Source organism: Pilimelia anulata (genome assembly GCF_014647895.1).
Lineage (GTDB): Bacteria > Actinomycetota > Actinomycetes > Mycobacteriales > Micromonosporaceae > Pilimelia > Pilimelia anulata.
This window is the reverse complement of record NZ_BMQB01000009.1, coordinates 57,672-114,707: the sequence shown is the minus strand read 5'-3', so window position 1 is coordinate 114,707 and position 57,036 is coordinate 57,672. Positions and strand designations below refer to the sequence as shown.

48 protein-coding genes and 2 pseudogenes (2 of these 50 running past the window's edge) are annotated in these 57,036 nt (G+C 75.8%); 35 read left to right on the top strand and 15 right to left on the bottom strand.

Annotated features, from left to right (window positions below; all coding sequences use genetic code 11):
• From IEY94_RS18740 to IEY94_RS18715, 6 genes are all read left to right on the top strand, one after another.
• A protein-coding gene (locus tag IEY94_RS18740; RefSeq protein WP_189171531.1) for a LamG domain-containing protein crosses the window boundary here: on the top strand, nt 1-401 show its 3' end. The gene continues 2,452 nt to the left of window position 1, outside the view; the window shows 401 of its 2,853 coding nt (coding positions 2,453-2,853); its start codon lies beyond the left edge, outside the window; the stop codon is at nt 399-401.
• Between the two features lie 116 nt (nt 402-517).
• The gene (locus IEY94_RS18735) at nt 518-1,612 is read left to right on the top strand and encodes an aminotransferase class V-fold PLP-dependent enzyme (protein WP_189171530.1); all 1,095 of its coding nucleotides are present in this window, start codon (nt 518-520) and stop codon (nt 1,610-1,612) included.
• A 56-nt stretch (nt 1,613-1,668) separates the two neighbouring features.
• On the top strand, nt 1,669-2,010 hold the full coding sequence (locus IEY94_RS18730) for an ArsR/SmtB family transcription factor (protein ID WP_189171529.1): 342 nt from the start codon (nt 1,669-1,671) through the stop codon (nt 2,008-2,010).
• A 3-nt stretch (nt 2,011-2,013) separates the two neighbouring features.
• A complete protein-coding gene (locus IEY94_RS18725) occupies nt 2,014-2,499 on the top strand; it encodes an SRPBCC family protein (RefSeq protein WP_189171528.1) in 486 nt (161 codons plus the stop codon).
• Nucleotides 2,500-2,670: 171 nt separating this feature from the next.
• Nucleotides 2,671-3,375, top strand: a complete 705-nt coding sequence (locus tag IEY94_RS18720) for a hypothetical protein (RefSeq protein WP_189171527.1) — start codon at nt 2,671-2,673, stop codon at nt 3,373-3,375.
• A 157-nt stretch (nt 3,376-3,532) separates the two neighbouring features.
• Nucleotides 3,533-4,516: a LysR family transcriptional regulator gene (locus tag IEY94_RS18715; protein ID WP_189171526.1), complete on the top strand. Its 984-nt coding sequence runs from the start codon at nt 3,533-3,535 to the stop codon at nt 4,514-4,516.
• A gap of 47 nt (nt 4,517-4,563) precedes the next feature.
• Here IEY94_RS18715 and IEY94_RS18710 read toward each other — a convergent pair whose 3' ends face one another.
• Nucleotides 4,564-5,487, bottom strand: a complete 924-nt coding sequence (locus IEY94_RS18710; protein WP_189171525.1) for a LysR family transcriptional regulator — start codon at nt 5,485-5,487, stop codon at nt 4,564-4,566.
• A 607-nt stretch (nt 5,488-6,094) separates the two neighbouring features.
• On the opposite strand from IEY94_RS18710, the pseudogene IEY94_RS18705 reads away from it, so the two are divergent.
• Together IEY94_RS18705 and IEY94_RS23690 are read left to right on the top strand one after the other, a co-directional pair.
• Nucleotides 6,095-6,435, top strand: a pseudogene (locus tag IEY94_RS18705) (ATPase); the annotation flags it as partial.
• Nucleotides 6,436-6,723: 288 nt separating this feature from the next.
• Entirely contained in the window at nt 6,724-7,758 is a 1,035-nt protein-coding gene (locus tag IEY94_RS23690; RefSeq protein WP_229784249.1) for a CBS domain-containing protein, read from the top strand.
• Between the two features lie 66 nt (nt 7,759-7,824).
• On the opposite strand, the gene IEY94_RS18690 is transcribed toward IEY94_RS23690, so the two are convergent.
• Nucleotides 7,825-8,355, bottom strand: a complete 531-nt coding sequence (locus tag IEY94_RS18690; protein ID WP_189171523.1) for a hypothetical protein — start codon at nt 8,353-8,355, stop codon at nt 7,825-7,827.
• A 356-nt stretch (nt 8,356-8,711) separates the two neighbouring features.
• Nucleotides 8,712-9,356 (bottom strand): DUF4352 domain-containing protein, encoded by a 645-nt coding sequence (locus IEY94_RS18685; protein ID WP_189171522.1) that lies wholly within the window; start codon nt 9,354-9,356, stop codon nt 8,712-8,714.
• Nucleotides 9,357-9,999: 643 nt separating this feature from the next.
• Between IEY94_RS18685 and IEY94_RS18680 the strand changes: the two genes are divergently transcribed.
• Together IEY94_RS18680 and IEY94_RS18675 are read left to right on the top strand one after the other, a co-directional pair.
• Nucleotides 10,000-10,668, top strand: a complete 669-nt coding sequence (locus IEY94_RS18680; RefSeq protein WP_189171521.1) for a hypothetical protein — start codon at nt 10,000-10,002, stop codon at nt 10,666-10,668.
• A 373-nt stretch (nt 10,669-11,041) separates the two neighbouring features.
• Nucleotides 11,042-11,551 carry a hypothetical protein gene (locus IEY94_RS18675; protein ID WP_189171520.1) on the top strand — a complete coding sequence of 170 codons (510 nt, stop codon included), beginning with the start codon at nt 11,042-11,044 and terminating at the stop codon, nt 11,549-11,551.
• A 48-nt stretch (nt 11,552-11,599) separates the two neighbouring features.
• Here IEY94_RS18675 and IEY94_RS18670 read toward each other — a convergent pair whose 3' ends face one another.
• Nucleotides 11,600-14,701: a M14 family metallopeptidase gene (locus IEY94_RS18670; protein WP_229784248.1), complete on the bottom strand. Its 3,102-nt coding sequence runs from the start codon at nt 14,699-14,701 to the stop codon at nt 11,600-11,602.
• Between the two features lie 480 nt (nt 14,702-15,181).
• Here IEY94_RS18670 and IEY94_RS18665 point away from each other — a divergent pair, with 480 nt between their 5' ends.
• Nucleotides 15,182-16,408, top strand: coding sequence for a S8 family peptidase (locus tag IEY94_RS18665; RefSeq protein ID WP_189171519.1), 1,227 nt, complete (start codon nt 15,182-15,184; stop codon nt 16,406-16,408).
• A gap of 281 nt (nt 16,409-16,689) precedes the next feature.
• Nucleotides 16,690-18,939: a penicillin acylase family protein gene (locus tag IEY94_RS18660; protein ID WP_189171518.1), complete on the top strand. Its 2,250-nt coding sequence runs from the start codon at nt 16,690-16,692 to the stop codon at nt 18,937-18,939.
• Between the two features lie 74 nt (nt 18,940-19,013).
• Here the strand turns inward: IEY94_RS18660 and IEY94_RS18655 are convergent, their stop codons facing one another.
• Nucleotides 19,014-19,961, bottom strand: a complete 948-nt coding sequence (locus IEY94_RS18655) for an NAD-dependent epimerase/dehydratase family protein (RefSeq protein WP_189171517.1) — start codon at nt 19,959-19,961, stop codon at nt 19,014-19,016.
• 344 nt (nt 19,962-20,305) lie between these two features.
• Between IEY94_RS18655 and IEY94_RS18650 the strand changes: the two genes are divergently transcribed.
• Nucleotides 20,306-21,361, top strand: coding sequence for a calcium:cation antiporter (locus IEY94_RS18650; protein WP_229784261.1), 1,056 nt, complete (start codon nt 20,306-20,308; stop codon nt 21,359-21,361).
• A gap of 12 nt (nt 21,362-21,373) precedes the next feature.
• Here IEY94_RS18650 and IEY94_RS18645 read toward each other — a convergent pair whose 3' ends face one another.
• The 5 genes from IEY94_RS18645 to IEY94_RS18625 form a co-directional block, all read right to left on the bottom strand.
• Nucleotides 21,374-21,799 (bottom strand): VOC family protein, encoded by a 426-nt coding sequence (locus IEY94_RS18645; protein WP_189171515.1) that lies wholly within the window; start codon nt 21,797-21,799, stop codon nt 21,374-21,376.
• Nucleotides 21,800-21,846: 47 nt separating this feature from the next.
• Nucleotides 21,847-22,944 (bottom strand): phosphotransferase family protein, encoded by a 1,098-nt coding sequence (locus tag IEY94_RS18640; protein ID WP_189171514.1) that lies wholly within the window; start codon nt 22,942-22,944, stop codon nt 21,847-21,849.
• A gap of 225 nt (nt 22,945-23,169) precedes the next feature.
• Complete coding sequence (locus IEY94_RS18635) at nt 23,170-24,021, bottom strand: DUF72 domain-containing protein (RefSeq protein ID WP_189171513.1); 852 nt, start codon at nt 24,019-24,021, stop codon at nt 23,170-23,172.
• 194 nt (nt 24,022-24,215) lie between these two features.
• Nucleotides 24,216-24,737: a hypothetical protein gene (locus IEY94_RS18630; protein ID WP_189171512.1), complete on the bottom strand. Its 522-nt coding sequence runs from the start codon at nt 24,735-24,737 to the stop codon at nt 24,216-24,218.
• A gap of 310 nt (nt 24,738-25,047) precedes the next feature.
• On the bottom strand, nt 25,048-25,194 hold the full coding sequence (locus tag IEY94_RS18625) for a hypothetical protein (RefSeq protein ID WP_189171511.1): 147 nt from the start codon (nt 25,192-25,194) through the stop codon (nt 25,048-25,050).
• Nucleotides 25,195-25,521: 327 nt separating this feature from the next.
• On the opposite strand from IEY94_RS18625, the gene IEY94_RS18620 reads away from it, so the two are divergent.
• The 6 genes from IEY94_RS18620 (at nt 25,522) to IEY94_RS18595 (ending at nt 31,488) form a co-directional block, all read left to right on the top strand.
• Entirely contained in the window at nt 25,522-25,881 is a 360-nt protein-coding gene (locus tag IEY94_RS18620) for a hypothetical protein (RefSeq protein ID WP_189171510.1), read from the top strand.
• Between the two features lie 139 nt (nt 25,882-26,020).
• Nucleotides 26,021-27,253: an LLM class flavin-dependent oxidoreductase gene (locus tag IEY94_RS18615; protein ID WP_189171509.1), complete on the top strand. Its 1,233-nt coding sequence runs from the start codon at nt 26,021-26,023 to the stop codon at nt 27,251-27,253.
• Between the two features lie 66 nt (nt 27,254-27,319).
• On the top strand, nt 27,320-28,330 hold the full coding sequence (locus IEY94_RS18610) for a hypothetical protein (RefSeq protein ID WP_189171508.1): 1,011 nt from the start codon (nt 27,320-27,322) through the stop codon (nt 28,328-28,330).
• A 79-nt stretch (nt 28,331-28,409) separates the two neighbouring features.
• Complete coding sequence (locus IEY94_RS18605) at nt 28,410-29,183, top strand: 2,3-dihydro-2,3-dihydroxybenzoate dehydrogenase (RefSeq protein WP_189171507.1); 774 nt, start codon at nt 28,410-28,412, stop codon at nt 29,181-29,183.
• A gap of 19 nt (nt 29,184-29,202) precedes the next feature.
• Nucleotides 29,203-30,837 (top strand): (2,3-dihydroxybenzoyl)adenylate synthase, encoded by a 1,635-nt coding sequence (locus IEY94_RS18600; RefSeq protein ID WP_189171506.1) that lies wholly within the window; start codon nt 29,203-29,205, stop codon nt 30,835-30,837.
• 6 nt (nt 30,838-30,843) lie between these two features.
• Nucleotides 30,844-31,488: an isochorismatase family protein gene (locus IEY94_RS18595; RefSeq protein ID WP_189171505.1), complete on the top strand. Its 645-nt coding sequence runs from the start codon at nt 30,844-30,846 to the stop codon at nt 31,486-31,488.
• A 27-nt stretch (nt 31,489-31,515) separates the two neighbouring features.
• Here IEY94_RS18595 and IEY94_RS18590 read toward each other — a convergent pair whose 3' ends face one another.
• Entirely contained in the window at nt 31,516-32,802 is a 1,287-nt protein-coding gene (locus IEY94_RS18590; protein ID WP_189171504.1) for an alpha/beta hydrolase-fold protein, read from the bottom strand.
• 70 nt (nt 32,803-32,872) lie between these two features.
• Between IEY94_RS18590 and IEY94_RS18585 the strand changes: the two are divergent.
• Together IEY94_RS18585 and IEY94_RS18580 are read left to right on the top strand one after the other, a co-directional pair.
• Nucleotides 32,873-36,676: pseudogene (locus IEY94_RS18585) on the top strand (amino acid adenylation domain-containing protein); the annotation flags it as partial.
• Between the two features lie 263 nt (nt 36,677-36,939).
• Nucleotides 36,940-37,962: a YncE family protein gene (locus tag IEY94_RS18580; RefSeq protein WP_189171502.1), complete on the top strand. Its 1,023-nt coding sequence runs from the start codon at nt 36,940-36,942 to the stop codon at nt 37,960-37,962.
• 58 nt (nt 37,963-38,020) lie between these two features.
• Here IEY94_RS18580 and IEY94_RS18575 read toward each other — a convergent pair whose 3' ends face one another.
• The 3 genes from IEY94_RS18575 to entS all read right to left on the bottom strand — a co-directional run bounded on the left by IEY94_RS18575 (nt 38,021) and on the right by entS (nt 41,935).
• Nucleotides 38,021-39,085, bottom strand: coding sequence for a 3-deoxy-7-phosphoheptulonate synthase (locus IEY94_RS18575; RefSeq protein ID WP_229784247.1), 1,065 nt, complete (start codon nt 39,083-39,085; stop codon nt 38,021-38,023).
• On the bottom strand, nt 39,082-40,278 hold the full coding sequence (locus IEY94_RS18570) for an isochorismate synthase (RefSeq protein ID WP_189171501.1): 1,197 nt from the start codon (nt 40,276-40,278) through the stop codon (nt 39,082-39,084). Before IEY94_RS18570 ends, IEY94_RS18575 begins: the two co-directional genes overlap by 4 nt.
• A 337-nt stretch (nt 40,279-40,615) precedes the next feature.
• Entirely contained in the window at nt 40,616-41,935 is a 1,320-nt protein-coding gene (entS, locus tag IEY94_RS18565; protein WP_229784246.1) for an enterobactin transporter EntS, read from the bottom strand.
• A gap of 338 nt (nt 41,936-42,273) precedes the next feature.
• Here entS and IEY94_RS18560 point away from each other — a divergent pair, with 338 nt between their 5' ends.
• Genes IEY94_RS18560 through IEY94_RS18535 form a run of 6 tightly spaced genes read left to right on the top strand, consistent with a single transcriptional unit; the run spans nt 42,274 to nt 46,570 of the window.
• Nucleotides 42,274-43,233: an ABC transporter substrate-binding protein gene (locus IEY94_RS18560; RefSeq protein WP_229784259.1), complete on the top strand. Its 960-nt coding sequence runs from the start codon at nt 42,274-42,276 to the stop codon at nt 43,231-43,233.
• Between the two features lie 7 nt (nt 43,234-43,240).
• The gene (locus IEY94_RS18555) at nt 43,241-43,408 is read left to right on the top strand and encodes a hypothetical protein (protein ID WP_189171498.1); all 168 of its coding nucleotides are present in this window, start codon (nt 43,241-43,243) and stop codon (nt 43,406-43,408) included.
• Nucleotides 43,405-44,403, top strand: a complete 999-nt coding sequence (locus IEY94_RS18550) for a FecCD family ABC transporter permease (protein ID WP_189171497.1) — start codon at nt 43,405-43,407, stop codon at nt 44,401-44,403. Before IEY94_RS18555 ends, IEY94_RS18550 begins: the two co-directional genes overlap by 4 nt.
• Nucleotides 44,400-45,488, top strand: a complete 1,089-nt coding sequence (locus IEY94_RS18545; RefSeq protein ID WP_189171496.1) for a FecCD family ABC transporter permease — start codon at nt 44,400-44,402, stop codon at nt 45,486-45,488. Before IEY94_RS18550 ends, IEY94_RS18545 begins: the two co-directional genes overlap by 4 nt.
• A 24-nt stretch (nt 45,489-45,512) precedes the next feature.
• Nucleotides 45,513-46,337, top strand: coding sequence for an ABC transporter ATP-binding protein (locus IEY94_RS18540; RefSeq protein ID WP_189171495.1), 825 nt, complete (start codon nt 45,513-45,515; stop codon nt 46,335-46,337).
• Nucleotides 46,334-46,570, top strand: a complete 237-nt coding sequence (locus IEY94_RS18535) for a phosphopantetheine-binding protein (RefSeq protein ID WP_189171494.1) — start codon at nt 46,334-46,336, stop codon at nt 46,568-46,570. The genes IEY94_RS18540 and IEY94_RS18535 overlap by 4 nt, the downstream gene beginning before the upstream one ends.
• A gap of 18 nt (nt 46,571-46,588) precedes the next feature.
• Here the strand turns inward: IEY94_RS18535 and IEY94_RS18530 are convergent, their stop codons facing one another.
• Nucleotides 46,589-48,007: a short-chain fatty acyl-CoA regulator family protein gene (locus IEY94_RS18530; RefSeq protein WP_189171607.1), complete on the bottom strand. Its 1,419-nt coding sequence runs from the start codon at nt 48,005-48,007 to the stop codon at nt 46,589-46,591.
• A 165-nt stretch (nt 48,008-48,172) separates the two neighbouring features.
• Between IEY94_RS18530 and IEY94_RS18525 the strand changes: the two genes are divergently transcribed.
• The 8 genes in view from IEY94_RS18525 to IEY94_RS18490 are tightly spaced (at most 52 nt apart) and all read left to right on the top strand, a layout consistent with a single transcriptional unit that may run on beyond the window.
• Nucleotides 48,173-49,705: an MmgE/PrpD family protein gene (locus IEY94_RS18525; protein ID WP_189171493.1), complete on the top strand. Its 1,533-nt coding sequence runs from the start codon at nt 48,173-48,175 to the stop codon at nt 49,703-49,705.
• A gap of 52 nt (nt 49,706-49,757) precedes the next feature.
• A complete protein-coding gene (gene prpB, locus IEY94_RS18520; RefSeq protein ID WP_189171492.1) occupies nt 49,758-50,696 on the top strand; it encodes a methylisocitrate lyase in 939 nt (312 codons plus the stop codon).
• On the top strand, nt 50,693-51,814 hold the full coding sequence (locus IEY94_RS18515) for a bifunctional 2-methylcitrate synthase/citrate synthase (protein WP_189171491.1): 1,122 nt from the start codon (nt 50,693-50,695) through the stop codon (nt 51,812-51,814). Before prpB ends, IEY94_RS18515 begins: the two co-directional genes overlap by 4 nt.
• A 26-nt stretch (nt 51,815-51,840) precedes the next feature.
• Nucleotides 51,841-53,340, top strand: coding sequence for a CoA-acylating methylmalonate-semialdehyde dehydrogenase (locus tag IEY94_RS18510; protein WP_189171490.1), 1,500 nt, complete (start codon nt 51,841-51,843; stop codon nt 53,338-53,340).
• Between the two features lie 7 nt (nt 53,341-53,347).
• Nucleotides 53,348-54,493 carry an acyl-CoA dehydrogenase family protein gene (locus tag IEY94_RS18505; protein WP_189171489.1) on the top strand — a complete coding sequence of 382 codons (1,146 nt, stop codon included), beginning with the start codon at nt 53,348-53,350 and terminating at the stop codon, nt 54,491-54,493.
• On the top strand, nt 54,490-55,539 hold the full coding sequence (locus IEY94_RS18500) for an enoyl-CoA hydratase/isomerase family protein (RefSeq protein WP_189171488.1): 1,050 nt from the start codon (nt 54,490-54,492) through the stop codon (nt 55,537-55,539). Before IEY94_RS18505 ends, IEY94_RS18500 begins: the two co-directional genes overlap by 4 nt.
• Nucleotides 55,536-56,432, top strand: coding sequence for a 3-hydroxyisobutyrate dehydrogenase (gene mmsB, locus IEY94_RS18495; RefSeq protein ID WP_189171487.1), 897 nt, complete (start codon nt 55,536-55,538; stop codon nt 56,430-56,432). Before IEY94_RS18500 ends, mmsB begins: the two co-directional genes overlap by 4 nt.
• A protein-coding gene (locus IEY94_RS18490; protein ID WP_189171486.1) for an enoyl-CoA hydratase crosses the window boundary here: on the top strand, nt 56,429-57,036 show its 5' portion. The gene runs 172 nt beyond the window's last position; only the first 608 of its 780 coding nucleotides appear in the window; its start codon is at nt 56,429-56,431; its stop codon lies beyond the right edge, outside the window. The genes mmsB and IEY94_RS18490 overlap by 4 nt, the downstream gene beginning before the upstream one ends.

Below are 57,036 nucleotides of genomic sequence, written 5' to 3'. Positions count from 1 at the left end.
CCGGCTTCAGCGCGGGTACGGCGCTGGTGGACACGACCGCCGACCGGGTGGTGTTCGTCGACAGCGGCGGCCGGATAACGTTCGCGGTGTACAGCGGCGGCGTGGCGAAAACGGTCCGCTCACCGGCGTCCTACAAGGACGGTGCGTGGCACCACGTCGCCGTGAGCCTGGGCGCCGCCGGCATGAAACTGTACGTGGACGGCACCCTGGTCGCCTCGGACGCGGCGACGACGACCGGCGAGAACGTGTCCGGCTACTGGCGCTGGGGCTCGGCGAACCTGGCCCGCTACGCCAACCCGCCGACCGACTACCGCTTCACCGGCACCCTGGACGAGATCGCGGTCTTCAACACCCAGCTCGCCGACGGCCGGATCGGCGCCGAGCAGGTCGCCCGGAGCTGACGCCCCGGTCCGGCCTCCCGGTCCGGCGTCCCGGGCGGCGTTCGGGGTGGGCGTCCGGGGCCAGGGAGTGCGAAGTGGCGCTTTCGGCCGCCGCCGGCCCCGGTGATGCTGGGGCGATGACGGACCACGGGAATCAGTCCCGCGCCGCCGGTCCGGCCGCGCGCCTCGCCGCGCTCCGGGCCCGGTTCGCGCCGGGGACCACGTACCTGAACACCGCCTCGATGGGCCTGCTGCCGGACAGCGCGCTCGCCGCCATGCGGGCGGCGGTCGACCGGGTGCAGGCCGGCCACTTCCGGACGGCCGACGCGGAGCCGGGCGTCGACCGCGCCCGGTCCCGGTACGCGGAGCTGGTCGGCGTGCCGGCGGACCGGGTCGCGATCGGCAGCCACGTCAGCGTCTTCGCCGGGCTGGTGGCCGCGGCCGTGCCCGCGGGCGGCGAGGTGCTGCTCGCGGCCGGCGACTTCACCAGCCTGGTCTTCCCGTTCCTGGCCCAGCAGGCCCGCGGCGTGCGGGTGCGCGAGGTGCCGCTGGCCCGCCTGGCCGACGCGGTCCGGCCGGGCACCGACCTCGTGGCGGTGTCGGCGGTCCAGTCGGCGGACGGCGCCGTGGCCGACCTGGACGGGCTGGCCGCGGCCGCCGCGGCGGCCGGCGCCCGGGTGCTGCTGGACACCACCCAGGCGGTCGGCTGGCTGCCGCTGGCCGCCGGCCGGTTCGACTACACGGTCTGCGCCGGCTACAAGTGGCTGCTCGCCCCGCGCGGCACCTGCTTCCTCACCGTCCCGCCGCCGGGCGCCGCCGACCCGCTGCCGCACACGGCCAACTGGTACGCCGGCGCGGACCCGGCCGACAGCCTCTACGGCGCGCCGCTGCGCCTGGCCGCCGACGCGCGCCGGTACGACGTGTCGCCGATCTGGTTCTCCTGGGCGGCGCAGGAGGTGAGCCTGGACCTGCTGCACGACGTCGGGATCGACGCCCTGCACGCGCACGCCGTCGGCCTGGCGAACCGGTTCCGCGCCGCGCTCGGGGCGGAGCCGGGGGACTCGCCGATCGTCAGCCTGGACCAGGGGCCCGGCGCGGCGAGCCGGCTGCGCGCGGCGGGCATCACCGGCAGCGTCCGGGCCGGCCGGCTGCGGCTGTCCTTCCACGTGCACAACGACGCCGCGGACGCCGACCGGGCGGCCGCGGCGCTCGCCGGCCACGCCCGGGTTTGAGTCGCTGCCGGCCGGGGGCTTGACAACGTACAACCGATCGGTTGTATATTAGTCCCGTGACCGAGGAGAGTGCCGACCGGGCGGATGCCCTGTTCCACGCGCTCGCCGACCGCACCAGGCGCGACATCCTGCGCCGGGTGCTGGCCGGGGAGCACTCGGTGTCCGCGCTGGCGGCGGAGTACGACATGAGCTTCGCCGCGGTACAGAAGCACGTCGCCGTGCTCGAACGGGCCGGCCTGCTGACCAAGCGACGCAGTGGTCGCGAGCAGTTGGCCAGCGGCGACGTGGCAGCGGTGCGGTCGGTGGCGGCCATGCTCGGCGAACTGGAGCAGAGCTGGCGCGGCCGTATCGCCCGCATCGACGCACTCATAGCAGCAGAATTCGACCTGGAGGACTGAACCGTGCCGGTAACCGACGTCAAGCAGGATCTCGACAACCTGACCCTGACCATCACCGCCGACTTCGCCGCGCCCGTGGCGCGGGTCTGGCAGGTGTACGCCGACCCGCGCCAGCTCGAGAAGGTGTGGGGCCCGCCGACCTACCCCGCCACGGTGGTCGACCACGACCTCACGCCCGGCGGCCGGGTGAACTACTACATGACCGGCCCGGAGGGCGACAAGCACGCCGGGTACTGGCTGGTCGACAGCGTCGACGAGCCGGCGGGCTTCACGTTCGAGGACGGCTTCGCCGACCTGGACTTCACGCCGAACCCGAAGCTGCCGGTGTCCCGGAACGTCTACGCCTTCGCCGCGCACGACGGCGGCACCCGGGCGACGTACGTGGGCACGTACGAGTCGGCCGAAGCACTCCAGCAGGTGCTGGACATGGGCATCGTGGAGGGCGCCAGCCAGGCGATCAACCAGATCGACGAGCTGCTCGCCCGCTGATCGGCACCGGGGCCGGGGCTGCTCGCCCCGGTCCCGGCCGCTCGGGCCGCTGCGCGGCCGGGCACACGTCCGGGAGAACCGGACGCCGGGCCCGGCCGGGAATAGCATGGTCGCGGCCGGGTCGGGAATGGCCCGGTCGCGCTCCCGCGTACGGCAGAACGGATTCCCGCCATGGTGACGCTCGCCCGCAGACTGCTCACGCCCGCCGGGCTGTTCCTCGCGGCCATGTGCTTCGCGCTGCCGTTCGTCACCGCCTCCTGCGAGGGCCCCGGCGGGTCGGTCAGCGCGACCGTCTCCGGCGTCAACATGGCCGGGATCGGGGAGCCGGCCGTGGAGCGGTCGGGAATCTTCGCGGGCGGCAGCACCGGGCAGCAGGACGGCGAGCCGGAACCGCAGGGCTCCGCCGGGCGGTCGACGCTGGCGGAGGCGATGCCCGGCGCCCTGGCCCGGCTCGCGCTCGCGGCCATTCTCGCGGCCATCGTGCTGAGCGTCCTCCCGGCGGCCGTGGACTCGCTGCGGCCGGGCTGGCGGGCCGGGCTGGCCGCCCTGACCGCCGGTGCGGTCGTCGTGGCGGCCGCGGCCGCCACCGCGGCGGTGCTGTCGTTCGAGTCGACGCTGGTGGATTCCATGGTCCGGAACCAGGGCGCGAACGTCGGGTTCCGGCTGACCCGGGACGTGGCCGAGTCCATGCTGCACGTGCGGTTCGGGTTCTGGCTGGTGCTGGCGGTACTCGCCGCCGCGCTGGTCAGCGTGGTGGTGAACGTCTTCCTCGACTTCTTCGGGCAGCGGATCGCGCACGGGGTGGCCGGAGCCGTCGTCCGCAGCCGGTACGGCAACGGGCCGGCCCCCGGGCCACCGGGCATGCCGCCGCCGTGACCGCCGCCGCACCCGCCCGGCCGCGGCGGCGTGACCCGCGAAACCCGACGTCTCGGTCGGTTCCGGGGAGCCGGCAGCCCGCCTGACCTGCCGAACGATCGTATCGCTGGCGTTTTGGCTGGTCAGCCCCGTTCCGGCGGACCGGTATGGTGCCGGGATGGAATTGGGCGTCCGGCAGTTGCGGGTCGTGCGGGCGATCGCCGAGAAGGGCTCGCCCGCCGCCGCGGCGCGCGCGCTCGGGCTGACCCGGGCGGCGGTCGTCGAGGTGCTGGGGCGCGCCGAGCGCGCCGCCGGCGGCCGGCTGTTCGACCCGGCGGACGAGCCGGCGGCCCCGACCGAGCTGGGGCGGCTCGTCCTCACCCACGCCCGCCGGGTGCTCGCCGCGTTCGGCCGGCTGGAGGCGATGGCCCCCGACCAGGCCCCCTCGTCGGGGCTGCTGCGGGTCAACAGCAATCCGAGCCTGGTCGTGTCCGCGCTGCCGCTGGCGGTGTACCGGGCGCTGAACCGGTCGGTCGAGCTGCGCATCGGCAGCCACGACGCGGTCTGGCTGGACCAGCTCGTCGCGCGCCGGCTCGACGTCGCGCTGCTGCTGGAGTTCCCCGGCCTGGCGTACCGGCTGCCGGCCGGCGTGGCCCGGGCGGTGGTCGCCGTGGAGCCGATCTTCGTCGCCGTCGCCGCCGACCACCGGCTCGCCGACCGGACCGAGGTGCCGCTGACCGAGCTGGCCGGCGAGACGTGCGGCAGCGTCGCCTCGCCGACGTCGGAGTGGGAGCGGTACGTGGCCGGGGTGTGCCGGGGGGCCGGCTTCGAGGTCCGCATCCGGGAGGTGGGGGCGGCCGAGGCGTGGTCGCTGGTCCGCGACGGCAGCATCGCCATGCTGACCCAGGCCGCCGCCAGGGAGCAGCCCGGCATCGCCGTGCTGCCGCTGGCCGGCGCGCCGCTGCGGGCGGCGACGAGCCTGTTCTGGGCCGAGGACGGGCCGCTGGCCGACACCGACATCGACCTGCTGTGGGCGGAGCTGGTCGACGGCGTGCGCGGCGCGGCGGAGCAGTTGCCGCTGTACCGGTCCTGGCTGCGGCGAAACCGCCGGTGGCGGAGCAGCCCCGCCCGCCGCGGCGACGAGCACGATCCGCTGGCCTGACCGGCCGCGCGCCGAGGCGGATCGGCCGGGCCGGCGGCGGCCGGGTCTCAGTCGGCGAGCCGGACCCGGTTCGCGACGAGGTCCCGGTACGCGTCGGCCAGGGCCGCCCGGAGGTCGGCCAGCCGGCTGCTGTCGCCCTCGCCGGCCCACAGCAGCAGGTGGCGCAGGCGCAGCGGCGCGCCGCGCAGCGGCCGGGCCGCGCCCGGCAGCACGGCCCGGCGGTCCAGCGCCGGGACCAGCAGCACCGACTGCCCGTCCTGCAACAGCGCGCCCAGTACCGCGGGGTCGGCGGGGCAGGCGGCGACCGGGCCGATGCCCGCGCGGTGGCAGCCGTCGACGACGTGCAGGAGGAACTCCTCGTCGTCGGCGGACACCAGCAGCGGCGCCCCGGCCAGCGCGGCCGGCTCGACCGGGCCCGGCGCGTCGGCGGCGGGGTGCCCCGGCGGCAGCACCACCAGGACCGGTTCGTCGCCGACGGCGGTCAGCCCGACGTCCGGCGGCGGGGCGTACTCGCGGCCGGGGTGGTCGGTGTGCAGGAGCAGGTCCAGCTCGCCGTCGCGGAGGGCGGCCAGCGCCGCCGCGCGGTCGCCGACGACGGTGGTGGTCGCCGCGCCGGCGAGGCCGGCGGCCTCCAGCACGTCGCCCATCAGGTCGGCCGCGGCGGCGCGCGGCGCGCCGATCCGGAGGTCGGCGCGGTCGCGCCGGCGGTGGTGCCGGCGCAGCGCGCGCGCCAGGTCGTCGAACTCGGCGAGGACGTCGCGGGCCTGGGCGAGCACGAGGCCGCCCAGTTCGGTGGTGCGGGTGCCGCGGGCGTCGCGGGCGAACAGCGGGGCGCCGAAGTGCTGTTCGATGCGTCGGACCTGGGTGCTCAGCCCCGGCTGGGACAGCCCCAGCACGGCGGCGGCCCGGGTGACGCTGCCGGCGCGGTCGATCGCCGTGAGGTAGCGCAGGTGCCGCGCTTCGAGGTCCATTCCCCACCGTACGACGGATCAGTACCGCGACGTAAGTGGCCGCGGGGCGAATTCGCGGACCGTACGCAATAGCGCCCCCGCATTTCGGCGTAGTGTGCACGGGGCGCGGCATAGTAGCGTCGTGTCATGCCCGGGGGGCTACACAGTTTTGTGTGGAAAATCCGCGCCGGCGTGGTCGATACAACGTATTGATACGCGTGCCCCCGCGTCCATTGGCAAATGGGAATGGGGCTTGCTGCGTTGTTCCGCATCGGTACGACCGCCGGCGACTGCGCGCAGGGCCACCCAGCTCGCACAAGCGTGAGCCCCTCCACAAGGGAGGGGCCGCGCTGTCGGCTCGGCCGGGCCCGGAGTCTGCTGTCACGGACCAGGACGGCGTACTCCGGCCGTACCCACGGCCATCGATCGCCAACCGCGTCCGGCGGCCACCCGTCCGGCTGAACCCGTACCGGGGCAGAGGCCGCCCGGCCGCGGGGCGGCGCGGCCGCCCCGCGGCTACGATCGCCGCGTGAATGCCGAAACCGGCGACCCGCCGGTGCTGGGCGGGACGCCGGCGCTGGGCCCGACCCCGCTGTCGCGCGTCCGGCTGGACGAACTCCTGCAGGAGATGCTGGACCGGGTCGGCGACGTGGTGGCCAGCCGCGAGCGGCTGCGGGCGCTGCTCGGCGCGGTCGTCGGGATCAGCGCCGGCCTGGATCTGCGGACCACCCTGAGTCGGATCACCGAGGCGGCCTGCGCGCTCGTCGACGCCCGGTACGCCGCCCTCGGCATCGTCGGGCCGGACTGCGAGCTGACCGAGTTCATCACCCACGGCATCGACGCGGCGACGCACGCGGAGATCGGGGCGCTGCCCCGCGGCCGGGGCGTGCTCGGCCTGCTGATCGACGAGCCGCACCGGTGCGGATGCCGGACATCACCCAGCACCCCCGCTCGTTCGGCTTCCCGCCCACCCTGCGGATCTCCGGCCCGGTCGACAGCGTGGTCCCCGAGGAGGTCCGCGGCGACCTGGTGGCGGTGCTCAACGAGGCGCTGTCCAACGCCGCGACCTCATGGTCATCCGGCAGGAAGACGCGAATCATGCCTCATTTCCAGCACCGGCCGGCCCCGCCGACGGGGCCGAGGGTCCCGCCCGCCCGGGCCGGTCCCGGCCGGGAGGGGCCGTCCGGCCCTGACCCGGGCCGTTACCGCCGCGCATGATCGATCGGTCCGACAGCGGCCGGCGGGCGAGGGGGAGCGATGTCGACCACGACCACGTACGCGGATGCCGACCTGCTGGCGGCCGTCGAGTCCACCGTCCGCGCCCCTTCGGGGTACGACAGCCAGCCCTGGCGGTTCCGGCTGGCCGGCGGCGCGATCGAGCTGCGGCTCGACGAGCGCCGCTGCCCCGGCGGCCCCGGCGGCCGGTGGGGCGCGCAGCTCTCCTGCGGCGCGGCCCTGCTGAACCTGCGGCTCGCGCTCGCCGTCGCCGGCCCCCTGCCGGTGGTGACGATCCAGCCGTCCGCGACCGACCCCGCGCTGCTCGCCCGCCCGGTCCCGGGCGCACCCCGGCCGATGCCGCCGGGCGGGGCCGCGCTGTACGCGGCGATCCCGGCGCCGCCCCCCCCGACGGCGTCAGCCCCGACGGGTCGGGCCCCGCCGGCGAGCCTCGGGACCTGCCGCCGCAGCGGCCGTTCGCCCGCAGGCTGCGCGCCGGCGGCCGCGACTTCGAGGCCGAGCCGGTGGTCGCCGCCCCGCCGCCGACGCGCTCGACTGAGGCGGCGCCCCGGTCGAGTGGGGACTTTCGCCTCTGGGACCACCGGCGGCGACCGTCGACACTGGTCGGACCGAAGCCGATCGGAAGGACCCGGCATGATCAGCGTACCGAGCACGGCCACGGCGACACCGGCATCCGTCCGCACAGTCGCGGCGGTGATGAGCACACCGGCGTCGGTGGTCCCGGCCGGCCACACCCTGGACCGGGCGCTGCGCGCGATGGTCCGGACCGGGTACCACCACCTCGTCGTCATCGGCCCCGACGGCTCCAGCCGCGGCGTCCTGACCGACCGGATGCTCGCCGCCGCGTGGGCGAGCGCGCCGGGTTCGTTCGAGCGGCGCAGCGTCGCCGACCTGCTGCCGGCGGAGATCCCGCTCGTCACGCACGACGTGAGCGTCGCGGACGCGGCCCGGGTGATGCGGGGCACCGGCACGGACGCGGTGGTGGTCGTCGACCGCCGCGGCGCGCCGGTGGGGGTGGTGACGGCGGCGGACTTCATCGACCTGCTCGCCGACTGACCGGAGTCACGAATGGGCCGTACGCCGCGTCCGGTCCGGGGTCAGCGGTGTACGACGACGGTGGCGTCAGGGGATCGCCGGGACGAGCGCCGGCGGTGGCGGTTCGTCGCGGAAGACGCGCTCCTCCAGCGCCAGCAGCGTCCGGCCCAGCGCCGTGATGTAGCCGACGTTCAGGCCGAAGCCGACCGCGGCGCCGAAGAAGGGCACCAGCCGGCCGGCCAGCTTCGCCGTCAGCCGCTTGGCGATCTCCTTGGTCACGATCCCGACCCCGATATAGGCGGCCTCGATGCCGAGCGAGATCGCGGCGATCCGCACGAACTCGTCGAACGAGACCCGGTACCGGCCGGTGCGGTGGTAGATGACCGCCATGGTCACCTTGACCTGCTGAAGCGCGGTGTTGGCCAGGTCCGCCGGCACGCCCAACAGCACGAACGCCGGCCCGCCGAGGGCGGTGGCGCCGCCCGACACGCCGGCCAGCACCGCGCACCGCCGGATGTACCCGTCGATGCCCATCTTGTCGACGGCCTGCCCGACGGAGGCGCCGTCCACGTTCTCGTGGGCGAAGCGGAGAGCTTTCTCGATGAGCTTGAGGTCCATTGGACACCACCTCCGAGAGGGCGCCGGCCGGCGCGGCGGCTCACTATGCCCAACGAGCGCCGACATCGCCCAGAGCGCCGGCCGACCCGTTCGTACCGATCGACCGACGTCCGCCCGGAGCAGCCGATCGGCCGGTGCGGGTCGACCCGACGGGCGTGTCGCGACGAGCCCGGTGGATCCCGGCGCCGCGATCATCGGTCAGTACCCCGCGGCGCGCGGTTGAAGGTGTACGCCCGTTTGCGAAATGCGATCGTATTGAGAACGTTGATCGGCGCGACCAGTCGGCCGAGTCACCGAACAACGTGGAGGGCCAGGGGATCTCGAACGCCGTGCCCTCCACGAACCCGGTGCCACCGCTACGCCAGCGCGACCGTCACCCCGCCCGAGAACGCCGAGTCATGCAGTTCGATTTTCACCAACGTCGTGCCCTTCGCCACGTCGAACACCAGCCGCCCCGACACGCTGTTGCCCGGGTTGATGTCCTTCAAGAACGTCGGCGCGCCCTCGTTGGCCAGCAGCTCCGCGCCGGTGTCGTTCGAGAACTCCAACCCCTTGCTGTCGGTCGCCTTCTGATTGGCGCCGGTGAACATCTGGGACTCCTTGCCTATGTTGCGAACCTTGACGGGGATGAAGCAGTACACCCCCTGCGCCTTCTGGGCGAGCAGCTCGGGGCCGACGGTTGTCTTTCCGCAGGCCGGCTTGGCAGTGATGACGAACTCGAACTTCCCGTCGCGCACCGGCGCGCCGACGCCCGGCGTGCCCTGCTTTTTGGGTGCGCTGTCGGCCTTCTTGCCGGCTGGTGGCGTGCCGTCTTCGCCGGTGGTGGGTGCGGCCACGTCGGTGGCCGCGGTGTTGCTGCCGACCGCGGCGGCGACGATGCCTCCGCCGCAGCAGAGCACGAGTACGGCGCCGCCGGCGATGAGCCAGGGGGTCTTTCTCTTCTTGGCTGGCGGCGGCGGTGCCGGGTGGGGGGTGGGCTGTGACTGCTGCGGATTGTGCATGCTGCTACCTCCGTGGGGGTGGTGCTGTCACCGTGCCCACGATCGGGTGAGGTGGGGCGTTGCGGCTGGGTGGTCAGTTATGGACGGACGGCCGAGGGCAGCATGTGTGATCGGCTGGATGCCGGTGGTGAGGGCGGGGCCGGCTTCAACGTGAAGATCGAAGACGAGCCGGGAAGCACCCCCTCGCCGTCCAGGCATACGACGGCGACCGCCGGCTGCTGAACCCACACGATTCGTGGCAGGCACGGCGGCCGTCCTGACTGGACATCGACCACCAAGCTGCCGGAAGTCCGACGAGGATGCGTCGGGCGGAGGCCGACGACTGCGCGTGCTCGTGCGCTGGGCAGTCCGTGACGAGGGGTTACGTGTTGATTGGAGATCATGCTCGTGGAGTCGGAGGGCATCAAGCGGAGGCGCCCGGTCATTGCGCCGTGGCCGGGCCGCGGTGCGCGATGCCCGCCACGCGGACGACGACCGGTGGGTTTCCATGACTCCGACCCGATGGGGCTGGAGACACGCTAGTGCTGCGAGATGCTCCGACGGGGGGCGATTCGCGAGGGTCATCCGGAATATGGGCGTACTCTGGCGGTTGATTCGGTCGCGGTGACCGCGATTCCGCGGCGCCACACTCCGGGGGTGGGCCATGAAGCGCACACGGGCCGCCGTTCTCGCGGCACTCACCACCATCGCCCCACTCGCCGCCCCACCACCGGCGGCCGCGGCCGAACCGTGCCGGATGCGCCTCGCGATCGCCGACGTCCGGATCGACCGCCCCCTGGTCCGGGTACCCGCCCGCACCGTCGCCACCTGCGACCTCTACGCCTGGTCGGCCGGCTGGAACCTGCGCTGGTCCGGCGGCACCGCCTTCCTCGGCTTCGCCGACAGCGTCCCCGTCGCCACGATCACCTGGCCGGACACCCGGACCCCGGGCACCGTGCGGGTCACCGGCGCCGGTGCCAGCGACGCGCTGGAGACCACCTGGGTGCAGGAGCCGACGACGTTCACCGCCCGGCGGGCGTCCGGCGTCCTGCTGCGGGCCCTGCGTACGGGCCGCCACGTCGTCACCGACGGCATCGTGCGGGCCTACGCGCCGGACCGCGACGGCTTCGCCGGCTGGGCCGGCGCGGCCGTGCGGCTGGAGTCGCGGCCGGCCGACGGGGGCGACTGGGTGACGCTGTCGACGTACCGGGCGGATGCCAACGGGCGGATCCCGCAGCACCGGTGGTTCGCCCCGCAGCCGCGCGTGTTCCGGCTCGTCGCCGCCGGTACGCCGGCGATCCTGCCCGCGGTCGGCACGCCGGCCCGCCGCTGACCGGCCGCCGGCGGCGCCACAGAGCGGATCGGACACTGTCGCGGTAGCGAACGCCGTCCGTCGGGTCAGCGTGTCGCCGCGCGGCCACCGGCCTCCCCGCGGGGTCGCCGCGGCCTTGTTGACCTTGACGGCACGATCTTGCGGCACATCCCCGCCGGGGTGGTCCATACCGCCGGCGTCGGTGCGGCACCCATGCGCATCGCGGATCCACCATGCACCGAGCGCAAATGATCGCGCCGGTTCGGGTGGCTCGCCCGTACCGGGGAGCAGTTGTCGGTTCGGGCGGGTCGCGCGCGAACGTCGCGGTGAAACCGCGACACAGCGAAGTGGACCGATAGCGTTCGGTGTTCCGAATCGAAGGGGGAGTACGACGATGAGAGTACGGGCGATGCTGGCGGCGGGGGCACTGGCCGCTTCGACCCTCCTGGCGGCCATTCCGGCGGCGGCCGCGCCGCCGAACGCGCGAGCCGCGGCCGCGCCGTCCGCGCGGGCGTTCGGGGACTTCGTCGGCAAGGGCGAGTCCGGCGACCGCGACGGCGCCATCGAGCTGGCGGCGCGGGACGCGTGGGAGCAGGCCAAGGCCGTCGGGCACACCAGCGCGGACTGCCGCAAGGTCGACCAGAAGGCCGGCCCGATCTCCACCACCCGCTGGTACGCCGAAGTGAAGATCAACTGCGTCTTCGACCCGCACCGGCCGCAGTACTTCACCGGTACGGCCAAGGGGCGGCCGGGGGTGGCGATGGAGCAGGCCCGCGCCCGGGCCCGGGCCTCCGCGCAGAACGCCGGGTACGCCGCGGCCGAGTGCGCCACCGACGACGAGAGCGAGGAGGACCTCGGCCGGGACACCGTCATCGCGACGCACACCGACGTCTGCCGCCACTGACGCCGGACGGGAGGGTCGGACGGTACGCCGTCCGACCCTCCCGTCATGTCAGCGAGCGGGCGGTACGCCCAGGTGGCGCAGGGAGCGGTCGAGGAACGTGTCCCGCTCCTTCGCCCCCAGCCCCTCCAGCCCGAACCCGGCGTACACCGAGTCGGCCGTGGTCACCACCGCGCCCTCCGTGAACACCGCCCGGCTCCGCGCCCACGTCGCCGGGTTCTTCGGCGAGCCGGTCGGCGCCGGCGGCAGCGCCCAGCCGGCGAGGTCCTGCTCGAACGACGTCTCCGCCACGACCCGGCCGTCCACGCTGACCGCGGTCCGGTCGACGAACACACCGATGCCCTCGGTACCGCCGTCGGTGAGGGCCGTGATGGACAGCTCGACCCGCTTGCCGGCGTACCGGCTCAGGTCGAACGACATCGGCTGCCAGCCGCCGGAGCTGCCGCTGGCCGCGTGCCACTCGCCGGTGCTGCCCTTCGGCGCGCAGTCGGTGCCGACGTAGTGCAGGACGTGCGGGTGCAGCCGCTGGATGCTGCCCTTGCAGCCGAGACCGGTGTCCGTGCTCGTCTTCCCGGTGCGCTCGGGCAGGGTGGTCCAGGTGTCGGTGCCGACCTCGTGCGCCTCGACGAAAACGTAGTCGTAGCGCGGCTCGGTGTCGTACGACAACCGGAACGCCAGCTCGCCGGCGGTGGCCCCGGTCAGGTCGACCGTGCGGCTCAGCCGCTGGTAGGCCTGGCCGACGCCGAGGACGCCGGCGTGGTACTCGCCGTCGTACGGGGTGAACGGGCCGCCGCCGGGCCGCTGCCAGCTCATCCCGGGCGCCGCCGCGAACTGCGGGAACTTGTCCGGCGGCAGGAAGCCCGGGGTCAGCAGGAAGCCGGCCGAGTGCTTCTGGTTGCCCGCCGAGCCCGGCCCGTTCAGCGCCCCGGACAGCCCGGCGAACGGGCCGCCGGCCACGCCGGCCACCGGGTGCAGCGCGCCCTCGCCGGCGCGGCCGGCGTCGTCCAGGTACCGGTACGCGCCGAGGTAGTACTGGAGGAAGTCGTCGGACAGCTCCAGGCAGGGCGCCACCCGCGGGGTCCGGCAGTCGGCTGTCCCGGACGGGTCGTAGCTGGCGTTCTCGCCGGTGCCCTGCGCGCGCAGCGCATGCTGGCCGCCGAGGACCAGCCTGCCGCCCTCGTTGAGGTAGTCGCGGACGGCCAGCTCGGTGTCGAGCGCCGCCCGGGCGGCGGTGCCGGCGGGCTGGCCGGGGTTGCGGATGACCTCGTCGTCGCCGGTCTCCCAGACCACCGCGCGGTAGTGCGACAGCACGCCGAGCGGGTGCGGGGCGCGCCGGCCATGGGCGTCGAAGTCGTACACGTCCGGCCGGTACCCGGCCCGCTTGAGCGCCTCGACGTGGACGCCGGCGTACTTGGCCGCGGTCCCGGTCTGCTTCGGCGCCTCGCCGGTGACGTCCTCGGTGGCGAGCACCAGCACGTCGCCGCCGATCGCGTCGTGCACCCGGTAGGTGAACCGGTCACTGGCCACCGCCCGGTCGGTGCTGCCGACCCGCTTCGTGGCGGTGAACCACGCCTGCACCCGGTCGCCGGGCTTCGCGCCGGTGACCCGGCCGCGCCGTTCGGCGTACCACTGGGTGCCCTCGTCGCCGTACCGCTCGCCGCCGGCCCACTGCGCGGTGCTCGCCGTCTGCTGCGGGCCGCCGTTGATCCGGTACCGCAGCTTGACCCCGTGCAGCGACTTGCGCGCGGTCACGGCGACCGGCTGGGTGCCGCCGTACGCGACGGGGAACGGGTCCGCGACCAGGTCGGGGGTGTGCCGGCCGATCGACGAGACCGGGTCCGCGGGGTCGGCGGCCGACTGCGCCAGGGAGAGCGCGAACGGCACGTTCTTGCGGAACTCCATCGCGATCAGCGTCTCGTCGTCCGGGAAGTTGAAGCCGCTGGCGCAGTCCTCGGGCCGCCACTGGTCGTCGTCGATCCAGCCGGACGCGGTGGCGCAGGTCGACATCTCCGGGGTGAAGCCGTAGGCGCCGTACTTCTCGCCGAGGTACGTGTCGGTGTCGCCGTTGGTGGTGTACAGCTCGGCGCTCAGGTCCGGGTCGTAGCCCGGCACCGCCGGGAAGGCGTCGTCGCCGGCCAGCGCCTCGCCGATCACGTCGTCGGGGCTGGGCGTGGTGACCTGCCAGCCGGTGCCGTACAGCAGCAGCTCGGCGGCCGAGTGGTAGTTGACGAAGAACCGGAAGTCGACCCGGCGGGCGAGCGCGTCGAGCGCCTGCGACTCCGGCTCGGAGTTCGGCCCGGCGCCCCGGTACGTCTCGCTGCTCGGGTGCGGCGAGGAGCCCTCGTTGTCGTACCCCCAGCGGTGCCCATAGTTGCGGTTGGGATCGACGCCGTCGCCGGCGGCGATCCGGCCGTCGTGGTTGGTGTCCCGCAGGTTCTTGCGCCACAGGCGCTTGCCCTCGGTGAACGTGAAGTCGTAGCCGTCGGGGTTGAGCACCGGGATGAACCACAGCTCGGTGGTGTCGACCAGCGTGGTCAGCAGGTCGTTGGTGCCGTACCCGCCGAGCACGTGGTGGATGAGCCGGCGGTTCATCTCCGGCGTGATCCACTCGCGGGCGTGCTGGCCGCCGGCGTACAGCACCGACGGGCGGGTGCCGTCGGCGACGTGGCCGGCGTCCTTGGTGATCCGCAGCGCCTGGATCGGCTTGCCGTTGACCGAGTGGCCGATCGTGCGCAGGGTGGTCAGCCCGGGGTTGCGGGCGGCGATGCCGGCCAGCTCCTCGCGCAGCCCGCCGGCGCCGCTGTACGGGCGGAAGACCTTGTCGCCATCGCGCCGCTGCTGCTCCATGGCCGTGTCGGCGCTGCGCCCGCGGATCAGCTTCGGGGCGAGCGGTACGCCGGCCCGGCGCAGCGCCTCGACCTGGTCGGCGGTGAGGATCGCCTCGACGGCGGTGCGGCCGTCGGCGCGGGGGGCGGTCTGGAGTTCCTCGCGGTCCACGCCGGCGGCGTGCACCGCGGCGAGCTGGGTCGGCGAGAGGGTTCCGGTGTACACCCGGAGCCGGTCCGCGGGGTCGGGCGCCGCGGCGGCCGGGGCGGGTACCCCGGCCAGGGTGAGGCCGAGCGCCGTGACCATCGACAGTAGTGTCCGTCTCATGTGTCTCCTCGACGAGAGGTGGTGTCCGCAGCCTCTTCGCCCGGGCGACGGCTGTCAATGCGGTCCCGGTGGCCGGCGGGCGCGGGCCCGGCCGGGCCGCCCGCCGCGGGGCCGGTCGCGCGCGGGCCGCCGGACCGGTCCGGGACGAGAAGGGTCGGACGGGATGACGCCGGGAGAGCGCCCGGTTCGCTGTGTTTCGCCGTACTCGGCGCAAACGGCTATCGACGCCGAATAACGCCTTTCGCAAAACCCCTGATACCCCACCATCGCGCCAGCATTCCCGGCGGCCGCGAGTTGCTGCTTTCCGTCATTGTCGGAAAGCAGCAAGGTCCGGGCGGGGTCGGCCGGGTTAATCTGCCAAACCCGAGGAACTATTGATGTTCGTCAATCGCCGGGTATCCCCGACCCGGCGCCGGCCGACAGCGACCCCGGGCCCGTTCCACCCCCACCCTCGCTACCCCAGCGAAATGGAGCCCAGTCTTGCGACGCGCACCCCTTACCCCGCACCGCCGCCTCGCCGCCGCGGCGATCGGCACCGCCACCGCCGCCGCGACGATCGCCGCCCTCGGCCTCGCCGCGCCGGCCCACGCCGAGGGCGTCATCCACGGCATCGCCGACGCCATCCCGGACCGGTACATCGTCACCCTCGCCGACGAGAACAGCCTGGTCGCCAGCAGCGCCGCCGACCTCGCCCGCCGGTACGGCGGCGAGATCCGCTACACCTACGAGCACGCGCTGCGCGGCTTCTCGGTCACCATGCCCGAGCGGCGGGCGCGGCAGCTCGCGGCCGACGCCCGGGTCGCCTCGGTCGAGCAGGTCGGCATGGCCCACATCACCGAGACCCAGAACGACCCGCCGTCCTGGGGCATCGACCGGATCGACCAGCGGGCGCTCCCGCTGGACAAGAAGTACACGTACGCCAGCAGCAGCGGGGTGACCGTCTACATCCTGGACACCGGCGCGCGGCTGACCCACAAGGACTTCACCGGCCGGATCTCCTCGGGCCGCGACTTCATCGACAACGACGCCGACGCCAGCGACTGCAACGGGCACGGCACGCACGTCGCCGGCACCGCCGCGGGCACGACGTTCGGCGTGGCCAAGCAGGCCAAGATCGTCGCGGTCCGGGTGCTGGACTGCCAGGGCAGCGGGCCCTGGGACACCATCACCAAGGGCGTCGACTGGGTCACCGGCAACGCCGCCAAGCCCGCCGTCGCGAACATGAGCCTCGGCGGCAACGGCACCCAGGCGGCCCTGGAGAGCGCCGTCCGCAAGTCCATCGGCGCGGGGGTGACGTACGCGCTCGCGGCCGGCAACAACGGCGGCGACGCCTGCGGGTTCAGCCCGGCCCGGGAGCCGCTCGCGATCACCGTGGGCAACAGCGACCCGAACGACTCGCGCTGGACCGGCAGCCCCGGCCCCAGCAACTACGGCCGCTGCCTGGACATCTTCGCGCCGGGCCGGAACATCGTCTCGGCGTCGCACAGCAGCGACACCGGCAGCGCGACGATGACCGGTACGTCGATGGCCTCGCCCCACGTGGCCGGCGCCGCCGCGCTGTACCTGGCGGCCAACCGCGACGCCACGCCGCAGCAGGTGCGGGAGGCGCTGGTCAGCACCAACGGCATCAAGGACAAGCTGACCAACGTCGGCTCCGGCTCGCCGAACGTCCTGCTCTACACCGGCCCGCCCGCGGCGGCCCGGTAAGCGGCGGGCGCTCCGGCAGGGCGCCCACCGGCACGACCCGGCCGGGTGGTGCGGCAGCAGCCGCCCACCCGGCCGGCGCGCGTCCGCGGCCGGATCGTCCGGTCGGGACGGTTCCGGACGCATCCACGGTGCCCTATGGTGGCGGCGGGACGTCCGGCGACCGCGCCACCCTGCACCGCCCTGCTCCCTTGATCGGCCCCGGCCCGCACCGGGGCACCGGCGTCCCGGCCGCGCGCGCCCGCGGCCCGCCCGAGCCGTCGATCGAGGAAGGTGGACCACCCATGACCCAGGTACGGCACCCGGCATCGCCCGGCCGCCGCGCGCTCGGCGCCGCGGTCGTCGCGGCCCTGGCCGCGGCCCTCGGCCTGCCGGCCGGCGCCGGCGCCGCCCCGCCCGGCACCGAGGCCGCCCGCTGGCGGGCGCACGCGGCGAACGTGACGATCACCCGCGACGACTGGGGCATCGCGCACGTCGCCGGCGCCACCGACGCCGACGCGGTGTTCGGGATGATGTACGCCCAGGCCGAGGACGACTTCCCCCGGATCGAGCAGAACTACCTGGTCAGCCTCGGCCGGCTCGCCGAGGCCGAGGGCGAGGGGGCGATCTGGCAGGACCTGCGGCAGCGGCTGTTCGTCGATCCCGAGCAGCTCAGGGCCCTGCACGCGGACAGCCCCGAGTGGCTGCGCACGCTGACCCGGGCCTGGGCGGACGGGCTCAACCACTACCTCGCCACCCACCCCGAGGTGCGGCCGCGGGTGCTCCAGCGGTTCGAGCCGTGGATGGCGCTCAGCTTCTCCGAGGGCAGCATCGGCGGCGACATCGAGCGGGTGCCGCTCAGCCAGCTCGAGGCGTTCTACGCCAAGCGCCCGGTGCCGATGACCGACGAGGAGCGCGGCCTGCGGTACGCCGAGCCGAGCGGCTCCAACGGCTTCGCGGTCGCCCCGCCGCGCACCCGCGACGGCCACGCGCTGCTGCTGATCAACCCGCACACCAGCTTCTTCTTCCGCTCCGAGCAGCAGGTGACCAGCGGCGAGGGGCTCAACGTCTACGGCGCCGCGACCTGGGGCCAGTTCTTCATCTACCAGGGCTTCAACGCGCGCGCCGGCTGGATGCACACCTCCAGCGGCGCCGACAACGTCGACGAGTTCGCCGAGACGGTCGTGCCCGGCGCGGACGGCCGCCTGTCCTACCGGTACGGCGACGCCCTGCGGCCGGTCACCACCAAGCCGGTCACGCTGTCCTACCGGACCGCCGACGGGCGGCTGGCCCAGCGCACCGTCACCACGTACGCCACCCACCACGGGCCGATCGTCCGCGAGGCCGACGGGCGGTGGATCGCTTTCGCCCTGATGAACCGCCCGGTCGAGGCGTTGCAGCAGAGCTTCCTGCGGACCAAGGCCACCGACTACGCCAGCTTCCTGGACGTCGCCCGGCTGCGCGCCAACAGCTCCAACAACACCGTCTTCGCCGACGCCGACGGCGGGATCGCGTTCCTCATGCCGCAGTTCATGCCGGTCCGCGACAACCGGTTCGACTACCGGCGGCCGGTCGACGGCAGCGACCCGGCGACCGACTGGCGCGGCCTGCACAGCCTGGCCAGCCTGCCGCGGGCGGTCAACCCGCGCACCGACTGGGTGTTCAACACCAACAACTGGCCGTGGACGGCCGCCGGCCCGGACAGCCCGAAGGCCGCCGACCACCCGCGGTACCTCGACCAGGCCGGCGAGAACCCGCGCGGCCCGCAGGCCATCCGGGTGCTGGAGGCCCGTCGCGACTTCACGCCGGAATCGCTGACGGCGGCGGCGTACGACCCGTACCTGACCGCCTTCGCCCGGTTCGGGCCCGGCCTCGCCGCGGCCTGGGACCGGCTGCCCGGCGACGACCCGCGGAAGGCCGCGCTGGCCGGGCCGACCGCGCTGCTGCGCGACTGGGACCACCGCTGGTCGGCCGACTCCACCGCGACCTCGCTCGCCGTGTTCTGGGGCGAGGCGATCTGGGTGCAGGTGGTCGCCGCCGCCCGCGAGGCCGGGGTGTCCGTCTGGGACTACATCGCCGACCGGGCCACCGACACCCAGCGCCTCGCCGCGCTGACCGCCGCCACCGAGCGGCTGACCCGCGACTTCGGCGACTGGCGGGTGCCGTGGGGCCGGATCAACCGGTTCCAGCGCAACGACGGGGCGATCGTGCAGAAGTTCGACGACGCCAAGCCGAGCATCCCGGTGCCGTTCACCTCGGCCCAGTGGGGGTCGCTGGCGTCGTTCGGGGCGAAGCAGTGGCCGGGGACCAAGAACTACTACGGGACCAGCGGCAACAGCTTCGTCGCGGTGGTGGAGTTCGGGCCGCGGGTCCGCGCCAGGGCGATCACCGCGGGCGGGGCGAGCGGGAACCCGACCTCGCCGCACTTCACCGACCAGGCCGCCCGGTACGCCGCCGGGGACCTGCGGCCGGTCCTGTTCCACCCGGACGAGCTGGCCGGGCACGTCGCCCGCCGGTACGCCCCCGGCGCCGACGGGCCGTACCGCGGCCGGTGACCGCGAGCGGGGCGCGGCGGGCGGACCCGGCCCGCCGCGCCCCGGTGCGGCCCGGGCGCCGTGAACGGCGGGCGTCAGCGCGCGGGGGTACCGCCGCGCAGCTCGCCGGCGAGCACCGGCCGCCACGACGGGTACGCCGGCCGCCAGCCGATCGCGTCCGCCGCCCGGCCGTTCGCGGCGCCGCGCAGCTCGTTCATGAACGCCACGCCCCAGCCGCCGGCGACCAGCCGGGCCAGCAGCGCCGGCACCCGCCGCGGCGGCGCGGCGCCCACCAGGTGCGCGGCGTACGGCAGCCACTCGGCCATGGTGACCGGGTCGTCGTCCACGATGTTCAGCGGGCCGCGGTGGTCGGCGGCCAGGCCCCGGACGATCGCCCGGGCGGCGTCCCGGACGTGCGTGAACGACAGCACGGACGCGCCCCGCCCGACCACCGGCACCCGGTTCGCCCGGATCCGCGCGACGAAACCGCCGGCCGGGTCGAACATCGTCCCCGGCCCGTACAGGTGGCCGAGGCGCAGCACCAGCGCGCCCGCGCCGGCGGCGAGCCGCTCCAGCTCCCGCAGCGCGTCCAGGACGGGGGCGAACTGCGCCGGCGGGCGCGGCCAGAACGGCACGTCCTCGTCGGCGGGCCCGGACCCGGCCGGGTCGTACGCGAACGCCACGCTCTGCACCACGACCCGCTCGACGCCCGCCTGCTCGGCGGCGGCCAGCAGGTTGCGGGTGCCCTCGGTCCGGAGCCGGTTCGTCGGCCCGAACACCCGCGCCAGCCGCTTCGGGTCGGCGTCGGCGGGGATGGCCGTGAGCAGGTGGACGACCGTGTCGGGGGCGGCCGCGCGGACGGCGGCGAGCAGCGCCCCGCGGTCCAGCGCGTCCGCGGTGACCAGCGTGCCGCCGACGGCCTCCCAATCGGCCGCCCGGGCGCGCGAACGGGCCAGGCCGACCGCCTCGTGGCCCGCGGCCGCGAGCAGCGGCGCGAGCTGCCGGCCGAGCACACCGGTCGCGCCGGCGACGAAGACCCTCATCCGTACCTCCCCGGTGCGACCCCCGGCCGGGCGACGGCGCGGGCCGCCGCGCGGGCCGGTCCCGGGACCGGCCCCGCCGGGTGGTGCGCCGCCGGCTCGGGCGGGCGACGCCCCGTCGGGCCCGATCCTACTGACCCCGGCCGGACCACCGCTCCACACGGGAGCCGGCGGCCGGGGGATCGGGCAGGCGGCGGCGAAGCGCCCACCGCGCCCGGGCGGCCCGGGTAGGTTGGTAGCGACGCCGACCCATGGAAGGACCGCCGTTGCCGCCCTCGATCGCCGTGGATTCCCGGACCGTCCTGCAGCGCGCGGGGCAGGTCGTCCCGCTCGTCGCCCTGGCCGCCATGATGGCGGTGTGGGGGCGGGGCCTGCCGGCCGCGGTGGAGGTCGTCGTCGTCCTGCTGCTGGCCGGCTCGGTGCTGGCCGCGGTGCACCACGCCGAGGTGGTCGCGCACCGGGTCGGCGAGCCGTTCGGGTCGCTGATCCTGGCGGTGGCGGTCACGGTCATCGAGGTGGGCCTGATCATCGCGCTGATGGTCTCCGGCGGGCCGACCACGGCGTCGCTGGCCTGGGACACCGTGTTCGCCGCGATCATGATCACCTGTAACGGGATCGTCGGCCTGTCGCTGCTGGTCGGGGCGGTGCGGCGGCGGGTCGCCGTGTTCAACCCCGAGGGCACCGGCGCCGCGCTGGCGACCGTACTGACCCTGGCCACGCTGTGCCTCGTGCTGCCCAGCTTCACCACGAGCACCCCGGGCCCGCGGTTCAGCGGCGCGCAGCTCGCGTTCGCCGCGGTGGCGTCGATCGTGCTGTACGGGCTGTTCGTGGTCGTGCAGAACGTCCGCCACCGGGCCTACTTCCTGCCGGTCACCGGCGGCCGGCACGCGCTGTCCGCCGACGGCGAGCCGCCCGAGCCCGACGAGGGGGCGGCGGAGACCCCCAGCGCCCGGGAGGCGGTGGTCAGCCTGCTGCTGCTGGTCGCGGCGCTGGTGGCGGTGGTCGGGCTGGCCAAGGTCGAGTCGCCGACGATCGAGGCCGCGGTCGCCGACTTCGGCCTCCCGCACGCGGTGGTCGGCGTGGTGATCGCGCTGCTGATCCTGCTGCCGGAGACGATCGCCGCGGTCCGCAACGCCCGCCGGGACCGCACCCAGATCAGCCTCAACCTGGCGCTGGGCTCGGCGATGGCCAGCATCGGCCTGACCATTCCCGCCATCGCCGTGGCGTCGCTGTGGCTGGACGGCCCGCTGCTGCTCGGGCTCGGCCCGACGCAGATCGTCCTGCTCGGGCTCACCGCGGGCGTGGGCGTGCTGACGGTCATGCCGGGGCGGGCGACGGTCCTCCAGGCCACGGTGCACCTGGCGATCTGCGCGTCGTTCCTGTTCCTGGCCGCCAACCCCTGATTTCCGGACGGGTCAGGTGGCGAAGATCTGCGACTCGTCGGCGAACGCCTTGAACTCCAGCGCGTTGCCGGCCGGGTCCAGCAGGAACATCGTCCACTGCTCGCCCGGCTCGCCGCGGAAGCGCACGTACGGCTCGATGACGAACGCCGTACCGGCCGCGCGCAGCCGCTCGGCGAGCCGCTGGAAGTCGGCCACGGCCAGGATCAGGCCGAAGTGGGGGACCGGCACGTCGTGGCCGTCCACGGCGTTGTGCGACCGGGGCGCGCGACCGGGCGCCAGGTGGGTCACGAACTGGTGGCCGTGTAGGTCCCAGTCCACCCAGGTGTCGGCGCTGCGGCCCGGCGGCAGCCCGAGGACGCCGCCGTAGAAGCGGCGGGCCGCGGCCAGGTCGTCGACCGGTACGGCCAGGTGGAAGCGGGGGATCGGCGCGGCGGTCATCGAGCGGCTCCTTCCCGGCCGGCGGCGCCGGCCCGCGTCGTCCGAGCCTACGCGCCGCCGGCGAGGGCCGGGGCCAGCGGCAGCGGCACCTCGCCCCACCGCCCGACCAGCGCCGCCCGCAGCCGCCCGGCGAAGTCGGCGATGACCGGTACGGCCGTCCGCCGCTCGGAGGTCGCCAGCCGGTGCAGCAGCAGCGCCCGGCGCCGCGGCGCCGGCAGGCCGTCGGCGGCCACCGGGTCGCCGGCCAGGGTCAGCGGCAGGAACCACGACGAGTACAGCACCGACCACAGGCCGGCCGCCGCGGCCAGGTCGCGGTCGAAGGCGTCGGTCGCCACGTATGGCAGGTGCGGCGCCAGCACCGCCCGGTACCGGGCGACGGCGGCCGCGGCCAGCGCGTCCGGCAGCCGCCACGCGCACCAGCAGGTCGGCCACGGGACCAGCAGGTACGCGGCGTCCCAGGCGACGTGCCGCCACTCGGCGTGCTCGAAGTCGACCAGGCGCACCCCGTCCGGGGTGACGACGTTGTTGTCCGGGCAGACGTCGCCGGGGGACAGCGCGGCCGCGCCGGGCCGGTCCAGCCGCGCGGCCTCCGCCCGGAACGCGCCGGCGAGCGCGTCCGGTACGTCGACGCCCAGCGGCGCGCAGGCCGCGGCCAGGTCGGCGATCGCCGCCGGCACCCGCCCGGCCAGCGAGGTGAGCGGCACCTCCGCCGCGCCGCCGCGGGCGCGGTGCGCGGCCGCGTACGCCGCCCGGGCGCCGAGGCCGGCGGCGTGCAGGTCGGCCAGCGCCCGGGCCCAGTCCAGCACCGCCGCGCCCGCCGCCGCCGCCGCCGACCCGCCCAGCAGCGCGTCGGCGACGCTGCCGCCGCCGTCCAGGTGGCTCATCACGGCCGTCGGCGGGTCGGCGTGCGCGGCGAGCAGCCGCGGTACGGGCGCGTGGTCGGGCAGGACGGTCAGCGCCGCGACCTCGCGCGCCCAGGCGGCCGGGTCGTCGAAGGTCTTGACCACGACGTCGGCGGCGCTGCCGTCGGGGCGGGTGGCCCGGCCGCGGCGCACGGCGGACCGATCGCTGCCGCCCAGCGCGGCGCCGAGCGTGACGGCGGCGCCGGGCAGCAGGTCGAGCGCGGACGGTTCACGATCGGCCATGCCGGCCAGCGTAGCGGCGCCGACCGCCACCCGCGGCCGGGTCGGCGCGGTGCGGGCGGCGCGGTCCCGACCGGGGCAGCGCCCGGGCCACAGCGCGAGCGGTGCGGTGGCCGCACGGGCAGCACCGGGTCACGCAGGCGGTGCCGTGCTCCTCGCGGTCGGGGGTGCCGTAGCGCGAGCGGTGCGGTGGCCGCACGGCGGCGGCCGGAACGGGCTGCCCGGCGGTCAGAACAGGGTGAGCGGCTCGATCGGCGGCGGGGGCGGCAGCGGCGGCAGGTCGGGCACGCGGTCGCACACCTCCGCGTGGAACCGGCGGGCGAGCGCCGGCGCGTCGACGTTGTCCGGGGTGTGGACGAACACGGTGGGGGAGCGGCCCTCGCGCAGCCAGTCCGCGACGACGCCCAGCCACGGGCGCCAGCCGGCGGCCGTCCGGACGGCGTCGTCGCGGCCGAGGTACCGGACGATCGGCTCGCCGGTCAGCGCCCGGGACCGCAACGGCAGCCGCGGCTTGCGCCCCCACGTCTCCCGCTCGTGCGGCGTGCCGGGCGGCGCGGCGAAGAACACGGTCGTGTCGAACGGCACCCACTCGGCCCCGACCGCGCCCAGCGCCGCCTCGAGCCGCTGCGCCGCGCGCGCGTCGGTGAAGAAGTCCGGGTGCCGTACCTCGACCGCGCCCCGGTGCTCCGCCGGCAGCCGGCGCAGGAACCGGGCGAGCACGGGCAGGTCGTCGGGGCCGAACGAGGCCGGGAGCTGGAGCCACAGCGTCCGCGCGCGGGGGCCGAGCGGCGCGACCGCGTCCAGGAACGCGCGCATCGGCGGCGCCACGTCGACCAGCCGGCGGTCGTGACTGACCACCCGGGGCACCTTGGGCAGGAACCGGAAGTCCGGCGCGGTCTGGTCCGCCCAGGAGGCCGCGGTCGCCGGGTCGGGGATGGCGTAGAAGGTGGTGTTGCCCTCGACGGCGTCGCACTGCGCGGCGTACGCCCGCAGCCGCTCGCCCGCCGGCAGCGGGTGCGGCACGAACCGCCCCTGCCAGGACCGGTGCGTCCACATCGCGCACCCGACGTGCAGCCGCACCGCGCCCCCTCCCGCCGCTGCCGCCCCTCGGGGTACGGCCGGGCGGACCGGTCGGCCCCGCCCGGCCGGCAAGCCTACCCGGGCGCGGCGCGCAAGCCTACCCGGGCGCGGCGCGCAAGCCTACCCGGGCGCGGCGCGGACGCGGATGGGCGGCCGGCCAGGGGGACCGCACCGCCCATCCGCGGGTACCGGGATCAGCACATGTGCGTGCGCATCACCATGTCGGCGCTGGACCAGTCCGCGCAGCCGGAGCCGGAGTGGCCGTACCAGTTGTGGCCGAACTCGTGCGCGGAGAGCAGCGCGAAGTCGCTCACCTTGGTAGAGAGCATGATCCGCTGGCCGGAGCCCCAGTTGCAGCCGACGACCGTGCTGCCGCCCCCGCAGCCCTGCACGTACCCGTTGGTGCACTCCACCGGGGTACCGCTGCCCTGGGTCTCGGTGCCGTTGCCCCAGTACTGGGCGCCGCGGCGGATCGAGCCGCTGAGGTTGCTACAGGAGGAGGTGATGTAGTACCGCCAGGCCGGCGGCGCGAGCGTGCTGCTCGCCCCGGGCGCCGGCTTCTCCACCTCACCGGCCGGTTCGCCGGTGACGTAGCTGTCCGGTGCCGTGATCATCGGGTGGGCGTGGTCGGCGTCCGCGGCGGCGGCCGGTACGGCGGCCGCCACCAGGGTGGTGGCGGCGAGCGCGGCGACGAGGCCGCGCAGGATCCTGGACATGAGGGAACTCCTCGGGACGGTCGGCGTTCGCCCGCCGGGCCAACGCCGTGGGGGGTGGGAAGCCGCGTATCCGTTGGGGTCCCTTGCGCGCAAGGGCGGGCGGCCACGACCGGGGTCCGTCCGGATGCGTCGATATGGGACATCCAGGAGATCCCGAACGCTTGTTGGGTGCCAAGCATGCCGTGGCGTCCACCCGCCGGGTCAACCCGCTTTCAAGCGGGCGGCCAACCGCGCGTGGCAAAACTGTTGAAGTCCGTCAATGCGTCAATGCCCCGACCGGGAGCACGGGACGGCGAGCGCGTCGGGCCGGCTACAGCGGCGCCGGGGGGCCGTCGGGCGCGGTGGTGGGGTGGTCGGCGGCCGGGAAGGTGGCGTCGGCCGCGGGGAGGAAGGTCGGGAGCTGTACGGCGATCTCCAGCACTTCGTCCAGGTCGGGAGCGTGGGCGGCGGTGTCCATGGGTCTCCTTATGCCGGTGGCCCTGCGGAACGGCGGTACCCCACCGGGTGCGCCGGGAAACGACGATGATCCATCCCCGCCCTCCGATGTGGCAACAAGCAGCAATCCGGCGTCGGAATGCGACCCATTCCGCGGCCACCGCCGACGCGGCGGAAAGACGTATCCGAATACCCGCTCCGCGATGCGGTTCCGGACGTGATCGTCGACCGGCGACTCCCCGGGTAGCCCACATCCCGCTATCAGGGCCCGCACAGCCCGGTGGGCAACAGTGGGGTACGGGCGCACCGCCGGCGATCGCCGGCCCGCCCGCGGAGCTGGGAGGGCGACATGTCCGGGTTCAGGATGGGTCACACGGCCGCACTGCCGCAGCGCACCCCCTTCGGCGCCGTACTGGACGAGCTGGTCGCGGTCCTCGGCCGGGCCGCCGCCGCGCCGGTGGCGCCGCCGATGCTCTGGCGCCCCGCGCCGCCGCCGCACCCGCCGGTCACCGCGTCCGAGATCAGCCGGGTGACCGCGGCGCTGCGGCTGGCGGACCCGGCGGTGACCGTGCAGGGGGTGCGGCGCACCGCCGACGGCGTCTTCGACGTGCTGAGCAGCCGGGCCGGGAGCCGGGTGATGTACGAGGTCAGCCCCGATTTCGGCACGGTCACCGAGCGCAGCCGGGCCCGGTCGGCGGGCCTCGGCTGACCGCGGGCCCGGACAGCGGGCACCCCTCGGGCCGGGCCGCGCCGCCGATGGCGCCGAAATTAATACTATGCCTATAGTGCTAGTAGGATTTCGAGCCGGGCGGCGCGTGCGCCCGGGGCCCGCCCCGAGAGGACCCCGCATGAGCGACGAGTACCTCTGGTACATCCCGAACCAGGTCCGGCCCGGCCACCGGGGCGACGACGACGTGACGGAGAAGCACAACAGCCTGGCCACGCTCACCGCCCACGCGCACGCACTGGAGGAGAACGGCTGGGGCGGGGCGCTGCTCGGGACCGGCTGGGGGCGGCCGGACACGTTCACCGTCGCGACCGCGCTGACCGCCCGGACCACGACGTTCCGGCCGCTGATCGCGATCCGGCCGGGGTACTGGCACCCGGCCCGGTTCGCCTCGGCGGCCGCCACGCTGGACCAGCTCAGCGGCGGGCGGGTGCTGATCAACATCGTGTCCGGCACGGACAACCTCGCCGCGTACGGCGACCGGGAGGGCGACCAGGCGGACCGGTACGCGCGGACCGCCGAGTTCCTGCGGCTGGTCCGCCGGCTGTGGACCGAGGAGGGCGTCACCCACGACGGGCCGCACTTCCGGGTCGCCGACTCGACCGTGCAGCCCCGGCCGGTCGTGCGCGGTACGCGGCGGCACCCGACGCTGTACTTCGGCGGCGCGTCGCCGGCGGCCGAGCGGGTGGCCGCTACCGAGGCGGACGTGCAGCTCTTCTGGGGTGAGCCGCTCGACGGGATCCGGGAGCGGATCGCCCGGCTGACCGCGCTGAGCGCGCAGCTCGGCCGCGCGCACGCGCCGCTGGGGTTCGGGCTGCGGATCACCACGCTGGTCCGGGACACCACCGAGCGGGCCTGGGCCGACGCCGAGGCCAGGGTCGCCCGGATGGCCCGGGGCGAGGGCGTCGCGTTCCGGGACGAGCGCCGCCCCACCGCGGTCGGGCAGCAGCGGCTGCTCGACCTGGCGGCCCGCGGCGACGTGCTCGACGACAACCTGTACACCGCGCCGGGCCGGTACGGCGGGGGCGGCGCGGGCACCACCTGGCTGGTCGGCTCGGCGGCCGACGTCGCCGCGGCCCTGGGCCGGTACCGGGACCTGGGCATCACCCACTTCGTGCTCTCCGACACCCCGTACCTGGCCGAGATCCGCCGCCAGGGCCACCGCCTGCTGCCCCTGCTCCGCGCCCGCGACCGGGACCGCGCCGCCCGCGACCGGGACCGGGACCGGGACCGCGCCGAACCGGCCGCCCGCGACCGCGCCGGGACTGCCGGCGAGGGCCGGGACCGCGGTGTCGCCGGGGCCGGTGTGACCACCGGGGCCGCCGGGGCGGCGGGGGTACCGGCCGGGCAGTGATCGGCTAAGTTGTCCGGCTCCGCCGCCGATGTCGACCCTCGCAGGTTCCGGCGGAAGGGGCGACTCATGGGCAGCCGGCGGCGCGTGCTGTCGATCGTCGGCTCCGTGCTGCTCATCGCCGTCGTCGGGTCCTGCCTGGCGGTCGTCCCGGCCGCCGGGGCGGCCTTCCGCGGGACCACCGCGAACCCGGTCAGCGCGCTCGACGTCGGCAGCGTCGCCCCGCCGACCTCGTTCGCGTACAACCGGGCCTGCACCGTCTCCCACCCCGGCACGACGCCGGCCGTCCGGGGCTCGGGCAGCACCTCGAACTCGAACACGTCCTCGCTGGCCATCTCCACGCCGAGCACCGCGTCGGGCGACTACCTGGTCGCCGCGGTGTACGCGCAGAAGTCGTCGCCGCCGACGATCACGCCGCCGTCGGGGTGGACCGCGCTGTACAGCCAGACCGCCGGCACGAACGTCCGGGTCGGCGTCTACTACCGGGAGAGCCCGGGCTCGTCCCCGTCCAGCTACACGTTCTCGCTCAGCAGCAGTGCCGAGATGGAGATCGTGATGGGCTCGTACTCGAACACCAACAGCGTCGACGCCAGCAACGTCGTCTCGACCACCGGCTCCACCGGCCAGATCCCGTCGGTCACCCCGTCGGCGGGCCCGACCCGGCTGGTCGGCTTCATCGGTACCGCGGCCGCCTCCGCGGGCACCCCGTCGGGCATGACCCAGCGGTCGTCGGGCTCCAGCCTGTACCTGTTCGACCAGAGCATCGCCGGGACCGGCGCGACCGGCACCAAGAACTCGTCGCTCAGCGGCAGCGCCGCCACGGTCGGCGTCGCGGTCCTGCTCACCGCGGCCACGATCGACCCGGACGTCGACTTCTCCTGGACCGCGACCGTGACCACCTCGGCGACCGGCTACGAGATCACCCGCACCGTCGGCTCGACCACGGGCATCTCCGGCCGTACCACGACGTCCTGGACGGATACCACGACGAGCGCGAATACGGCATACACCTACAGCATCTCCTCGGTCCGCGGGAGCTGGCGCTCCACCAGCCCGAGCGTCAACGTCCCCGCCTGCTGAGTCCCCGACCGGTGCCCCTCGCTCCCCGAGGAAGGCTTGCCTAAGATACTGGGCGCCGCACCCGGGAGAGGAGCCGCGCATGGCCGACAACGACTTCGCCGGTCGGACCGCCCTGGTCACCGGCGCCGGCAAGGGCATCGGGGCCGCGGTGGCCGCCGCGCTGTCCGCCGGCGGCGCGCGGGTGGCCCTGGTCGACGCCGACGCCGACGCGGTCGCCCGCGGGGCGGCGGCCCTGGACCGCGCCCTGCCGTTCGTGACCGACGTCACCGATGCCGCGGCCGTCGGCCGGACCGTCGCCGCGGTCGAGCGGCAGCTCGGCCCCATCGACATCTGCGTCAACGTCGCCGGGGTGCTGCGCCCCGGCCGGGTGCTGGACGTCACCGACGCCGACTGGGCGGCCACCTTCGCCGTGAACACCACCGGCGTGTTCCACGTCAGCCGGGCGGTCGCCGCGCCGATGGTCGAGCGCCGCCGCGGCGTGATCATCACGGTGTCGTCCAACGCCGCCGGGGTGCCCCGGGCCGGGATGGCGGCGTACGCGGCGTCGAAGGCCGCCTCGACCATGTTCACCCGGTGCCTGGGGCTGGAGCTGGCCCGGTACGGCGTCCGCTGCAACGTCGTCGCGCCCGGCTCCACCGACACCGAGATGGGCCGCCAGCTCTGGACCGACGAGCACGGCGCCGACGCCGTCATCGGCGGCTCGGCGGCCGACTTCCGGGTCGGCATCCCGCTCGGCCGGATCGCGGTGCCGGCGGACATCGCCGACGCCGTGCTGTTCCTCGCCTCGGACCGGGCCCGGCACATCACCATGCACGCCCTGTACGTCGACGGCGGCGCCACCCTGCGCGCCTGACCCCGCGGGAGAATCCACCATGACCCTCGCCGACCCGGCCGCGCCGGGCCCCGACCTCACCCCCTGGCCGGCCGACACCGCCGCCGCGTACCGGGCCGCCGGGTACTGGCGCGGCGAGTCGTTCGGCGCCGCCCTGCGGAGCTGGGCCGCCCGCTCCGGCGCCGACCCGGCGGTGGTCGACGGGGACCGGACCCTGTCGTACGCGCAGCTCGACGCCGCCGCCGACCGGTTCGCCGCCGGCATCCTCGCCCTCGGGGTGCGGCCGGGGGAGCGGGCGGTGCTGCAACTGCCGAACACCGCCGACTTCTTCGGCGTCCTGTTCGGCCTGTTCCGGGCCGGCGTGGTGCCGGTGTTCGCGCTGCCGGCGCACCGCAGCAGCGAGCTGGCCCACTTCTGCCGGCACAGCGCCGCCGCCGTCCTGATCATCCCGGACCGGACCGGGCCGTTCGACCACCGCGGCATGGTCGACGACGTCCGCGCGGCCGCGCCGAGCATCCGGCACGTGCTGGTGGCCGGCGAACCCGGCGGGCACACGCCGCTGTCGGCGGTCGACGCCGACCCGGTACCGCTGCCCGACCGCGACCCCGGCGCGCTCGCCTTCCTCAACATCTCCGGCGGCAGCACCGGGCTGCCCAAGCTGATCCCGCGGACCGCCGACGACTACCTGTACAGCGTCCGGGTCAGCGCGGAGGTCTGCGACCTCGGACCGGCCAGCGTGTACCTGTGCGTGCTGCCGGTGGCGCACAACTTCACCCTCAGCTCGCCCGGCGTGCTCGGCACGCTGGCCGCCGGCGGGACCGTCGTCATGTGCCCGCAGCCGACGCCCGGGGCCGCGTTCCCGCTGATCGCCCGGCACCGGGTGACGATCACCGCGCTGGTCCCGCCGCTGGCGCTGCTGTGGCTGTCCACCGAGCGCGCCGACGACCTGTCCTCGCTGGACGTGCTCCAGGTCGGCGGGGCGCGGCTGCCCGACGAGGCCGCCGCCCGGGTCCGGCCGCGGCTGGGCTGCCGGTTGCAACAGGTGTTCGGGATGGCCGAGGGCCTGGTCAACTACACCCGGCTCGACGACCCCGACGACGTCGTCACCACCACCCAGGGGCGGCCGGTGTCGCCGGCTGACGAGGTCCGGGTGGTGGACGACCACGACGCCGACGTGCCGGACGGCGCCGAGGGCCACCTGCTGACCCGCGGGCCGTACACGATCCGCGGCTACTACCGGGCGGCCGCGCACAACGCGACGGCGTTCACCGCCGACGGCTTCTACCGCACCGGCGACCTCGTCCGGCGCACGCCCGCGGGCAACCTGGTCGTCACCGGCCGGGCCAAGGACCAGATCAACCGCGGCGGGGAGAAAATCGCCGTGGAGGAGGTCGAACGGCACCTGCTCGCCCACGACGCCGTGCACGACGCGGTGCTCGTCGGCGTCGCCGACGACCACCTGGGCGAGCGCACCTGCGCGTACGTCGTGCCGCGGGCCGGGGCGGCGCTCACCGCGGCGCAGCTCCGCCGGTTCGTCCGGGAGCGCGGGCTGGCCGCGTACAAGATCCCCGATCGGGTCGAGCTGGTACCGGCCTTCCCGGTCACCGGCGTTGGCAAGATCAGCCGAGCGGCGCTGCGGTCCGCGCTGCGCGCACACGTGTCCGATGAGAGGTAACACCTGATGGCGATCCCACCGATCCGCTCCTACCCGCTGCCGGGCCACGCGGACCTGCCGCCGCGCACGCTGGACTGGGGGCTCGACCCGGACCGCGCGGTCCTGCTGGTGCACGACATGCAGGTGTACTTCACCCGCCCGTTCGCCGACCCCGAGCCGCTGGCCACCGTCGTGGCCAACATCGCCCGGCTGCGCGCGGCCGCCGCGGCGGCCGGCCTGCCGGTGGTGTTCACCCGCCAGCCGGGCGGGCAGACCCCGGCCGAGCGCGGACTCCTCCAGGACGTCTGGGGCCCGGGCCTGCCGGCCGACCCGGCGCTGGCGGCGGTCCTGCCGGAGCTGGCCCCCGGCCCGGACGACGTGGTGCTGACCAAGCGCCGGTACAGCGCCTTCCTCGGCACGGACCTGGCCGAGCGGCTGCGCGCCGGCGGCCGCGACCAGATGATCGTCACCGGGATCTACGGGCACATCGGGGTGCTGACGACGGCGATCGAGGCGTTCTCCCGGGACATCGCGCCGTTCCTGGTCGCCGACGGGTTCGCGGACTTCACGGCGCGCGAGCACGCGGACACGGTGCGGCATGTGGCGGGGCGCTGCGGCGCGGTCCTCCTCGCCGCCGACGCCATCGCCAACCTCACCCGAGTGGCCGCCTAGATCCGTGGGGCAGCGCGTCCGGCACGTTCAGGGGTCGGTGTGGAGGGTGGTGAGGGCGTCGGCCAGGTCGGCGCGCCAGCAGGCGCGGTCGTGCCCGCCCGCGAACTCCCGGTGCGTCACCGGATACCCGCGCGCCGCCAGCGCCGCCCGCAGCCGGTCCAGCGGCGGCCGGTTCACCCACTCGTCCGTCCCGACCTCGAAGTGCAGCCGGATCGGCCGGCGGGGCGTGGCGGCGACGTACCGGGTCAGCCACTCCGCCGCCCCGGCCGGCGCGCTCGGCCACCAGAACGCCCCGGACTGGGCCAGCACCCGCCCGAACCGGTGCGGCGCCCGCAGCCCGGCGTGGACGGCCGCCAGCCCGCCGAGGCTCTGCCCGGCGATGATCGTCCGGTCCGGGTCGGCGGTGGCCCGGTCGCCGAGGGCGGCCGGGACGAGCGCGGCCAGCCAGTCGGCGTACGCCTCGGAGCAGGTGTAGTCGGCGGCCCGGGCGGCCGGTCCGCCGCTGTCGGGCAGCAGGGCCGCCAGCGGCGGCAGCCGGCCGGCGTGGATCAGGTTGTCCAGCAGCGGCGCGACCGGCAGCAGCGGGCCCCAGATGTCGCCGTCCAGCAGGACGAGCACGGGCAGCGGCCCGGCGCCGGTCGCGTCGCCGCCCGCCGCCGCGGCGGGTGAACCGCCGGCGGGTGGCAGGTACCGCCACACCCGCCGGCCGTCCACCGCGACCGGCGCGATCGCGCCCGCCGGCGTGCCCGGCCGGGGTTCCCACCAGCGGGGCGCCGCTGCCGCGGCCGGTGCCTCGGCGATCGACCGGGGCGGGCCGGCGGACTGGGGGAGCCGGTCGGCGTTGTGCGGGTCCGGGTGCAGGGTGGGGCGGCCGCCCGGCGCCGCCCGGACGGCGACGTGGTAGCTGCCCCGCCAGTCCGCGGGCAGCCGGTAGCTGAGGTGCCACACGTCGGCGCCGCCGAGCCGGCGCATCCGGCTGGCGGCCGGGTCGTGCCGGTCGGCGAGCTTGTTGGCCAGCAGCACGACCTCGGCGGCGTCGGCCGAGCGCCACAGGAACGTCAGCACCACCCCGCCGCCGCCGTCGGGCGGCGGCTCGGCCAGCGGGGTGCCGGCGGCGGCGACCTCGGCCCAGAACGCCGGCAGCGCGCCCGCGCGGCCGGCGGCCAGGTCGGCGGTCAGCCGGGCGATCCGCGGGGAGGCGCAGATCGGCGGCGGCACCGGGCGGGGGATCGGCGGCGGTCGATTGCCGTCCGTGGCCGCGTGCGCCGGGGCGGTGACCGGGTGCGGCGGCGGGGCCGTCGGGTTCACGCCCACCCCCGCTCCCCGGTACCGTCGCGGCTCCCGGTGCCGCTGACCTCGATCGATCTTAGGTTAACCTAACCGTGTGTCCGCTCCGCTTCCCGCTCTCCCGCTGACGACGGCCCAGCAGGCCATCGCGTACGCGCAGCAGCTCGATCCGGCCAACCCGGCGTACCTGTGCGCGCACGCCATCACCGTGCGTGGCCGGGTCGACCGCGCCGCGCTCGCCGCCGCGATCACCGCCGTCACCGACGCCGTGCCGCACCTGCACGTCGCCGTCGACGGCGACCGGCAGGTGCCGCACCCGCCGGCGCCGCTGGCGGTGCACGACCTGCGCGGCGGGCCCGACCCGGCCGCGGCCGCCGCCGCGTGGATGCGGGCGGACCACACCGCCGCCGTACCGCTGGGGGAGCCCGGCCTGCTGCGCCAGGCGCTGCTCGTCGTCGCCGACGACGAGGTCGTCTGGTACCTGCGGGCGCACCACCTGCTGCTCGACGGGTACGGCTTCACCATGATCACCGAGCGGGTCGCCGCCGCGTACGCCGGCCGGGCCGTCCCCGACGCCGCGCCCTTGGCCGCGCTGCTCGCCGAGGAGGCCGGCTACGCCGCGGGCGACCGGTGCGCCGCCGACGGCGCGTACTGGCGGGACCGGCTCGGCCCCGAGCACGACGCCGCCAGCCCCGGCGCGGCCGTGCACCCGCCCGGCGTCCCGCACCGGTACCACGCGCCGCTCGACCCCGGCGTCGCCGACGAGCTGGACGACCTCGGCCGGGCCGCCGGCGCGAGCCGGGTGGAGGTGGTCTTCGCGGCGGTGGCGCTGTACGTCGCCCGGGTCACCGGCCGCGCCGACGTCGCCCTCGGCCTGCCGCTGATGAACCGGCTCGGCTCGGTCGCCGCGAGGGTGCCCGGCACGGTGGTCAACGTGCTGCCGCTGCGGGTCGACGTCGACCACGCCGGCACCGTCGGCGACCTGGTCGGCCGGGTCGGCGGCGCGCTGCGGGCGGCCCGCCGGCACGGCCGGTACCGGTACGAGCAGCTCCAGCGCGACCTCGGCCTGGTCGGCGGCGGCCGCCGGCTGTGCGGCCCGACGGTCAACATCAAGCCGTACGCCGAGCCGCCCCGGTTCGGCGACTGCGCCGTCACGGTCACCCCGCTGGCCACCGGCCCGATCGACGACCTGGAGTTCCAGCTCTGGACCGACGCCGCGGGCAGCCACCTCGCCGGGTACGCCAACCCGGCCGGGTACGACGCCGCGGCCACCCGGGCCCACCGGGACCGGCTCGCGCACCTGCTGGCGCAGCTCGCCGCCGGCACCCCGGCCACCCGGCTGGCCGCGCTGGACATCGCGCTGCCCGCCGAGCAGTCGATGCCGGCCGGCGACACCCCGCCGGTCGCCGCCCGGACGCTGGTCGCGCTGATCGACGCCGCCCCGGCCCGGTCCGCGGTGCGGGCCGCCGACGGCCGGCTGGACCCGGCGGAGCTGGACGCGCGGGCCAACCGGCTCGCCCGCTGGCTGATCGACCGCGGCGCCGGCCCGGACACGCTCGTCGCCGTCGCCCTGCCCCGCCGGGCCGACCTGGTGGTGGCGCTGCTCGCGGTGCTGCGGGCCGGCGCGGCGTACCTGCCGCTGGACCTCGACCAGCCGCCGGCCCGGACCGCGGCGCTGCTCGCCGACGCCCGGCCGGTGTGCGTGCTCACCCACCGGGACGTCGCGCCGGCGCCCGCCGGGCCGCCGGTGGCGGCACTGGACGAACTGGACCTGTCCGGGTATCCCGCCGGCCCGGTCGCCGACGCCGACCGCGCCCGCCCGCTGACCGGCGCGGACACCGCGTACGTGATCTACACCTCGGGCTCGACCGGCGCGCCCAAGGGCGTGGCGGTGCCGCACGCGGCGATCGTCAACCGGCTGGCCTGGATGCAGGACCACCTCCGCCTCACCGCCGCCGACCGGGTGCTGCAGAAGACGCCGTACACGTTCGACGTCTCGGTCTGGGAGTTCTTCTGGCCGCTGGCCGTCGGCGCCACCCTGGTGCTCGCCGCGCCGGGCGGGCACCGCGACCCGGCGTACCTGGCGGGGCTGGTCCGGGACGAGCGGATCACCGCACTGCACTTCGTCCCGTCGATGCTGCGCGCGTACCTGGCCGGGGCGGATGTCGCCGCGGCGGCGCTGCGGTTCGCGGTGTGCAGCGGCGAGGAGCTGCCCGCCGACCTGGTCGCCGCGTGGCGGCGCCGGGTCGGGGTGCCGCTGCACAACCTGTACGGGCCGACCGAGGCCGCCGTGGACGTCACCGCGCACGCCTGCGGCCCCGCCGACGAGTCCGGGCCGGTGCCGATCGGCCGGCCGGTGCACCACACCCGCACGCTCGTCCTGGACCCCGCGCTGCGGCCGTGCCCGCCGGGCGTGCCCGGCGAGCTGTACCTGGCCGGCGTCCAGCTCGCCCGCGGCTACCTCGGGCGGCCGGCGCTGACGGCGGCCCGGTTCGTCGCCGACCCGTACGGCCCGCCCGGCACCCGGCTGTACCGCACCGGCGACCTGGCCCGGCGGCGCGCCGACGGCGCGCTGGAGTTCCTCGGCCGGACCGACAGCCAGGTCAAGGTGCGCGGGTTCCGGATCGAGCCCGGCGAGATCGAGGCGGCGCTGTGCGCGCAGCCCGGCGTCGCCGCCGCGGCGGTCACCCCGTGGCCCGGCTCGCCGGACCGGCTCGTCGGCTACGTCGTACCCCGGCCCGGCGCCGACCCCGACCCGGCCGCGCTGGCCGCGGCGCTCGCCGACACGCTGCCGGCGCACCTGGTCCCGGCGGCGATCGTGCCGCTGCCGGCGCTGCCGCTGGGCAGCACCGGCAAGCTGAACCGGTCCGGGCTGCCCGCCCCGGCCGCCGCGGCGGCGCCGCGCCGGCCGCCGGCCGGCCCGACCGAGGAGCTGCTCTGCGCGCTGACGGCCGCGGCGCTGGACGTACCGGCGGTCGGGCCGGACGACAACTTCTTCGACGCCGGCGGCCACTCGCTGCGCGCCGTCGCCCTGCTCGACGCGGTCGCCGCCGCCACCGGCGTCCGGCTGCCGCTGGCCGCGGTGTTCGCCGGCCCGACCCCGGCGCAGCTCGCCGCCGCGGTGGTCGACGCGGGCGACCCGGCCGACGGGCTCGATTCCCTGCTGGTGCTGCGCCGCGGCGAGCCGGGCGTGCCGCCGCTGGTCTGCGTGCACCCCGCGGGCGGCCTGGCCTGGTGCTACGCCGGCCTGCTCGGCGCGCTGCCCCGGCACATCCCGGTGTACGGGTTGCAGGCGCCCGGCGTCCGCGACCCCGGCGCGCCGCCGCCGGACTCGATCGACGCCGTCGCCGCCGAGTACGTGGCCACCCTGCGCGCCGCCGGGGTGACCGGCCCGTACCGGCTGGTCGGCTGGTCGGTCGGCGGGGTGATCGCGCAGGCGATGGCGGTGGCGCTGCGGCGGGCCGGTGAGCCGGTCGGCCTGCTCGCGCTGCTGGACGCGTACCCCGGCGAGCAGTGGCGGCACCTGCCGCCGCCGGACGGCGCCGAGGCGCTGCGCGCCCTGCTGTACCTGGCCGGGGTGGCCGAGTCCGACGTGGCCGGACCGCTGACCGCGGCCGCGGTGCTGGCCGTGCTGCGCGAGCGGGGCAGCCCGCTGGCCGACCTGGGCGACGGCCCGCTGCGGGCGATCGCCGACACGGTCGTCCGCAACGCGCGGCTGCTGCGGGCGCACCACGCCGCGGTGTACGACGGGGACGCGGTCTTCGTGGCCGCGACCGCGCCGCGCCTCGAGACGTGGCTGGACCCGGCGGCGTGGCGGCCGCACGTGGCCGGCAAGCTGGACCGGCACGACCTGCCGTGCCGGCACCCGGACCTGATGACCCCGGACCGGCTGGCGCAGATCGCCGCGATCCTCGCCCCGCACCTCGGCCCGGCACCCGACGACGGCGCCGGCCACCGCCCGGCGGCGCCCCGCGAACCGGCGGCATCCCGCGAACCGGTGGTGGGTCGCGACCCGCTGTAGCGCCGCGCCGCCGGCGCGTGTCCGGCGTGGTCGATTCGCCCCGGTGGCCGCGTGACATCGGTCTCGCCTCTTGCTGACTGAGGTAAGGCTTGGCTAACTTCCGTGTGACTGCGCTTCCCACCTCGCACCGAGGAGCGACTTTGATGTCCACCACGTTCACCACCACCCGCCGCACCGCGCTGGCGGCGATCATGGCTGCCGCGGCCCTCACCGTGACGCAGTCCGCGCCGGCGCTGGCCGCGCCGGGCGACGGGGTCGTCGTCGTCGAGGACGGCTCGGCCCTGTACGAGATCACCAACCTGCCGGCCCTCGGCCGGGTGTACGCCGCGAACCCGTGGAAGCGCGGCTCCGGCGGCAGCGACCCGCGGCACCACGTCTGGGTGGTCGACGCGGACGCCACCAAGGTCGTCGGCAAGGTCGACCTGGGCGCCGGCAGCGCGTTCGGCGTCGCGGCCAACCCGGAGACCAACACGGTGTACGCGACCGACTTCGTGTTCACCAAGAAGGTCTACGCGATCGACGGCGAGACGCTGAAGATCAAGGACGAGGTCGCCCTGGAGGCCGGCCCGCGCGGCATCGCGGTGAACGCCGGGACCAAGAAGGTCTACACGCCGCTGACCAGCGCCGGCAAGCTGGCCGTGCTGAACGCCGAGACCCTCGCGGTCGAGACCACGATCCCGGTCGGCAGGACGCCGGTGCAGGTCGCGGTCAACCCGACCAACAACAAGGTGTACGTGAGCAACGTCGCCAACCGCACCACCGAGAGCTCGGTGACGGTGATCGACGGCAACACCAACACGGTCCTGGCGACCGTGCCGGTCGACGCGTACGCGCAGGGCGTGGCGGTGCACCCGGTGACCAACACCGCGTACGTCACCAACTACGCCAAGGGCACGGTGACCGTCCTGGACGGCAACACCAACGCCGTGACCGGCACCATCGCAGTCGGCCCGAACCCGCTGGGCCTGGAGGTCAACGCCAGGACCAACAAGGCGTACGTGTCGCACTTCGACGCCGCCGGCGGCGTCTCGGTGATCGACCTGGCCACCAACACGGCGGAGAAGTTCCCGGCCGCCCCGAACACCCTGGGCCTGACGATCAACCCGGAGCTGGACCGCGTCTACTACGCGAGCCAGAGCCAGGCGCGCGTCAACTACCTCCAGTAAGCGCACCGCGGGGAAGGGGGGCCCGGCCGGGCCCCCCTTCCCCGCGTCCGAACCACTGCTACTGCCGTGCTCGCCGGGCGCGCGCGGCCAGGGCCAGCTCCTCCAGTACCCCGACCGTGCCGTCCCAGCCCAGGCAGGCGTCGGTGATGGACTGCCCGTACCGGTGCGGCCGGTCCTGCCGGCCCGGCTCCAGGAACGACTCGAGCATCACGCCGACCAGCCCGGTGTTGCCCTCGGCCACCTGCGCGGCCAGGTCCGCGGCCACCGCCGGCTGGCGCCGGTGGTCCTTGCCGCTGTTGGCGTGCGAGGCGTCCACCACCACGGCCGCCGGCAGGCCGGCGGCGCGCAGCGCGGCCAGCGCGGCCGCGACCGCGGCCGGGTCGTGGTTCGTCCCGGCGGTGCCGCCGCGCAGCACCGGGTGGGTCAGCGGGTTGCCGGGCGCCCGGACGATGACCGCGCGGCCCTCGTCGTCCAGCGCCGGGTGCACGTGCGGCGCCCGGGCGGCGCGGATCGCGTCCACCGCCGCGCCGACGTCGCCGTCCGGGGCGTTCTTGAACCCGACCGGCATCGGCAGGCCCGCGGCCAGCACCCGGTGGGTCTGGCTGTGCGTGGTCCGGGCGCCGATGCAGCCCCAGCTCACCGCCTCGGCGAGCAGCGGGGCGAGCAGCGGGTCGAGGAACTCGGTGGCCACGGGCAGCCCCAGCCCGGCGACGCCGGCCAGGAACCGGCGGGCCACCACGAGGCCGCGGGCCAGGTCGGCGGTGCCGTCCAGGTCGGGGTCGAGGACCAGGCCGCGCCAGCCGACGACCGAGCGCGGCTTCTCCAGGTAGCAGCGCATGACCACGAGCAGGTCGTCGCCCAGCCGGGCGGCCTGCCGGGCGAGCCGGGTCGCGTACTCCAGGCCGGCGTCCGGGTCGTGGATCGAGCACGGCCCGACGATGACCATGAGCCGGCGGTCCACGCCGGTGAAGACGTCGGCGACCTCCGTCCGGCCGGCGCGGATGCCCGCGGCGACCGCCGGCGGGATCGGGGCGGCGCGGTTCAGCTCGGTGCGGCCGGGCAGGGCGCCGATCAGCTCGGTGGCGCCGACCGCCGCGGCGGCGGCGAGCGTGGGGGCGCTCACAGACCCAGTCCAGCCAGGACGGTCTGCAGCTTCGCGCCGGTCTCGGCCAGCTCGGCGGCCGGGTCCGAGCCGGTGACGACGCCGGCGCCGGCGGACAGCCGGACCCGCTCGTCGTGCACCAGGGCGCAGCGCAGGGTGACCGTCCACTCGCCGTTGCCGGTGCCGTCCTGCCAGCCGGTCAGGCCGGCGTACAGGCCGCGGTCCACCGGCTCGTGCGCGGCGATGGCGGCCAGCGCGGCCGCCCGCGGGATGCCGCCGACGGCGGGCGTGGGGTGCAGGGCGGCGGCGAGCCGCAGCGAGCACGTGGTCGGGTCGGCGAGCCGGCCGCGGACCACGGTGGCGAGGTGCCACATCCGGGCGGTGTGCACCAGGTGCGGCTCGTCCGGTACGACCAGGCCGGCGCACAGCGGCGCCAGCGCCGCGCGGACGGCGTCGACCAGGACGGCGTGCTCGTGCCGGCACTTCGGGTCGGCGAGCAGCTCGCGGGCGTTGCGCTCGTCGCTGACCGGGTCGGCGCCGCGGGGGAGCGAGCCGGCCAGCGGCATCGCCCGGACCGCGCGCCCGTGCCGGGCGACGAGCAGCTCCGGGCTGCCGCCGACCAGCGTGCCGCCCTCGTCGGCCCGGACGGCGAACAGGTGCCCGCCGGGGTCGCGGGCGGCGAGCCGGCGCAGCAGCAGGGCCGGGTCCACCGGCGGCTCGGTGGTCAGCTCGACGGCGCGGGCCAGCACCACCTTGGTCAGCCGGCCGGCCTCGAGGTCGGCCAGGGCCGCGCGGACGCTGTCGACGTACCCCGCGGGCGACGGCAGCTCGCGCCGGCCGGCGACCCGGGCGGCCGGCGCGGCCGGCAGCGGCAGGTCGGCGGGGAGCGCGGAGCCGCGGCGCACCACCGGCGGCACGGTCAGCCGGGTCGGCGCGGCCGGGTCGAACGGCAGCGCCCCCACCGCGACGGCGCCCGGCGGCGCGTCGGCGAGCACCTCGCGCACCGCGTCCGGCAGCGCCGCCAGGGCCACCGACGGCACGACCGCGCCGGCGGCGCGGGCGAGTAGGCTGCCGCGCGGGGAGGCGTAGAAGAACGCGTCGCCCGACCGGTACGCGTTCAGCAGCGCGGCGCCGGTCGACTCGGGGCGCGGGCCGGCCGGGGCGGCGGGCGCGGCCCCGGCGGGGTTCGGGGGGCTGGCGATGCCACGTGACATGTCGTCGGCCTTCCTCGGGGGTGGCGCCGCTCACGGGCTGGCGCGAGGTGGAAGAGGATGGGTAGGCAGCCCGCAGCGCGGCACCGATCCGTTCCGTTTAGGTTAGGCTAACCTAAAGACTGGATCAACAGTCCCCGCGGGCGGAAGAGGTATCTCACAGTGAGCACCGGGCTCACCGGAGACACCGGGCTCACCGGAAAACGCCGGGCCTACCGGAGACACGGCGAGCGTCGCGCAGACCGGGAGTGCCGGGCACAAGGGACAGAGCGGGCGCGGACCGACCTGATGACGGTGCGCGGCACGACCTCGTGCCGCGGGTCCGCCGGGTCGAGCGAGGTCAGTTTCGATCATCACGGCCCGCAGGAGTAGCGGCCGGGCCGTCGCCGGTACCCGCGCCGGCGGCGGCCAGCAGCTCGTCGGCGGACGGGTCGGCCAGGCTGCTGCGGCGCAGCGCCGGCAGGGCCGCGGCCACGCCGGTGGACCCGGCCACGCAGAGCGCGCCGCCGACCACGATCGCCGTCGCCGGCCCGAGCAGCCGGGCGGCCACGCCGACCTCCACGTTGCCCAGCGACGGCGCGATGTTGGTCTGGGCCAGCCACAGGCTGCTGATCCGGCCCTGCAGGTGGTCGGGCGTGTGGTGCTGGAGCAGCGCCCGGCGCAGGATCTCCGAGATCGTGTCGGCCGCGCCGAGCAGGGCGAGGAACAGCAGCGCGAGCCACAGCACGCCGCCGCTGAGCCCGAAGCCGGCCACCGCCGGGCCCGCCCCGATGCTGGCCAGGACCAGGTACCGGCCGGTGTGCGGGGTGCGGTCGGTCCAGCCGGAGAGGGTGGCGGCGAGCATCGCGCCGACGCCCGGCGCGGCGTACAGCAGCCCGATGATCCCCGGCCCGCCCGCGAACGCTTCTTCGGCGAGCTGCGGGAACAGCGCGAACGGCACGGTGAACAGCGCCACGCAGAAGTCGATGAGCAGCAGCCCGGTGATCAGCCGGCTACCGGCGACGAAGCGCATCCCCTCCGCTACCGAGCGCAGTGGACTGTCCGCGACCCCGCCGGTCGGCGGCATCGGCCGGATCGTCGCCACGAGTGTGGTGGTGATCACCGTTGCGGCCGCGGTGAGCGCGTAATTCGCCACCAGGCCCCACGAGGCGGTCAGCGCGCCGCCCAGCGACGGGCCGACGATCGCGCCCAGCTCGGCCGTGATGACCATCAGCGCGCCGGCGGCGGCGAGCTGGTCCCGGCCGACCAGCGTCGGCGTCGCCGCCATCAGCGCGGTCGCGCTCAGGCCGTTGCAGACCGAGTTGAGCATGGCGCACAGGTAGATGACCCAGAGCTGCGGGCTGTCCAGCGCGGCGTTGCCGGCCAGCCCGGCGAAGACGGCCGCGGCGCTGCCCCGGGCCAGCAGGATCAGCCGGCGCCGGTCCATCCGGTCGGCGAGCACGCCGCCGACCATGGTGCCGACCAGCATCGGGACCACGACGGCCGCGCTGACCAGCGAGACCTGTAGCGACGAGCGGGTCAGGTCGTACACCTGGATCGGGATCGCGACCGTGGTGAGGCCGAACCCGAACAGCGACACCAGCCGGGCGACGAACAGCGCGCGGAACTCCCGATTGGTCCGCAGCGGCGTGGTGTCCACGACCAGATCGCCGATGCGCATGCGGCTCTCCCGGTGTTTCGGGGGGGTGGTTACCCGGCGTTCGGATGACAGGTTAGGCGGGGGTGCTGTACCCGGCCGGCGGGGCCCGGCCCGCGGCCACCCCGGCAACCCGGCGCTGACGGACGTCCGCGCGGTGATCATCGGCGGCGCTGCCGCGCTGGCCGACCGGTGGCGGGCGGCGGCGCCCCCCGTGACCCTGCACACCTACTGCCGACGGAGGCGTCGGTCGGGGAACGGGGACAAATCGGTAAGGAAAGGCTTGCCTAACTCTGTGCTATCGTCCGGGCCGGGCCCAGCCCGACCCGCGTCACCTCAGTCTGGGAGAAGCAGTGAAGAGGATGTTCCCGCACCCGCCGGTGCGGCTGGTCGCCATCGCCGTCGCCGGCGCGCTCGCGCTCACCGGCTGCGGCGGCGACAGCGCGTCGTCCGGTACCCCCGCCGCCGCCACCCGCACGATCACCGACGCCACCGGCGCGCAGCTCACCGTGCCGACCCAGCCGAAGAACGTCGTCGCGCTCGCCGAGACCGACCTGGACGCGGCCATCGCGCTCGGCGTCACCCCGGTCGGCGCCAGCAAGTCCCGGCAGGGCGACTCGGTCGCCGGGTACCTCGCCGGCAAGGTCCCCGGCGTCAAGCTCGTCGGCGAGATCACCGAGCCCGACCCGGAGGCCATCGCCGCCCTGAACCCGAAGCCGGACCTGATCCTGTACGGCCACTTCCTGCCGCCGGACCCGGCCCAGCTCAAGGACCTCAACGCCATCGCCCCGACCGTCGTCACCAGCCTGGTGGCCGACGACTGGAAGAAGAGCCTCAAGGGCGTCGCCGACGCGCTCAACCTGGAGGCAAAGGGCACCGAGGTGCTGGCCTCGTACGACAAGCAGCTCGGCGAGGTCAAGACCGCCGTCGCGCCGAGGGCGTCCGCGAAGGTCAGCCTGGTCCGGTGGAACCCGCAGGGCCCGTCGTACCTGCAGAAGCAGCACTTCGCCAGCACCGTCGTCGCCGAGCTGGGCCTGGCCCGCCCGGCCGGGCAGCTCACCGAGGGCACCGGCCCGTCCCAGCCGGTCAGCCTGGAGAAGCTGGACGTCCTCGACGGCGACTACCTGTTCCTCGGCACGCTGAACAACGACGGCGTCGCCGCGCTCGCCCAGGCGGAGAAGAACCCGGCCTGGAACAAGCTCGCCGTCGTCGCCGGCAAGAAGGTCGTCACCGTGGACGGCGTGCCGTGGACCTCCCGCGGCGGCCCGGTCGCGGCCGGCATCGTGCTGGACGACGTCCGCAAGGCGCTCACGGCCGGCTGACCGGACGATGACCGACACCCCCTGGCGGTACACCGACAGCCGCGGTGGAGTCGTGACCCGCCCCCGGCGGTCCGCCCGCGTGGCGGTGGTGGACCTGCTGGCCACCTCCACGCGCCGGGCCGCCGGGGTCCGCCCGGCCGCCGCGCCGCGGGCCGCCGACGGCGGCCGGCCGTGATCGCCCGCCGGGGCCGCTGGCTCGGCCTGCTCGGCTGCCTCGTCCTGCTGCTCGCCTTCGTACTGCTCAGCATCGCCGTCGGCGCCCGCTCGGTGCCGCTGGCCGCCGTCCGCGACGCGCTGCTGCACTACGACGGCTCGCTGGACGCGATCGTCGTCGTCCAGCAGCGCCTCCCGCGCACCGCGCTGGCCATCCTCGTCGGCGCCGCCCTCGGCCTGGCCGGCACGCTGATCCAGACCCTCACCCGCAACCCGCTCGCCGACCCCGGCCTGCTCGGCGTCAACAGCGGCGCCGCCGCCGCGGTGGTCTCCGCGATCAGCTTCCTCGGCCTGACCAGCCCGCTGGAGTACCTCTGGTTCGCCTTCGCCGGCGCCGCCGCCGCGGCCGTCGTCGTCTACCTGCTCGGCACCACCGGCCGGGCCGGCGGCCCGGTCCGGCTCGCGCTCGCCGGCACGGCGATCAGCGCCGTCCTCGTCGCCTACACGTACGCCATCCAGCTCCTCGACGACAAGGCCCTGGACCAGTTCCGGTTCTGGGTCGTCGGCGGCCTCGCCGGCCGCGGCGTGGACGTGCTCGTCCAGATCGGACCGTTCCTCGCCGGCGGCATCGTCGTCGGCCTGCTGCTGGCCCGACCGCTGAACGTCGTCGCCCTCGGCGACGACGTCGGCCGCGCGCTCGGCGTGAACCTCGGCCGGGTCCGGCTGACCGCCGCGGTCGCGGTGACCGTGCTGTGCGGGGCGGCCACCGCCGCCGCCGGCCCGTTCTCGTTCATCGGCCTGACCGTCCCGCACGCCGTCCGGGCGATCGTCGGGCCGGACCAGCGCTGGGTGCTGCCGTACTCGGTCCTGCTCGCCCCCTGCCTGCTGCTCGGCGCCGACATCCTCGGCCGCCGGGTGCTGCCCGTCGGCGAGCTGGAGGCCGGCCTGGTCACCGCGTTCGTGGGCGCCCCCTTCTTCATCGCCCTCGTCCGCCGGCGTACGGTGCCGCAGCTATGACCGACACCGCGACCCCGCCCGCCGCGGCCCGCCCGGCGCCGCCGCCGGTCACCGGCGTGCCGCTGCGGCTGGCCGGCGGCCGGCTCTCGCTGCTGGTGCACCGCCGGTCCGTCCTGGTCTGCCTGCTGCTCGCCGCCGCCGGCCTGGCCGCGCTGGCCGTCGCGGTCAGCGTCGGCGCGTTCCCGATCCCGCTGCGCGACGCCGCCGCGGCCATCGTCGGCGACGGCCCGCCGATGGCCGAGCTGTTCGTCACCGGCCGCCGGCTGCCCCGGGCGCTCACCGCGCTCGGCGTCGGGCTGGCCCTCGGCGTGGCCGGCGCGATTTTCCAGCAGCTCACCCGCAACCCGCTGGGCAGCCCCGACATCGTCGGCTTCGGCCACGGCGCCGCCACCGGCGCGATCGTCGTCGTGATCGGACTGCGCGGCAGCAGCGGCGCCGCCGCCCTCGGCGCCCTGCTCGGCGGGGTGCTCGCCGCCGCCGCGGTGTACCTGCTGGCGATGCGCGGCGGCGCCCACGGCTACCGGCTCATCCTCGTCGGCATCGGCGTCAGCGCGATGCTCATCGCGTTCAACAACTTCCTGGTCAGCCGCGTCGACCTGCGCGATGCCCGGGCCGCGACCCAGTGGATCGTCGGCAGCCTGTACGAGCGGCGCTGGCCCGAGGCCGCCCTGATCGGCGTCGCGCTGCTGGTCCTGCTGCCCGGCGCCCTGCTGCTCAACCGCCCGCTGTCCGCGCTGCGGGTCGGCGAGGAGCTGGCCGTCGGCACCGGCGTCCGGGTGGACCGGGTCCGCCCCGCCCTGGTCCTCGTCGCCGTCGCCCTGACGGCGGCGGCCACCGCCTGCGCCGGCCCGGTCGCGTTCGTCGCGCTGGCCGCCCCGCAGGTGGCCCGCCGGCTGACCACGTCGTCCGGCCCCGGCCTGTTCGCCGCCGGCCTGCTCGGCGCGGTCATGCTGCTGGTCAGCGACATCCTCGCCCAGCGGCTCACCGCGCCGGGGGAGCTGCCCGTCGGCGTGGTGACCGCCGGCGTCGGCGGCGTATACCTGGCCTGGCTGCTGCTGCGCGAGTGGCGGGCCCAGCGTGGCTGACCCGCGGGACGAGGAGGAGGTCCGATGACGCGACTGGTGGCCGACGCCGTCACCCTCGGCTACGACAGCCGGGTGGTCGCCCGCGACCTGACCGTACGCATCCCCGACGAATCCCTCACCGTGATCGTCGGCCCGAACGCCTGCGGCAAGTCCACCCTGCTGCGCGCCCTGGCCCGGCTGCTCGCCCCCGCCGCCGGCCGGGTCCTGCTCGACGGCGAGCAGATCGCCGGGCTCCCCGCCAAGGAGGTCGCCCGCCGGCTCGGCCTGCTCCCGCAGAGCCCGATCGCCCCGGACGGCATCACCGTCGCCGACCTGGTCTCCCGCGGCCGGTACCCGCACCAGGGCCTGCTGCGCCAGTGGTCGCCCGAGGACGAGCGGGCGGTGGCCCGGGCGCTGGCCGCCACCGGCGTCACCGACCTGGCCCGCCGGCCCGTCGACCAGCTCTCCGGCGGCCAGCGGCAGCGGGTCTGGCTGGCCCTGGCGCTGGCCCAGGAGACGCCGATCCTGCTGCTCGACGAGCCCACGACCTACCTGGACATCGCCCACCAGGTCGAGGTCCTCGACCTCTGCGCGCGCCTGCACGACGAGGGCGGGCGTACCCTCGTCGCGGTGCTGCACGACCTGAACCAGGCCAGCCGGTACGCCACCCACCTCATCGCCCTGCGCGACGGCCGGGTGGTCGCCGCCGGGGACCCGGCCGCGATCGTGACCGAGGAGCTGGTCGCCGAGGTCTTCGGCCTGTCCTGCCGGGTCATCACCGACCCGGAGAGCGGCACGCCGCTGGTCATCCCCCGGCTGACCGGCGCCCGCCGGGCCCGGCCCCGCACCACGACGGGAGAGCTGCAATGACACCACGGGAGGAGCGGGTCCGCGCGCAGATCGCGGAGCTGCTGGAGGTACCGGCGGACGGGATCGAGGTCACCGACGACCTGATCGACCACGGCCTGGACTCGGTCCGGGTGATGACGCTGGTCGAGACGTGGCGGACGGAGGGCGCGGAGGTCAGCTTCGTCGCGCTGGCCGAGGAGCCGACGGTCCGCGCCTGGGCGGCGCTGCTGGACGCCGCCACCACCGCCGGCTGAGGCCGGGACCCGCCGCCCTCACGCCGGGTGGCGGGTCTCCACGGTGTACGGCACGGTCGCGCGCAGGTTCTCGTCGATCGCCAGCCGCCCGCCCGCGGGTGGGCGGGCGCGCTGGGCGCAGTCGCGGCGCTCGCAGATCCGGCAGCCCAGCCCGATCGGCGTCGCCGCCCGCGGGTCGTCCAGCGCCACCCCGTCCGTGTACACCAGCCGGTGCGCGTGCCGCAGCTCGCAGCCCAGTGCCACCGCGAACGTCCCCCGCGGCGTGTGGTGCCCGTACCCGCCGTGGGTGACCGTGCGGGCCAGCCAGAAGTACCGCTTGCCGTCCGGCATCTCCGCCACCTGGGTCAGGATCCGCCCCGGCGCGGCGAACGCCTCGTACACCGTCCACAGCGGGCACGTCCCGCCCAGCCGGGAGAAGTGGAAGTCCGTCGCCGACTGCCGCTTGGAGATGTTCCCGGCCCGGTCCACCCGCAGGAACGACAGCGGCACCCCGCGCCGGTGCGGCCGCTGCAGGGTGCTCAGCCGGTGGCAGACCGTCTCGAAGCCGACGCCGTACCGGCCGGCGAGCAGCTCGATGTCGTACCGCAGCCGCTCGGCGTCGGCGTGGAAGTCGCCGTACGGCATGAGCAGCGCCCCGGCGTAGTAGCTGCCCAGCCCGATCCGGGCCAGCGCCCGCCCGGTGGCGTCCAGCGCCGGGTCGGCGGCCAGCTCGGTGAGCAGCGGCCCGTGGGCGAGGAACGCGAGCTGCGTGGCGAGCTGGAACGCCCGCTGCCCGTCGGTGTGGTTGGCGGCCAGGCGCAGCACCCCGGTGGCCGGGTCGTACCGGCGGATGCCGTGCCCGTCGGCCGGCGCGGCGACCACCCGCACGCCGTGCGCGTCGGCCAGGTGCCGGGTCAGCGCCTCGGCGGCCCGGCCGGGGGCCAGCGCCAGCGCGCCGGCCAGCTCCTCGGCGGCGGCGTCCAGCGGGTCGAAGTAGTTGTGGTGCCGGTAGAAGAAGTCCCGGACGTCGTCGTGCGGCTCGCCGAGGCCCGGCGCGGGGTCGGCCGGGCCGGCGAGCGCGGCGACCCGGGCGGCGGCGTCCCGGTACCGCTGGTGCAGCGCGACCAGCGCGCGGGCCGCGCCGGGGTGCTCGCGGATCAGGTCGGCGGCGTCGGCGGGGTCGATGTCGCCGCCGCTGGCCTCGTCCGCGAGCGCGGCCCGCACGTCGGCGCCGAGCCGCTCGGCGTCGGTGTCGGCGAAGTACTCGGGGTCGACGCCGAGGACCTCGGCCAGCCGCAGCAGCACGCCGCCGGTCAGCGCCCGCTGGCTGTTCTCGATCTGGTTGAGGTAGCTGGTGGACAGGTCGAGCCGGCGGGCCAGCTCGGCCTGGGTCAGCCCGTGCTCGCGGCGCAGCCGGCGCAGCTTGGCGTGCGCGTACAGCTTCTTCCCACCGGTCATCGCCACCCCCGATCCGCCTTGCGAATTTACCACTCGCAAAGTTCGCAAGAGTTCGCGGTTACGCAGGTTCGGCGGTGAAAACTACGCAATGACCGGTGGTCGACCGGATGGGTGCTTTCGGGCGAAGCTGGGCGCGAACCCCCCACCGGCAGCCGAGGAGGCCACGTGATCGACCACCGGGTGCGCGCGCACCCCAGCGCGGACCGCCTGCCCCGCGAGCGGCAGCTCGCCTGGCACCTCGCCGCGCTGGCCACCGCCGCCGCGCCGGTCGACCCCGACGCCGCCGCGATGGTCGCCAACCGGGTGATCGACAACGCGGCCGTCGCCGTCGCCTCGCTCGCCCGCCGGCCCGTCGCGGTCGCCCGGGCGCAGGCCCGCCCGCACCGCGCGACCCCCGGTGCGTCGATCTTCGGTACCGCGCCCGACCTGCGCGTCTCGCCCGAGTGGGCGGCGTGGGCCAACGGCACGGCCGTCCGGGAGCTGGACTTCCACGACACGTACCTGGCCGCCGACTACTCGCACCCCGGCGACAACATCCCGCCGCTGCTCGCCGTCGCCCAGCACACCGGCGCGTCCGGCGCCGACCTGCTGCGCGGCCTGCTGGTGGCGTACGAGGTGCACGTCGCGCTCGTCACCGGCATCTGCCTGCACGAGCACCGGATCGACCACGTCGCCCACCTGAGCGCCGCGACCGCATGCGGCCTCGGCGCGCTGCTGAACCTGCCGACCGAAGTGGTGTACCAGGCGGTCGGCCAGGCCGTGCACACCACCACCGCGACCCGGCAGTCGCGCAAGGGCGAGATCTCCTCCTGGAAGGCGTACGCGCCCGCGTTCGCCGGCAAGGCCGCCATCGAGGCCGTCGACCGGGCCATGCGCGGCGAGGGCGCGCCCGCCCCGATCTACGAGGGCGAGGACGGGTTCATCGCCCGCCTGCTGTCCGGCCCCGACGCGGCCTACACCGTGCCGCTGCCCGCCCCCGGCGACCCGCTGCGCGGCATCCTCGCCACGTACACCAAGGAGCACTCCGCCGAGTACCAGGCCCAGGCCCTCATCGACCTGGCCCGGGCGCTGCGGGAGAAGCTGCCCGGCATCGACGCCGCCGACGGCGTGGCCCGGATCGCCTCGGTCGTCCTGCACACCAGCCACCACACCCACCACGTGATCGGCTCCGGCGCGAACGACCCGCAGAAGTACGACCCGGCCGCGAGCCGGGAGACCCTGGACCACTCGATCCCGTACATCCTCGCCGTCGCGCTGCAGGACGGCACCTGGCACCACATCGACTCGTACGCCCCCGACCGGGCCGCCCGGCCCGACACCGTCGCGCTCTGGCAGAAGATCACGACGGTCGAGGATCCGGAGTGGACCCGCCGGTACCACGACCCCGACCCGGACCGGAAGGCGTTCGGCGGCCGGCTCGTCGTCACCCTCGCCGACGGCACCGTGGTCGAGGACGCGCTCGCCCTCGCCGACGCCCACCCGGCGGGCGCCCGCCCGTTCGACCGGCCGGCGTACGAGCGCAAGTTCGCCGCCCTCGCCGGCGGCGTCGTCGCCCCGGCCGCGCAGCGGGCGTTCCTCGACGCCGCCACCGGCCTCGACGCGCTGGCCGCCGCCGACCTGGCGGCGCTGTTCCCGGCCGTCGACCACGCGGCGCTCGCCGCCGCCGACGCCGCGCTGCCGGGCGGGATCTTCCGGTGACCCGCCCCCACGGCGCCGGTGCGCGCCCGGCACCGCCCGGAAGGACACCCCGATGACGTACCTGTCCGCCCGCACCCCCGTCGCCGCCAAGCGGCGGGCGCTGCGCGAGGGCCTCGCCGGCGGCGGCCTGCTCCGGCTGCCCGGCGCCTTCAACCCGCTGGCCGCCCGGCTCGTGCAGCGGCACGGCTTCGAGGGCGTGTACATCTCCGGCGGCGCCCTGTCCGCCGCGGCCGGGCTGCCCGACGTCGGCCTGACCACGCTCCCGGAGGTGGCCGGCTGGTCGGCCGACATCGCCGCCGCCACCGACCTGCCCGCCCTGGTCGACGCCGACACCGGCTTCGGCGGGCACCTCAGCGCGGCCCGGACCATCCAGCGGCTGGAGGACGCCGGCCTCGCCGGCTGCCACCTGGAGGACCAGGTCAACCCCAAGCGCTGCGGCCACCTCGACGGCAAGGCCGTCGTCGACCCGGCCGACATGGTCCAGCGGCTGCGCGGCGCCGTCGCCGCCCGCCGCGACCCGGACTTCCTGATCATGGCCCGGACCGACGCCCGCGCGGTCGAGGGCCTGGACGCCGCGATCGACCGGGCCCGGGCGTACCTGGCCGCCGGCGCCGACGCGATCTTCCCCGAGGCGCTGGCCGACCCGGGCGAGTTCGCCGCGTTCCGCAGGGCGGTCGCCGCGCCGCTGCTGGCCAACATGACCGAGTTCGGCAAGGGCCCCGCGCTCACCGTCGCCGAGCTGCGCGACCTCGGCTACAACCTGGTCATCCACCCGGTCACCACGCTGCGGCTGGCGATGGGCGCCGTCGAGGACGGCCTGGCCCGGCTCGCCGCCGACGGCACGGCGGCCGGGGTGCTCGACCGGATGATGACCCGGGCCCGCCTGTACGACGTCCTCGACTACCCCGCGTACGCCGGCCTCGACGCCGCCGTCGCCACCGGCGCGCTGCCCGACGCCGCCGCCCCGACCACCGGAGGAACGCACCCGTGAGCACCGACATCCACCGCGGCCTGGCCGGCGTCGTCGTCGACACCACCGCCATCTCCACCGTGATCAGCGAGACCAACTCGCTCACCTACGGCGGGTACGCCGTCCAGGACCTCGCGGCCACCCGGTCCTGGGAGGAGGTCGCGTACCTGCTCTGGCACGGCGACCTGCCCGACGCCGCGCAGCTCGCCGACTTCCGCGCCGCCGAGCGCGCCCAGCGGGCCCTGGACCGCAGCGGGCAGGAGCTGCTGCACAAGCTGCCGGACACCTGCCACCCGATGGACGTCCTGCGCACCGCCGTGTCGTACCTGGGCGCCCAGGACCCGACCGAGGAGAACGCCGACCGGGCCGCCAACCACGCCAAGGCGCTGGCCCTGTTCGCCAGGCTCCCGACGGTCGTCGCGCTGGACCTGCGCCGCCGCCGCGGGCAGGACCCGATCCCGCCCGACCCGGCCCTGGGGTACGCGGAGAACTTCTTCCACATGTGCTTCGGCGCGGTCCCGGCCGCCGACGTCGTGCGGGCGTTCGAGATCACCATGATCCTGTACGCCGAGCACAGCTTCAACGCCTCCACCTTCACCGCCCGGGTGATCACCTCGACGCTGTCCGACCTGTACAGCGCGGTCACCGGCGCCGTCGGCGCGCTCAAGGGCCCGCTGCACGGCGGCGCCAACGAGGCCGTGATGGACATGCTCACCGAGATCGACGACCCGGCTCGGGCCGAGTCCTGGCTGGACGGCGCCCTGGCGGACAAGCGCAAGATCATGGGCTTCGGGCACCGGGTGTACAAGCACGGCGACTCCCGCGTCCCGATCATGCAGCACGCCCTCGACGGACTGGTCGCGGCCCACGGCGACGACCGGCTGCGCCGCCTCGCCGCGCTGTACACCCGGCTCCGGGCGGCGATGCTGGACCGCAAGGGCATCCACCCGAACCTCGACTACCCGTCCGCCCTGGCCTACCACCTGATGGGCTTCGACACCCCGGCGTTCACCCCGATCTTCGTGATGAGCCGGATCACCGGCTGGACCGCGCACGTCATCGAGCAGCTCGACGCCAACGTCCTGATCCGCCCGCTCGGCGCCTACACCGGCCCGCAGCAGCGCCCCGTCCCGGCCTGACCCACCCCCCCCGCGAGGAGACAGCCATGGAGCAGCTCGGCCACTTCGTCGGCGGCAAGCCCGTCGCCGGCACCGCCGGCCGGTACGGCGACGTGTACGACCCGAGCCGCGGCGCTGTCGCCCGGCAGGTCGCGCTCGCCGACGCCGGCGAGGTGGACGCCGTCATCGCCGACGCCGCCGCGGCGCAGCCCGGCTGGGCGGCCACCAACCCGCAGAAGCGCGCCCGGGTCCTGATCAAGTGGCTGGACCTGATCCAGCGGGAGGCCGGCGAGCTGGCCGCGCTGCTCTCGGCCGAGCACGGCAAGACCCTCGCCGACGCGCACGGCGACCTGCAGCGCGGCTGCGAGGTGGTCGAGTTCGCCGCCGGCATCCCGCACCTGCTCAAGGGCGAGTACACCGACTCCGCCGGCACCGGCATCGACGTCTACTCGATGCGCCAGCCGCTCGGCGTCGTCGCCGGGATCACCCCGTTCAACTTCCCGGCGATGATCCCGCTGTGGAAGGCCGCGCCGGCCCTGGCCTGCGGCAACGCGTTCGTGCTCAAACCCAGCGAGCGGGACCCGTCGGTGCCGCTGCGGCTGGCCGAGCTGTTCGCCGCCGCGGGCGGCCCGCCCGGCGTGTTCAACGTGGTCAACGGCGACGCCGCCGCGGTCGACCCGCTGCTCACCGACCCGCGGGTGAAGGCCGTCGGCTTCGTCGGCTCATCCGCGGTCGCCCGGCACGTGTACGCCACCGCCGCCGCCCACGGGAAGCGGGCCCAGTGCTTCGGCGGCGCGAAGAACCACGCCGTCGTCATGCCCGACGCCGACCTGGACCAGGTGGTCGAGGCGCTGGTCGGCGCCGCGTACGGGTCGGCGGGGGAGCGGTGCATGGCGCTCTCGGTCGCCGTACCGGTCGGGGCGGCCACCGCGGACGCCCTGGTGGCCCGGCTGGCCGAGCGGGCCCGCGCGCTGCGGGTCGGCGCCCCGGACGACCCGGCCGCCGACTTCGGGCCGCTGGTCACCGCCGCGGCGAGGCAGCGGGTGGTCGACCACATCGCCGCGGGCGTCGCCGAGGGCGCCGAGCTGGTCCTGGACGGCCGCGGCCACGCCGGCACCGGCGACCCGGCCGGCTACTACCTGGGGCCGTCGCTGTTCGACCGGGTCACCCCGCGGATGAGCGTGTACCGGGAGGAGATCTTCGGCCCGGTCCTGTGCGTGGCCCGGGCCGACGACTACGCCGCGGCGCTGAAGCTGTGCGACGAGCACCCGTACGGCAACGGCGTGGCCATCTTCACCCGCGACGGCGACACCGCCCGCGACTTCACCCAGCGGGTGCAGGTGGGCATGGTCGGGGTGAACGTGCCGATCCCGGTCCCGATCGCGTACCACACGTTCGGCGGCTGGAAGGCGTCCGGCTTCGGCGACCTCAACCAGCACGGCCCGGACGCCATCCGCTTCTACACCCGGACCAAGACCGTCACCTCCCGCTGGCTGTCGCACGGCGTCCGGGACGGGGCCAGCTTCGTGATCCCGACGATGAGCTGAGGATTCGATGGAGCTGACCGACGAGCAGGCGGCCCTGCGCGACACCGTCGCGGACTTCGCCGCCACCCACCTCGCCCCGCACGCGGTCGACTGGGACCAGCGCAAGCACTTCCCGGTCGACGTACTGCGCAAGGCCGCCGCCCTCGGCCTCGGCGGCGTGTATGTCGCCGAGGAGTACGGCGGCAGCGGGCTGGGCCGCCGCGACGGCGCGGTGATCTTCGAGGCGCTGGCCACCGGCTGCCCGTCGCTGTCGGCGTACACCTCGATCCACAACATGGTCGCGCTGATGGTCGACCGGCACGGCACCCCCGCCCAGCGGGCGGCCCGCCTGCCGGACCTGTGCACGATGGACACCCTCGGCGCGTACTGCCTCACCGAGCCCGGTGCCGGCAGCGACGCCGGCGCGATCACCAGCCGGGCCCGCCGCGACGGCGCCGGCTGGATCCTGGACGGCGTCAAGCAGTTCATCTCCGGCGCGGGCGCCGCCGGCCTGTACATCGTCTTCGCCCGCACCGGCGGCCCCGGCCCGCGCGGCATCTCCGCGTTCCTGGTCGACGCCGACAACCCCGGCCTGTCCTGCGGCCCGAACGAGGCCAAGATGGGCTGGAACGCCCAGCCCACCCGCCAGGTCGTCCTGGACGGCGCCCGCCTGCCCGCCGACGCGCTGCTCGGCGCCGAGGGCGGCGGCTTCGCCATCGCGATGGCCGCCCTCGACGGCGGCCGGCTCAACATCGGCGCCTGCTCGCTCGGCGGCGGCCGGGCCGCGCTGGACCGCGCGGTCGCGTACCTGCGCGACCGGCACGCCTTCGGCGCCCCGCTGACCGACGCCCAAGCGCTGCGCTTCCGGGTCGCCGACGCGCACACCCAGCTCGAGGCCGCCCGGCTGCTGCTGCACCGCGCCGCCGACGCCCTGGACCGCGGCGACCCGCACGCCACCGCCGCCTGCGCGATGGCCAAGCGGCTGGCCACCGACACCGGCTTCGAGGTCGCCGACGCCGCCCTGCAACTGCACGGCGGCTACGGCTACCTCACCGAGACCGGCATCGAGAAGATCGTCCGGGACCTGCGGGTACACCGCATCCTGGAGGGCACCAACGAGATCATGCGGGTGATCATCGCCCGCGACCTGCTCGCCGACCGGACCGCCGCGTGAGCGCCCCGCCGGTCATCGCCCGGCTCACCGGCCACCTCGGCCACCTCACCCTGAACCGCCCGCGCGCGATCAACGCCCTGACCGCCGAGATGGTCGCGATCATCCGCCGCACCCTCGCCCTGTGGGCGGCCTCGGACCGCGTCCACACGGTCCTCATCACCGGCGCCGGCGACCGCGGCCTGTGCGCCGGCGGCGACATCCGTGCCATCCACGCCGACGCCGTCGGCGGCGGCACCGGCTCGCTGGACTTCTGGGCCGACGAGTACCGCCTCAACGCGACCATCGCCGCGTACCCGAAGCCCGTCGTGGCCTGGATGGACGGCCTGGTGATGGGCGGCGGCATCGGCATCGCCGGCCACGCCCGCCTGCGCGTCGTCACCGAGCGCTCCCGGCTGGCGATGCCGGAGGTCGGCATCGGCTTCCACCCCGACGTGGGCGGCTCCCGGCTGCTCGCCCGGGCGCCGGGCCGGATCGGCACCCACCTGGCCCTGACCGGCGCGCCCGTCGGCGCCGGCGACGCGATCGCCGCCGGCCTGGCCGACCACTACCTGCCGGCCGACCGGCTCCGGTACCTGATGCTGGCCCTGGCCCGCCGGGACGCCGCCGGCGCGGTCGCCTCGCTGGCCGCCCCGCCGCCACCCGGCGAGCTGGCCGCCGCCCGGGACTGGATCGACACCTGCTACGCCGCCGACACCGTGCCCGCGATTGTCGACCGGCTCGCCGCCCACCCGGCGCCGGTCGCGCAGGCGGCGGCGAAGGAGATCGCCACCAAGTCCCCGACCTCGCTCGCCGTCGCCCTGCGCTCGATCCGCGGCGCCGCCGCCCTGCCGGACCTGCCGGCGGCCCTGGCGATCGAGTACCGCCTGTCGGCCGCCCTGCTCCGCCTGCCGGACCTGGCCGAGGGCATCCGCGCACAGATCATCGACAAGGACCGCAACCCCCGCTGGCAACCCGCCACGCTCGACGCCGTACCCGACGCGCTGGTGGACGCCTGCTTCGCCCCGCTCGACAACCCGCCGGACCTGCACGTGGAAGGACAGCGATGATCGCGTTCCTCGGACTGGGCAACATGGGCGGCCCGATGGCGGCCAACCTGGCCGCCGCCGGCCACCCGGTGACCGGCTACGACCCCGCCCCGGCCGCCGCTGACGCCGCCCGCGCGAACGGCGTCCGGATCGCCGCCACGGCGGCCGCGGCCGCCGCCGACGCGGACGCGGTGTTCACGATGCTGCCCTCGGGCGCGCACCTCGCCGCCTGCTACCGCGACGTCCTGCCGGTCGCGGCACCCGGCGCGCTGCTGGTCGACTGCTCGACCGTCGCCGTCGCCGACGCCCGGACCGCCGCCGAGGCAGCCCGGGCCGCCGGCCGCTCGCCGCTGGACGCCCCGGTCTCCGGCGGTACCGCGGGCGCGGCCGCCGGGACGCTGACGTTCATGGTCGGCGGCGCCCCGGCCGACGTGGAGCGGGCCCGCCCGCTGCTGGGGGTCCTCGGCTCGCGGACGATCCACTGCGGCCCCGCCGGCGCCGGGCAGGCCGCGAAGATCTGCAACAACATGGTGCTGGGCGTGTCGATGATCGCCGTCTCGGAGGCGTTCGTCCTCGGGCGGTCGCTCGGCTTGAGCGATCAGGCGCTGTACGACGTGGCCGCCACCTCGTCGGCGCAGTGCTGGGCGCTGACCAGCTACTGCCCGGTACCGGGGCCGGTGCCGGCGAGCCCGGCGAACCGCGACTACGCGGGCGGCTTCTCCGCCGCGCTGATGCTCAAGGACCTCCGGCTGGCGGCCGCGGCCGCCGGGGCCGGCGACGTGGACGCGCCGCTCGGGGCGGCGGCCGCCGCGCTGTACGAGCGGTTCGTCGCCGCCGGCGGGGAGGACCGCGACTTCTCCGCGATCATCACCGCCCTCGCCGCCCGGGCGCTGCGGGCGGAGCACGCCGCATGAGCGCGTACGGGACCGTCCTGGTCGACACCGACCGCGGCGACGTCGGCGTGCTGACGCTGAACCGGCCGGAGGCGCTGAACGCGCTGTCCCGGCAGGTGATGGGCGACCTGACCGCGGCGGCGGGCGCGCTCGACGCCGACCCGGCGATCAAGGCGATCATCATCACGGGGTCGGCCCGGGCGTTCGCCGCGGGCGCGGACATCAAGGAGATGGCCGACCGGACGTACAGCGAGATGTACGCGGCGGACTGGTTCGCCGGCTGGTCGGCGCTGGCCGCCGTGCGCACCCCGCTGATCGCCGCGGTGTCCGGGTACGCGCTCGGGGGCGGGTGCGAGCTGGCGATGATGTGCGACATCCTGCTGGCCGCGGACACGGCGCGGTTCGGGCAGCCGGAGATCACGCTGGGGACGATCCCGGGGATGGGCGGGTCGCAGCGGCTGACCCGGGCCATCGGCAAGGCCAAGGCCATGGACCTGTGCCTGACCGGCCGGACGATCACGGCCGACGAGGCCGAGCGGGCGGGGCTGGTGTCGCGGGTCGTTCCCGCCGGGACACTGCTGGACGAGGCGCACCGGGTGGCCGCGCGGGTGGCGGCGATGTCGGG

Bases quoted from the DNA above. Each gene is read 5' to 3' on its own strand.
- IEY94_RS18675 (WP_189171520.1), top strand. From the start codon at position 11,042: ATGAGAGTACGGGCGATGCTGGCGGCGGGGGCACTGGCCGCTTCGACC.
- IEY94_RS18670 (WP_229784248.1), bottom strand. From the start codon at position 14,701: ATGAGACGGACACTACTGTCGATGGTCACGGCGCTCGGCCTCACCCTG.
- IEY94_RS18605 (WP_189171507.1), top strand. From the start codon at position 28,410: ATGGCCGACAACGACTTCGCCGGTCGGACCGCCCTGGTCACCGGCGCC.
- IEY94_RS18735 (WP_189171530.1), top strand. From the start codon at position 518: ATGACGGACCACGGGAATCAGTCCCGCGCCGCCGGTCCGGCCGCGCGC.
- IEY94_RS18595 (WP_189171505.1), top strand. From the start codon at position 30,844: ATGGCGATCCCACCGATCCGCTCCTACCCGCTGCCGGGCCACGCGGAC.
- IEY94_RS18620 (WP_189171510.1), top strand. From the start codon at position 25,522: ATGTCCGGGTTCAGGATGGGTCACACGGCCGCACTGCCGCAGCGCACC.
- IEY94_RS18615 (WP_189171509.1), top strand. From the start codon at position 26,021: ATGAGCGACGAGTACCTCTGGTACATCCCGAACCAGGTCCGGCCCGGC.
- IEY94_RS18580 (WP_189171502.1), top strand. From the start codon at position 36,940: ATGTCCACCACGTTCACCACCACCCGCCGCACCGCGCTGGCGGCGATC.
- IEY94_RS18645 (WP_189171515.1), bottom strand. From the start codon at position 21,799: ATGACCGCCGCGCCGATCCCCCGCTTCCACCTGGCCGTACCGGTCGAC.
- IEY94_RS18530 (WP_189171607.1), bottom strand. From the start codon at position 48,007: ATGACCGGTGGGAAGAAGCTGTACGCGCACGCCAAGCTGCGCCGGCTG.
- prpB (WP_189171492.1), top strand. From the start codon at position 49,758: ATGACGTACCTGTCCGCCCGCACCCCCGTCGCCGCCAAGCGGCGGGCG.
- mmsB (WP_189171487.1), top strand. From the start codon at position 55,536: ATGATCGCGTTCCTCGGACTGGGCAACATGGGCGGCCCGATGGCGGCC.
- IEY94_RS18680 (WP_189171521.1), top strand. From the start codon at position 10,000: ATGAAGCGCACACGGGCCGCCGTTCTCGCGGCACTCACCACCATCGCC.
- IEY94_RS18625 (WP_189171511.1), bottom strand. From the start codon at position 25,194: ATGGACACCGCCGCCCACGCTCCCGACCTGGACGAAGTGCTGGAGATC.
- IEY94_RS18715 (WP_189171526.1), top strand. From the start codon at position 3,533: ATGGAATTGGGCGTCCGGCAGTTGCGGGTCGTGCGGGCGATCGCCGAG.
- IEY94_RS18560 (WP_229784259.1), top strand. From the start codon at position 42,274: ATGTTCCCGCACCCGCCGGTGCGGCTGGTCGCCATCGCCGTCGCCGGC.
- IEY94_RS18690 (WP_189171523.1), bottom strand. From the start codon at position 8,355: ATGGACCTCAAGCTCATCGAGAAAGCTCTCCGCTTCGCCCACGAGAAC.
- IEY94_RS18540 (WP_189171495.1), top strand. From the start codon at position 45,513: ATGACGCGACTGGTGGCCGACGCCGTCACCCTCGGCTACGACAGCCGG.
- IEY94_RS18545 (WP_189171496.1), top strand. From the start codon at position 44,400: ATGACCGACACCGCGACCCCGCCCGCCGCGGCCCGCCCGGCGCCGCCG.
- IEY94_RS18600 (WP_189171506.1), top strand. From the start codon at position 29,203: ATGACCCTCGCCGACCCGGCCGCGCCGGGCCCCGACCTCACCCCCTGG.
- IEY94_RS18640 (WP_189171514.1), bottom strand. From the start codon at position 22,944: ATGGCCGATCGTGAACCGTCCGCGCTCGACCTGCTGCCCGGCGCCGCC.
- IEY94_RS18685 (WP_189171522.1), bottom strand. From the start codon at position 9,356: ATGCACAATCCGCAGCAGTCACAGCCCACCCCCCACCCGGCACCGCCG.
- IEY94_RS18505 (WP_189171489.1), top strand. From the start codon at position 53,348: ATGGAGCTGACCGACGAGCAGGCGGCCCTGCGCGACACCGTCGCGGAC.
- entS (WP_229784246.1), bottom strand. From the start codon at position 41,935: ATGCGCATCGGCGATCTGGTCGTGGACACCACGCCGCTGCGGACCAAT.
- IEY94_RS23690 (WP_229784249.1), top strand. From the start codon at position 6,724: ATGTCGACCACGACCACGTACGCGGATGCCGACCTGCTGGCGGCCGTC.
- IEY94_RS18510 (WP_189171490.1), top strand. From the start codon at position 51,841: ATGGAGCAGCTCGGCCACTTCGTCGGCGGCAAGCCCGTCGCCGGCACC.
- IEY94_RS18630 (WP_189171512.1), bottom strand. From the start codon at position 24,737: ATGTCCAGGATCCTGCGCGGCCTCGTCGCCGCGCTCGCCGCCACCACC.
- IEY94_RS18650 (WP_229784261.1), top strand. From the start codon at position 20,306: ATGATGGCGGTGTGGGGGCGGGGCCTGCCGGCCGCGGTGGAGGTCGTC.
- IEY94_RS18610 (WP_189171508.1), top strand. From the start codon at position 27,320: ATGGGCAGCCGGCGGCGCGTGCTGTCGATCGTCGGCTCCGTGCTGCTC.
- IEY94_RS18655 (WP_189171517.1), bottom strand. From the start codon at position 19,961: ATGAGGGTCTTCGTCGCCGGCGCGACCGGTGTGCTCGGCCGGCAGCTC.
- IEY94_RS18555 (WP_189171498.1), top strand. From the start codon at position 43,241: ATGACCGACACCCCCTGGCGGTACACCGACAGCCGCGGTGGAGTCGTG.
- IEY94_RS18720 (WP_189171527.1), top strand. From the start codon at position 2,671: ATGGTGACGCTCGCCCGCAGACTGCTCACGCCCGCCGGGCTGTTCCTC.
- IEY94_RS18710 (WP_189171525.1), bottom strand. From the start codon at position 5,487: ATGGACCTCGAAGCGCGGCACCTGCGCTACCTCACGGCGATCGACCGC.
- IEY94_RS18535 (WP_189171494.1), top strand. From the start codon at position 46,334: ATGACACCACGGGAGGAGCGGGTCCGCGCGCAGATCGCGGAGCTGCTG.
- IEY94_RS18570 (WP_189171501.1), bottom strand. From the start codon at position 40,278: ATGTCACGTGGCATCGCCAGCCCCCCGAACCCCGCCGGGGCCGCGCCC.
- IEY94_RS18660 (WP_189171518.1), top strand. From the start codon at position 16,690: ATGACCCAGGTACGGCACCCGGCATCGCCCGGCCGCCGCGCGCTCGGC.